The sequence below is a fragment of the Butyricimonas muris genome (assembly GCF_046365375.1).
GTDB lineage: Bacteria > Bacteroidota > Bacteroidia > Bacteroidales > Marinifilaceae > Butyricimonas > Butyricimonas muris.
The window spans coordinates 230686-288356 of the sequence record NZ_JBKEIT010000009.1; the positions used below are offsets into that span (position 1 = coordinate 230686).

40 protein-coding genes (2 of these 40 only partly in view) are annotated in these 57671 nt (G+C 46.7%); 10 read left to right on the forward strand and 30 right to left on the reverse strand.

Annotation, left to right across the window (positions count from 1 at the left end):
* From ACK8P8_RS15600 to ACK8P8_RS15670, 15 genes are all read right to left on the reverse strand, one after another.
* Positions 1–1810, reverse strand: the 5' portion of a protein-coding gene (locus tag ACK8P8_RS15600) for a GH92 family glycosyl hydrolase (RefSeq protein ID WP_410026049.1). 1076 nt of this gene lie to the left of the window's left edge; only the first 1810 of its 2886 coding nucleotides appear in the window; the start codon lies at positions 1808–1810; its stop codon lies off the left edge, out of view.
* Complete coding sequence (locus ACK8P8_RS15605; RefSeq protein WP_410026036.1) at positions 1810–3477, reverse strand: metallophosphoesterase; 1668 nt, start codon at positions 3475–3477, stop codon at positions 1810–1812. The genes ACK8P8_RS15600 and ACK8P8_RS15605 overlap by 1 nt, the downstream gene beginning before the upstream one ends.
* A 4-nt stretch (positions 3478–3481) precedes the next feature.
* The gene (locus tag ACK8P8_RS15610) at positions 3482–4615 is read right to left on the reverse strand and encodes an alkaline phosphatase (RefSeq protein ID WP_410026037.1); all 1134 of its coding nucleotides are present in this window, start codon (positions 4613–4615) and stop codon (positions 3482–3484) included.
* Positions 4615–5589 (reverse strand): metallophosphoesterase family protein, encoded by a 975-nt coding sequence (locus ACK8P8_RS15615; RefSeq protein WP_410026038.1) that lies wholly within the window; start codon positions 5587–5589, stop codon positions 4615–4617. The genes ACK8P8_RS15610 and ACK8P8_RS15615 overlap by 1 nt, the downstream gene beginning before the upstream one ends.
* A gap of 105 nt (positions 5590–5694) precedes the next feature.
* Positions 5695–6987, reverse strand: coding sequence for a hypothetical protein (locus tag ACK8P8_RS15620; protein ID WP_410026039.1), 1293 nt, complete (start codon positions 6985–6987; stop codon positions 5695–5697).
* Between the two features lie 4 nt (positions 6988–6991).
* On the reverse strand, positions 6992–8464 hold the full coding sequence (locus ACK8P8_RS15625; protein ID WP_410026040.1) for a RagB/SusD family nutrient uptake outer membrane protein: 1473 nt from the start codon (positions 8462–8464) through the stop codon (positions 6992–6994).
* A 12-nt stretch (positions 8465–8476) separates the two neighbouring features.
* A complete protein-coding gene (locus ACK8P8_RS15630) occupies positions 8477–12025 on the reverse strand; it encodes a SusC/RagA family TonB-linked outer membrane protein (RefSeq protein WP_410026041.1) in 3549 nt (1182 codons plus the stop codon).
* Positions 12026–12197: 172 nt separating this feature from the next.
* The gene (locus ACK8P8_RS15635; RefSeq protein WP_410026043.1) at positions 12198–13361 is read right to left on the reverse strand and encodes a FecR family protein; all 1164 of its coding nucleotides are present in this window, start codon (positions 13359–13361) and stop codon (positions 12198–12200) included.
* Positions 13362–13451: 90 nt separating this feature from the next.
* On the reverse strand, positions 13452–15533 hold the full coding sequence (locus tag ACK8P8_RS15640; RefSeq protein ID WP_369860839.1) for an NHL repeat-containing protein: 2082 nt from the start codon (positions 15531–15533) through the stop codon (positions 13452–13454).
* Between the two features lie 383 nt (positions 15534–15916).
* Positions 15917–16492, reverse strand: coding sequence for a sigma-70 family RNA polymerase sigma factor (locus ACK8P8_RS15645; protein ID WP_186977956.1), 576 nt, complete (start codon positions 16490–16492; stop codon positions 15917–15919).
* 58 nt (positions 16493–16550) lie between these two features.
* The gene (gene mutY, locus ACK8P8_RS15650) at positions 16551–17621 is read right to left on the reverse strand and encodes an A/G-specific adenine glycosylase (RefSeq protein ID WP_292267223.1); all 1071 of its coding nucleotides are present in this window, start codon (positions 17619–17621) and stop codon (positions 16551–16553) included.
* Between the two features lie 119 nt (positions 17622–17740).
* Complete coding sequence (locus ACK8P8_RS15655) at positions 17741–18226, reverse strand: Dps family protein (protein ID WP_227215446.1); 486 nt, start codon at positions 18224–18226, stop codon at positions 17741–17743.
* A 222-nt stretch (positions 18227–18448) separates the two neighbouring features.
* Entirely contained in the window at positions 18449–20074 is a 1626-nt protein-coding gene (locus ACK8P8_RS15660) for a SusD/RagB family nutrient-binding outer membrane lipoprotein (protein ID WP_369860840.1), read from the reverse strand.
* Between the two features lie 12 nt (positions 20075–20086).
* Positions 20087–23197, reverse strand: a complete 3111-nt coding sequence (locus tag ACK8P8_RS15665) for a SusC/RagA family TonB-linked outer membrane protein (protein WP_369860841.1) — start codon at positions 23195–23197, stop codon at positions 20087–20089.
* 217 nt (positions 23198–23414) lie between these two features.
* Positions 23415–25520: a M3 family metallopeptidase gene (locus tag ACK8P8_RS15670; protein ID WP_227215448.1), complete on the reverse strand. Its 2106-nt coding sequence runs from the start codon at positions 25518–25520 to the stop codon at positions 23415–23417.
* Positions 25521–25649: 129 nt separating this feature from the next.
* Between ACK8P8_RS15670 and crcB the strand changes: the two genes are divergently transcribed.
* Together crcB and ACK8P8_RS15680 are read left to right on the forward strand one after the other, a co-directional pair.
* On the forward strand, positions 25650–26030 hold the full coding sequence (crcB, locus tag ACK8P8_RS15675) for a fluoride efflux transporter CrcB (protein ID WP_292267234.1): 381 nt from the start codon (positions 25650–25652) through the stop codon (positions 26028–26030).
* A 66-nt stretch (positions 26031–26096) separates the two neighbouring features.
* Positions 26097–27296 carry a C1 family peptidase gene (locus ACK8P8_RS15680; protein ID WP_303181120.1) on the forward strand — a complete coding sequence of 400 codons (1200 nt, stop codon included), beginning with the start codon at positions 26097–26099 and terminating at the stop codon, positions 27294–27296.
* Positions 27297–27414: 118 nt separating this feature from the next.
* Here the strand turns inward: ACK8P8_RS15680 and ACK8P8_RS15685 are convergent, their stop codons facing one another.
* The 4 genes from ACK8P8_RS15685 to ACK8P8_RS15700 form a co-directional block, all read right to left on the reverse strand.
* The gene (locus ACK8P8_RS15685) at positions 27415–29202 is read right to left on the reverse strand and encodes a cobaltochelatase CobT-related protein (protein ID WP_369860842.1); all 1788 of its coding nucleotides are present in this window, start codon (positions 29200–29202) and stop codon (positions 27415–27417) included.
* Positions 29203–29211: 9 nt separating this feature from the next.
* On the reverse strand, positions 29212–30060 hold the full coding sequence (locus ACK8P8_RS15690; protein WP_227215452.1) for an AAA family ATPase: 849 nt from the start codon (positions 30058–30060) through the stop codon (positions 29212–29214).
* 80 nt (positions 30061–30140) lie between these two features.
* Positions 30141–30992 (reverse strand): GNAT family N-acetyltransferase, encoded by an 852-nt coding sequence (locus tag ACK8P8_RS15695; RefSeq protein WP_227215469.1) that lies wholly within the window; start codon positions 30990–30992, stop codon positions 30141–30143.
* Between the two features lie 70 nt (positions 30993–31062).
* Positions 31063–31635, reverse strand: coding sequence for a Crp/Fnr family transcriptional regulator (locus ACK8P8_RS15700; RefSeq protein ID WP_292267246.1), 573 nt, complete (start codon positions 31633–31635; stop codon positions 31063–31065).
* A 167-nt stretch (positions 31636–31802) separates the two neighbouring features.
* On the opposite strand from ACK8P8_RS15700, the gene ACK8P8_RS15705 reads away from it, so the two are divergent.
* Positions 31803–32405, forward strand: a complete 603-nt coding sequence (locus tag ACK8P8_RS15705; RefSeq protein WP_369860843.1) for a hypothetical protein — start codon at positions 31803–31805, stop codon at positions 32403–32405.
* Positions 32406–32527: 122 nt separating this feature from the next.
* Here ACK8P8_RS15705 and pepT read toward each other — a convergent pair whose 3' ends face one another.
* On the reverse strand, positions 32528–33745 hold the full coding sequence (gene pepT / locus ACK8P8_RS15710; protein WP_369860844.1) for a peptidase T: 1218 nt from the start codon (positions 33743–33745) through the stop codon (positions 32528–32530).
* Positions 33746–33868: 123 nt separating this feature from the next.
* A complete protein-coding gene (locus tag ACK8P8_RS15715; RefSeq protein WP_186977972.1) occupies positions 33869–35833 on the reverse strand; it encodes an OPT family oligopeptide transporter in 1965 nt (654 codons plus the stop codon).
* Positions 35834–35961: 128 nt separating this feature from the next.
* Between ACK8P8_RS15715 and ACK8P8_RS15720 the strand changes: the two genes are divergently transcribed.
* Positions 35962–36312 carry a DUF1622 domain-containing protein gene (locus ACK8P8_RS15720; RefSeq protein WP_186977974.1) on the forward strand — a complete coding sequence of 117 codons (351 nt, stop codon included), beginning with the start codon at positions 35962–35964 and terminating at the stop codon, positions 36310–36312.
* Between the two features lie 116 nt (positions 36313–36428).
* Here the strand turns inward: ACK8P8_RS15720 and mgtA are convergent, their stop codons facing one another.
* The 3 genes from mgtA to ACK8P8_RS15735 form a co-directional block, all read right to left on the reverse strand.
* Entirely contained in the window at positions 36429–39083 is a 2655-nt protein-coding gene (gene mgtA, locus ACK8P8_RS15725) for a magnesium-translocating P-type ATPase (RefSeq protein ID WP_369860845.1), read from the reverse strand.
* A gap of 114 nt (positions 39084–39197) precedes the next feature.
* Positions 39198–40565, reverse strand: coding sequence for a sensor histidine kinase (locus ACK8P8_RS15730; RefSeq protein ID WP_369860846.1), 1368 nt, complete (start codon positions 40563–40565; stop codon positions 39198–39200).
* On the reverse strand, positions 40562–41251 hold the full coding sequence (locus ACK8P8_RS15735; protein ID WP_369860847.1) for a response regulator transcription factor: 690 nt from the start codon (positions 41249–41251) through the stop codon (positions 40562–40564). Before ACK8P8_RS15735 ends, ACK8P8_RS15730 begins: the two co-directional genes overlap by 4 nt.
* A gap of 128 nt (positions 41252–41379) precedes the next feature.
* On the opposite strand from ACK8P8_RS15735, the gene ACK8P8_RS15740 reads away from it, so the two are divergent.
* On the forward strand, positions 41380–42141 hold the full coding sequence (locus ACK8P8_RS15740; RefSeq protein ID WP_369860848.1) for a SecDF P1 head subdomain-containing protein: 762 nt from the start codon (positions 41380–41382) through the stop codon (positions 42139–42141).
* 57 nt (positions 42142–42198) lie between these two features.
* On the opposite strand, the gene ACK8P8_RS15745 is transcribed toward ACK8P8_RS15740, so the two are convergent.
* Complete coding sequence (locus ACK8P8_RS15745; RefSeq protein WP_227215456.1) at positions 42199–42972, reverse strand: glucose 1-dehydrogenase; 774 nt, start codon at positions 42970–42972, stop codon at positions 42199–42201.
* Between the two features lie 161 nt (positions 42973–43133).
* On the opposite strand from ACK8P8_RS15745, the gene ACK8P8_RS15750 reads away from it, so the two are divergent.
* Positions 43134–44456: a TIGR01777 family oxidoreductase gene (locus tag ACK8P8_RS15750; RefSeq protein ID WP_369860850.1), complete on the forward strand. Its 1323-nt coding sequence runs from the start codon at positions 43134–43136 to the stop codon at positions 44454–44456.
* A 112-nt stretch (positions 44457–44568) separates the two neighbouring features.
* Here the strand turns inward: ACK8P8_RS15750 and nifJ are convergent, their stop codons facing one another.
* The 5 genes from nifJ to ACK8P8_RS15775 all read right to left on the reverse strand — a co-directional run bounded on the left by nifJ (position 44569) and on the right by ACK8P8_RS15775 (position 53226).
* A complete protein-coding gene (gene nifJ / locus ACK8P8_RS15755) occupies positions 44569–48105 on the reverse strand; it encodes a pyruvate:ferredoxin (flavodoxin) oxidoreductase (protein ID WP_099290385.1) in 3537 nt (1178 codons plus the stop codon).
* Positions 48106–48160: 55 nt separating this feature from the next.
* Positions 48161–49336, reverse strand: coding sequence for an AAA family ATPase (locus tag ACK8P8_RS15760; RefSeq protein ID WP_099290061.1), 1176 nt, complete (start codon positions 49334–49336; stop codon positions 48161–48163).
* Between the two features lie 141 nt (positions 49337–49477).
* On the reverse strand, positions 49478–51478 hold the full coding sequence (gene rho, locus ACK8P8_RS15765) for a transcription termination factor Rho (RefSeq protein ID WP_369860852.1): 2001 nt from the start codon (positions 51476–51478) through the stop codon (positions 49478–49480).
* A 130-nt stretch (positions 51479–51608) separates the two neighbouring features.
* A complete protein-coding gene (gene rsmG / locus ACK8P8_RS15770) occupies positions 51609–52235 on the reverse strand; it encodes a 16S rRNA (guanine(527)-N(7))-methyltransferase RsmG (protein WP_227215470.1) in 627 nt (208 codons plus the stop codon).
* On the reverse strand, positions 52222–53226 hold the full coding sequence (locus ACK8P8_RS15775) for a lysylphosphatidylglycerol synthase transmembrane domain-containing protein (protein WP_369860853.1): 1005 nt from the start codon (positions 53224–53226) through the stop codon (positions 52222–52224). The genes rsmG and ACK8P8_RS15775 overlap by 14 nt, the downstream gene beginning before the upstream one ends.
* A 130-nt stretch (positions 53227–53356) precedes the next feature.
* Between ACK8P8_RS15775 and rsmA the strand changes: the two genes are divergently transcribed.
* The 4 genes from rsmA to ACK8P8_RS15795 all read left to right on the forward strand — a co-directional run.
* Positions 53357–54145: a 16S rRNA (adenine(1518)-N(6)/adenine(1519)-N(6))-dimethyltransferase RsmA gene (gene rsmA, locus ACK8P8_RS15780; RefSeq protein ID WP_369860854.1), complete on the forward strand. Its 789-nt coding sequence runs from the start codon at positions 53357–53359 to the stop codon at positions 54143–54145.
* Between the two features lie 28 nt (positions 54146–54173).
* Positions 54174–55541, forward strand: coding sequence for a magnesium transporter (gene mgtE / locus ACK8P8_RS15785; RefSeq protein WP_099290056.1), 1368 nt, complete (start codon positions 54174–54176; stop codon positions 55539–55541).
* A 137-nt stretch (positions 55542–55678) separates the two neighbouring features.
* Positions 55679–56986, forward strand: coding sequence for an acetyl-CoA hydrolase/transferase family protein (locus tag ACK8P8_RS15790; RefSeq protein WP_099290055.1), 1308 nt, complete (start codon positions 55679–55681; stop codon positions 56984–56986).
* 79 nt (positions 56987–57065) lie between these two features.
* Positions 57066–57671 carry the start of a deoxyguanosinetriphosphate triphosphohydrolase gene (locus ACK8P8_RS15795; RefSeq protein WP_099290054.1) on the forward strand. 744 nt of this gene lie beyond the right edge of the window, so 606 of the gene's 1350 nt are visible here — the first part of the coding sequence; the start codon lies at positions 57066–57068; the stop codon falls past the right edge of the window.

The following is a 57671-nucleotide window of genomic DNA, read 5'->3' on the forward strand; positions in this document are numbered from 1 at the left end:
GTCCCGCGTAAGTATAAAGATACGCCATGTGATGGCTCGGTTCATTGCCATGGGCATACTGACCAATCAATCCGGTAATATCGGGCAAATCGCTCTCGACCGTCGAAGTCCCATGGAAAAGAGAATCCAAATCCGCGAGAAACATCGCCTCTCCCCCGTAAAGCTGTATCATCCCCCGTACATCATGAGGAACAAAGAAACGATATTGCCAAGCATTAGCCTCCGTGTAAGCACGCCCAACCCGGCAAGGGTCAAACGCCGGTTCCCAATTACCGTCCAATCGCTTGGGACGAAAAAAACGACCGAAACCGTCAAATACATTCGCGTAATTACCGGCACGGAGAGCGAAACGCCGTGCTGTTTCACTCTCTCCCAATGCCGTAGCCAAACGGGAAATACACCAATCGTCATAAGCAAATTCCAACAGGCAGGATACGGATTCCCGTCGTAAATCGGAAGGAATAAAACCATAACGGGTATAATAAGCCGCCCCTTTGGCGTTTTTCTCGGCAGAAAGAGTCATCGCCTCCAACGCTTGGCGGGCATCAAAACCGCGGATACCTTTCAAATAGGCGTCCGCTATCACGGAAACGGCGTGATAACCAATCATCGTATTCGTTTCACCCGAGGAAAGCGACCAAATGGGAAGTTCTCCCGTGACATCATAAATATTCAGCATGGAATTGACCATATCGCCGACCAAAGTCGTATCCAGAAGCGTCATCAAAGGATGCCATGCTCGAAAAGTATCCCACAAAGAAAAAGTAGAATACTGCTTACGGCGACCGTCAACCTTACCCGTCTTCATATCATGACGCCGATAGTCACCATTGGCATCACTGACTAAATTAGGCGTGAGAAAACTATGATACAAGGCGGTATAAAAATTAGCACATTCATCCGCCGTGCCCCCCTTCACCCGTACGCGGGAAAGCACTTGCCGCCAACGTTGTTCCGCTTCCCGGCGGAAATGGTCAAATCCATCTCCCGTGAAATCATGTTCCAGATTATCGCGAGCATTTTCCTCGCTGACGCACGACAACCCCACGTACATTTCCACGGACTCCTTCGGTAAAAGGCGGAACGTGGCAATAACCTGCAATCTTTCTCCCGTGATGGAATCGACAGAATCAACCGTTTTTCCCTCTTTCACCCATCGTAGAGAATGAAACGGACGGGAGAAACGAGCTATAAAATAAATATGCTGATTATCCACCCACCCGGAAGTATTACGTCCCCCGCGTATCTCGTTATCACCGGTTCGTTCCATCCGTGCCTCTTTGATTTTATCGTCACTCAACGCGTGCGCCAAATCCACAACAATCGACACCTCGCCACCCCGCTCGAATGTATAACGATGCACACCCGTGTAAGGGGTTGCGGTCAGTTCCGCTTCTATTCCCTCCGCAGGCAACTCCACCCGATAATAACCGGGCATAGCCTCTTCCCGTTCATGAGAAAACGGATGAGGGGGCATCCAGTCGGCAGTCCAGTCAGGCGAAAGCTCTCGGGAAGAGGGATATACCAGAATATCACCCCAATCGATGCAACCCGTCCCGTTCAAATGCGTGTGCGAAAACCCGAACAGAGTTGAATCACTATAATGATAACCGGAACAGGCATCCCAATTCCCTCGCCGCGTATCCGGACTCAACTGCACCATCCCTTGCGGCACCGTTGCCCCCGGATACGTATGCCCGTGGAACCCCGTCCCGACAAAAGGATTGACTGCATTAACCGCCGAATCTTTCGGCTCGGAACAAGCCACACACAGCAACAACGCCATGTACGCCGTATTTATTATTTTCATCATTCAAGCAACTTACGTAACATCTTCAAATCATCCGTACCCACCAAATCAACACCTATCTCTAAAAACAATTTCTTCACCGCTTTCCTCTCCGGCTCCCCCCACCAACGGAAAAGCTTATTCTCGCCATGAGCCTTATCCAGTATCTCCTTCATCTTCCTGTACTCCTCTTCCGGCATCTTCCCTCTCCCCCGCCAAGTAAAATAGCGGGAATAATGATCACTGACCACCGGAATCAACGTAGTCGGCTTCCCGACCCCGAGATCCCAAATCATCCCGTCGAGAAACATAAAGCGACTCTGTTCTCGCGACAACACACGCGTGGGACGTTTACCGGAGATAAAAAGCAACACGGCTCCTTCCCGGTATTCCCCCTCGTCCAGCGAGCAAAAATATTTCCGGTAAGATTCCATCTTCTCTTTCAACACTCGATAGAGTTCCTCCGCATCACTTTTAAACTCAACCATCAAGAAAAAAGGGCGATCACTACCGGGATACACCTTTCCCCCGTTTGCCTCTATCCGTGCCACCAAAGGTTTCAAGTACATATTCTCGAACGTGCGGGCAGCTCGACGAAAAAACGGCTTGCTATGCCCCACGTACACGTCCCCGTCTATCAGCCACAAATCCGCCTCCACGCAATTAAAGCGACAGGACAAGGCGTCCTCCAACGGACGGCGGCGCCAATAGTCATTATGCGAAAACGCGTTATAGTGAATCTTCTCCCGAGCCTTTACCGGAAGCGTACGATTCAACACCGGCTCCACCGTTTCCAACTCCCCCTCCCCGTTTTTCCAACGGCAGGAAGCCACCGTCACCCGGTCATCCTTGATGCGCAACACGGCAAAAGAGCCATTGCCATCCTCGTCTTTCCAAGCGTTATTCACCTCGTAAATCGGGTATCCCCGGTACTCCGGCATCATGGCTATATGCGTATGCCCGGCAAAAAAAGCGGCAACATTATATTTGTCAAGCACGTCGAACAACTCCTCCCGTGCCTCCCGAGGCCACCATTCGATTGCCCACGAGTCCGTGCCATAGTGCTGAATATAAACAACCGGTTCCCCGTTGGAAGCGTACGTCTGCAAATCCGCTTTCAACCACTCCAAATTACTCTCGCAATAGGAAGTATCTCCCGCGTACCGTTGCGCGTGCACTAAATGCACATCCCCCGCGTTCCACGAATAACTCCGGCTGGAAGGATGCCAGTTCAGAATCTCCCCGTTTCGCAAACGAACAACCAAAAGAGAATCCAAATAATTCTTTATCAACTGCAAATGTTCCTCGTTATTGGGTGCGCCATCCCTCGCCACGTCCAAATCATGATTCCCCAAACCGGGATAAACCGGAAAATGAATCCGCCTTTCCCCCTCCCCGCGTTCATACCGCTGACGGTAAAGGTCAATGATTTCCGGACGGGAACGGTCAAATATATCACCGGCTATCACCACGCCGTTCACCCGGCTAATCACCTCCCCGTCGGGCATCACGAAATGTCCCGGCACCCGATTCATCGCCACCACGTGATAGTATTGATCCGTCTCGGGCAAAAAATCGAAATGCAAATCAGCCGCGATGATAAAGGTAACATCCCGTTGTCCGCAAGCAACCTTCCCCGCTCCCGCCCACACGACAAGGATAAAAAACAATGCAATATATTTCACCATCTCTTTATAATTTCAACAGCGATTTAATCTTCTCGAAAATATCGGTATTTTCATAAATACCCGTGAACGCTTCCGCCCCGGGACCAAAGGCATAAACCGGAACCATAACACCGCTATGACTACCCGTGGAAAACTTACCCACGATCTCACCTCGTTCCAAATCACCGCCCACCAAAGTCAGTCCTCCGGTTTCATGATCGGCAGTCACCACCACCAGCGTATTCCCGTCGGCAGCCGCCCACTCAAACACCTTACCTATCGTACGGTCGAAATCTAATACCTCCTCCACCAGAGGACGAAGTTGATTGGAATGCCCGTAATCGTCTATCTGCGACGCCTCCACCATCAGGAAAAAACCTTTTTTGTTACGCGACAAAAGTTCCAAGGCTTTCAAGGTACCCTCCGTCAGCATCTCTTCCCGCTCTGCCGGACGAGGCAAATCGTGATCCGCCCAAACGGCAAGCACTTTTCCGCTTTCGATAGCGTCCAATTGCTCCTTATTCTCCGGAGTCCGGTACCCCAACGCCCGCATCTCTTCCATAATATCACGACCATCCTCCCGTTCACAAAAATACCGCTTACCGCCACCAAAAATAAAATCGACACCACACCCCACGTAATCCGCGATAATCGCTTCCGCCTGCTCCCGGTCACTATTGTGCGCGCAGAAAGCCGCCGGAGTGGCATCATTCAAACGACAGGTAACCACAACCCCCGTGGACTTGTTTTTAGCGGCAGCCAAATCCGTCAAAGTAGTCAACGGCTTCCCGTCCGGATCAACCCCCACCGAATGGTAGCGAGTCTTATGTCCTGTCGCCAAAGCCGTACCGGATGCCCCGGAATCGGTAATCAAACGGTCATAACAATAAGTCTTCGCCAACCCCACGCATCGGCAATTCTCAATATTCAACTTTCCCCGGTTGGCAGCCCAAGTGGAATACATCGTCATCAGACTCATACCGTCGCCAATCATAAAGACCACGTTCTTCACCTTCCCTTTCGTCGGGGATACAATCTTTTTCACCGGGCTCTCCTTGTCCCAAGTCACTTTAATTTCACGGTCTTTGCCCTGTCCGGCAACCATTGCCGGACAAATGAGCAAAGCGCACACAAACAACACAAAACACAATCTAATCATTACTTCAATTTTTTCAAGTCTTCAAAATCTACCGGATACTTGCATCTGTTTTTCGCCTCCCCGCCTTTCAGCCGGACATACGTTTCAAATTCCCGTTTCCCTTCCGTCAATTCAATCACCCGCACCCCCGGTTCCAAACACCCGTAGGCATTTTTCCCGGCGGACACACGCCCGTATCCCAACGCTATATCATAATATACACCTATAAAGTCATTTTCATGGTCATGCCCCGCGAACACCCCCATCACCTGCCCCGACTCTTTCAACACAGTAAACAACCCGCTATTCAGCCTCGGGCAACAAATTTCTTCCAACCTCACCCCGAACGTCTTCCCGTTCCAAGCATGGTTATATTCCGGCAACGGGATATGCATAAACAGCAGCGACGGACACTCTCGTCTTGCGCTCTGCTCCCGCAACCAAGCTATCTGTGAAAAATCCACCCACTGGTATCCCCCCACCTCTTTCAACTCGCAATTACTATGCGAATCCAAAAAATAAAGCACAGCAGCCGTCGCCCGGCTCTGCTTCCCCTCTATCTCCAACACGTAATTCCCGACACCCTTCACGTTCCCCTTGCTCATCAAGCAATTGGGAGCCTCCTTCACCATCTCGTAAATCTCCTCCCGACTCATTCCCTGCTCGTGATCATGATTCCCGAAAACCATCGTCCACGCCACCCCGCACGTTCTCATTTGCTCCACCAACCGTCCCCATGTCGCTTGCGGATTCAACTCTGTCACCTGATCCCCCGTAAACACCACCAAGTCCGGTCGCTCCTCCCGTATCACCTCCTCCAACAATTCAAAACACACTTCCGACTGCCCTTTCTTCTGGTTAATGTGCATATCAGTCACCTGCACGATCTTAAACCGTCCCTCCCCGTCAAACTTCAAGCGAGATTGAGCTACCAAACCTCCCGCCCAAAAAAGCAATAACAGCAGGACAGAGAAAATACGACATCCTCTATTCATAAACTCACAATTCAATAAAATCACACATTACAACATAGTAAGAGTAAGGAAGAAACCTTTCTTCGATTTCTTCCTTCTCTTAATTCACAACATATCAGCACATTATTAATCTTCTTTTCCTGTAAAAGCCCATTTGCTCTTCCAAGCCCAACGGAGCGGGCAGTTATCCGTGATAGTACGGATACGTTTCATCTGATCCATAGTAATGTCAGTTCTAAAAGAATAGGTATCCATGATATTCGTGGAATAAAATAACAATCCATTCTCGGTTACCTTCAAACGATTATTAGCATCATTTCCATTATTGTCATACCACGCTTCCTTATAAATATCATAAGGCACAGTGTCCTCGCAATAATCCGATGTTATCCCTTCTTCTCCCGTGTACTCTGTCGGCAACAATCCAAAAAACATTCCCACTTGACCAAGTTGTCCCCACAATAAATCGTCACCTGTTGAAAACTGCTCGAGATCAAACATCATACCGATATCACTAAGACTCCAATCATCTTTCTCCATCGCTTCAAATTCCTCCTCGGTTTTCTCCTGCATAGCAGGTATTCCCTCCAAAGGCTCTGTTCCAGCCAATATAAAACGAGGAGGTTGTGCAGATGTCCCCGCCACAGTTTCTATAATCCAGATATTCAAATACTTTTTATAATCCCATAAAAGTTTTTTAGCTTGATAACCTTTAATCTCGCCTTCAACATTCTGTGAAAAATAGTGCCAATCCGATCCCATCTCAGGCGCAGACCACCGATTTATCCCTTTCTCCTGCATTTTTGTTCCATCAGGAGCATATTCAGCTAATTGGAAACGAATACGAGTATCAACACTATTCGGGCCAAAAACGAGTTTACGCTCAAAGCTATTCACCATCGTATTGAAAAACTCGTAAATCAAACTTGCGTCCAACTTCGCACCCCCGGTTACACTCTCTGTAGTTTGCGCCACGTGAAATACCACGGGATAGGTAATCGTTTCATACTCGTCCGCCGCAAAAGGTTGCCGCAATTTCACGGTAAACAAATCGGATTTCATTCCGTCTGCCGTGATATAAAAACTCACTTTCCCTTTTGAAGCATCAGTCGTCTTGTATTCCGGTCCCTCCAATTCAGTTCCATCTTCCAAGAAATACTTCACCATATCACTGGGAATCCTATCCACCGGTATTCTACCATATACTTTCTCTCCATCTTTCCCCTCTGCTACTTGATAAAGTTTCGGATCCAATGTCAAAGTGGCGACACCATCAGCAATCAACTGCTCAGCATCTGCACCTAACTCTACTTTTTCAATTTCAACTTTGCTAAAATCGAGCAACTCACCCTCTTCCGGTGTACATCCATTAAAAATGCCCAGCGATAAAAGTAAATATAATAAATTCTTTGTCTTCATAATGTTAATCTTTTAATTGCCAAACCGGATTTTGCTTTAATTGCTTGTTATTCTCCAACTCACTTGTAGGAATCGGGAACGTGTAACGATAATCTCCCGCACCATTCAATGTATAGGTCTGTCCCATAATTGTACGCTCCGTTTTTACTCCCAAACGTTTCATATCCATCCAATTGTAATCTTCTTCACCTATAAACTCCTTACGACGTTCGCGATAGATATCTTGCAACAACCCCTCTTTATCCGAAGGAGTCGTATAAGTTCCTGTATATCTTGCCTCTTTAAAACGCTCCAAGATTGCTTTTGCTTCATCCAACTGATCGGTCATTACCAATGCCTCTGCCTGAATTAAGAACGCCTCTGCCAACCGGAATCCGATAAATATATTTCCATAAGTAGCCCCATAAATATTATATTTATTAAAATACTTCCTTGATTGAGTACCTACTCCCGGCATACTAACAGATCTTCTTCCAAAAGAATATTCATTCCGAATATCTCCTTCCGAATCAGGAAAATGAGTACTCAAAAATTCTTCATCAACTAATAAATTTCTATAGAAATAACTATTACTCATAGCAGTACCATCAAATCTTATACGCAAAGCCGCTTCAGTATTCGCTACTGCACTATTTTGTGTTTCTGCATCAAATAACCTGGATAAATTATCCGGATTCTTCTCCAATTCCGCACCATCTGTTTCTTTTGAAGCATACAAGATTGCATTTTTCCAATCATCAGCCTCCGCCGCAGGAGAAAGTGCTTTAAATAGATAAACTTGTGCAAACAAGCGATTTACAACATGAGTATCGTACATCCGGTTAAAACTACTCCGCATAGGTGTACGTTCCAAACGAATTTCCGCCTCATGCAAATCACTCAAAATTTGGGCATACACCTTTGTCTGAGGAGCACGGGACAAATCCACATCCTCGAAATCATCATAAGAATTCAAACACAAAGGAATACCCAATTCATTATTGTCATAAGGAGCAAAATACTGAACCAATTTAAAGAAACAGTATGCACGCACAACGTAAGCCTCTCCCATTACATAATCCCGCATATCTTCCTCTCCGGCAGCCGTTTTTGCTTCATGAATATATAAATTCATCAAACCGATAGGCCCATAATACCGTCTCCAAAAACCCTGAGTCCCTTCCGACCTCCAATCTGCTTGTTCCACATCCTCAACCGTCATTCCAGCATCATCTGCTGCTAAAAGATACAAATCAACCTCACTTGCATAAGAAACCATGGGAATATCTTCTCTGAAACGACTGAAAGGATTACGCACCATCTTAGTATGTCCATCCCCCTCAGCAGGCATACCATACAAAAAACTGGATAACGCCTGCTTGATACTTTGCAAGTCCTCCATCGAAATCACGTTCTTAGGAGTTACATTCAAAAACTCTTTACAAGAGGTAACTCCTAAAACCAATAAAAAGCTAATTAAATATATAAACTTTCTCATAACATCCGTCTTTTAAAAGCCCAAAGAAAGATTAAACATATAAGTACGAGGATTCGGGTAGTTGAATGCCCCTCCGGTAGTCACGTCCAAACCGCTGTACTTCGTAAATACAAACACGTTGCTCACCTGCAATCCCACACGACAACGGCTCAATCCGATATATTTGAACCAATCACCGCGCAAATCATAGGATACCGTCAAATCGCGGAAAGCCAAGAAATCGGCCTTTTCATACTTATCATCCGTCAACATCTGGTGATACGAAGCCCCCCTAAAGCTATAACGAGGCGTATCGGTAATGTCCCCCGGAGTCCGCCAACGATTCATGGCACTCTTTAAACGATTAGTACGAGAGAAATGTACTTCACTTCTTGTACTTCCGTTAGGTGCATATTTCCGCTCGTTAAATGTTTCCAATCGATGTCCCGCGCTGTAAGCAAAAGCGAGACGTACCTCCAACTGTTTCCAAGACAAGGTAGAACTAAATCCTCCGGTCACTTTCGGATTCAAAGTTCCCAAATTCACCAAAGAGGCTTTCAACACATTTTGGTCAAGCTCGCTATCCGTATCCTCCATTACGTACGGGATCTCATCTATCGACACCTCTTTATTCTCCGCCCACACTTCTCTGGCTCTCTCTGTCAAATAGAACATGGCATTACCCGTGGCAGGATTTACCCCAGCGAAACGGTGTCCGAAAATGGTTCCGGTAGCATACCCCTCGATATTGGCAGTACTACCAGCCCAATTCACATCTTGAAACTCCTCAAAATTCTTAATAAAGGTATCGGTAATCTTGTTCTTGTTTTGCGCGATATTGAAGGAGTTTACCCAATACACATCCTTACCCAAATCCAAACGGAGATTGATGTTGAATTCCCATCCCTTATTCTCCAACGAGGATACATTGGTACGGATACTTTCACGCCCGTAAGAAATAGGAGTAGTCATATCTCCCAACAAATCGCGGGTGGTATTCCAGTAATAGTTAAACGTACCACCGACACGGTTATTCCAAAAAGCGAAATCCAAACCGATATTCCGGTCTTCTTTATGCTCCCACTTGATATTCGGGTTCGGGAAAGTCACGCTTTCTGCAATAAACAAACCGTCATATTTCTCTCCACTCAAGTAAACCAACGGCATCGGGTAAGAACTACGGTCAATATTTCCCGTGTACCCGTAAGAAACACGTACCGCCAAATCGGAAATAAAGTTCACGTTCTTCAAGAAATTCTCCCGCATGGCATTCCAACGGAAACTGGCTGACCACAACGGGGTAAAACGGTTATCCGTACCGATAATATCCGCCCCATCAAAACGAGCGTTCACGTTGAATACATATTTATCCCGTAATGTATAAGTGAATGCCGCAAAGAAAGAAGCCGAACGGTCCTGTGCCTCTCCCGTACCCATCATGTTGTTGAATATATTTTGGCTTACAAAATTCTCATACTTGATTTGTCCTGCCGGATCGTCAAAAGAGGGGAAAGTGGTAAAACGATAGATCTGATTAAACTCCGGGAAATTATGGAAGTTATTATAACTCTTACTACCTGAAATCTCAGAACCGACAACAACAGAAAAAGAATGTCCCTCCAACTGATCGTTATTATAACTAAGCAATCCTCTCAACGCAAAAGCAGTGGAACGACCGGAACCTTCTCTCAAATAACCGTTATTATAACCCGCCGGTATTTCTTTTTCCGGATTTATCATCAATGCCGCTCTCACGAAACTTGCATTCGCGTAAGAAGCATACGTTTCAGGACCTGCCCACTTCTCCGTGTTATTCGTACTATACGTCAACGATCCGCTTACATCTGCGGTCAATCCTTCCATGATTTTGTAATTGAATCCCAAACGGGCAGACACATCCGAGGCAATACTCTTATTCTGCGTTTCATCCAACTCACGCAAGATATTGAATGTATCGAACCTATAACCATATTTCAAATCACTCCAGTTGTCACCCAAATAACTCAAATCAGCAGCGTAACTACCATCCTCGTTGTATGGCTTTTCGTACGGGTTAGCAAAAACCGCATACTTGAACGGGTCTACAGCAGAAGCATGATCAACATCCTCGCGATAATTTCCTTCTACTTGGAAATGCAATTCCAAATTCTCTATAGGTTTATGACGAACTTCCAATTTTGCGCCCAAATTATTATAGTGATTACTTTTCAATACACCGTCTTGACCGCTATAATTCAATGAAGCATAGTAGTTTGTTTTAGCTGAACCTCCGCGCATCGACAAGAAATGAGAATGCGAAAATCCTTTCCGGAAAATCTCGTCAAACCAATCTGTGTTCGTGGAACGCAACCGATTTAACTCGGCATCATATTCTGCCGCACTAATACGTCCTTGTTTATAATTATCGTAAATCTTACCCGCTAACCCGGCTTGATCGGCACGATGGAAATCCCGCATCAACTGAAGCTCAAAATCCACCTTCTCGCGACCGTTCATAAAATCCAAATCAATGCTCGGTGCCGATACTATACCGAAACTACCGTTATAACTAAAAGTAGCATCCCCTTCGAAACCGCGTTTCGTCTTGATCACAATCACACCGTTAGCAGCTCGCGCACCGTAAATAGCCGATGCTGCCGCATCCTTCAAAATCGTGATTGACTCGATATCCGCCGGAGAAAGGTTACCGATACCGTGATCAAGTGCAGACTCCTGAATATTTCCCGCGTTAAGCACGTTAATGGATGCCACACCACCTTGCAAGGGCAGACCGTCTACCACCCACATCGGCTCCTTGTTACCCGATATAGAGTTGTCACCCCGGATACGAACACTCGCCCGTGTTCCCGGAGCTCCGCTGGTCTTGAAAGAATACAACCCGGCAACCTTACCTTCCAAAATTTGGTCTATGCTCTTGAATGCACTATTCTCCAACTCCTTGGCAGTAATCACCGTCACCGAACCTGTCATTCGATCCTTGCGGATTTCCTGATAACCGGTCACGACAACCTCATCCATCTCGTTCACCTCTTCCTCCATGTAAACCCGAATCGTGTCTTTCAACATCTGATCGGTCAAAGCCAAAGTCTTCCTTTTATACCCCACGAATGAAAATTCCAAAGTCGCTTTCTCGGTCAATTCCATGGTAAACCACCCGTTCACATCGGTAGAAGTCCCGAGGGGTACCCCTGCCACTTTCACCGTCACTCCCGGCAAAGCCTCCTTGTTCTGGTCGTACACGAAACCTTTTACCCGAAACGCTTTTTTCTCATCCTGCGCGGGCTTCACGGCAGGAGTAATCACGATATAATCGTCCACGAACTTGTACGTCATACCGCTTCCGGCAAGTACACGTTCCAGCACATCTGCCAACTCCATGTCCTTGAAATCCGCGTTCACCTTCTTCCGCAACGCCAACCGGTCGTCATTATAAATCACGATCTTGTTCGTTTGCTTACGAATCTCCTCGAAAACCGTCTTAATCGACGTTTCCCCCAAATTCATACTCAATTTTTGCTGTGCCAAACTGTTCGCGGATAACGTACACACGAAACAGACACACAAAATCCATGTTAGTTTCATAATTCTCCATAATTGCTGCCGCTTATTTTTTGACAAAACAAGCCACACTACATTACTTTTTTCATACATTTGTGAATTAAGTGATTCTTAATGCTCCCCCGGGAGTGACTACCGGATCGTGCTCCCAACACTTTCCGGTATTTTTATGCCCCTTCGGAAGCGGTTTTCTACTTTATTTTCCGTTAACTATAATTGCATTTCCATTGATTTTAAAAGTTACATCCGTCGTTGCCTCTATCAAAGAAAGAATATAATCCATGTCATTATATTTCCTGAAAGCACCCGTGAACTTCAACTGCTTCAAACGCTCGTTACTGAAAAAGAAACTCACCCCGTACCAACGTGCCAACTTATCCCCCAACTCCTCCAACGGCATCGCGTCAAAATTCAAAGTCCCCTTTTTCCACGCGGCATAAGCATCCGCATCCACCGTACGCACCTCGTATTCACCACTCTCGTTATTCATCACGAACTGTCGGTTCGGGGTCAACACCTCGCTAATCTTCCCGCTCGTCACGTCCACCTTCCCGTTCACCAAAGTGACTTCCGTGCGGGCATCCTTCTTGTAAGCCATCACGTTAAACCCGGTGCCCAATACCGTCACGTCCAACCGACTCGTGCGTACCACGAAAGGACGCTCCTCATCCCGCTCCACCTCAAAATAAGCCTCTCCTTCCAACTCCACCAATCGCTCGCTCCCGGTGAACCGTACCGGATATTTCAAGCGGGATTCCGAATTCATGTAAACGACAGTCCCATCGGCAAGCAACAAACGGTACTCCCCACTAACAGGCACAATCAACTCATTATAAACCGTTTCCGTCACTCCACCACCTTTCTCCCGGCTATAATCAATATAATCCTTCTCCCGCAAAATCGATTGCCCCTTCTCCCGTATCGTGTCCGCCTGTTCGCCTCCCAAAGCAACCCGCTCTCCCGACGAAAGCACCAGCAACGCCTTCGACTCCCCGGGCTTACCCACCGGAGCCTGCACCATCGCCACGGGCATCTTCTCTTCCCCCGACGGCAAAAACATCCACGCCAACCCGACCACCAACACCACTGCCGCCGCCACACTCCAACCAACGCGCAACAAACGCCTCCGTCGATGACTTTCCCGCTTATGCTCCACAGCTTTCCACGCGGAACTCATCTCCACGTTTTTCCACCTCACGGCATACTTCCCCGTGTACCAAGCCCGCTCCACCTTGTGAAAAAACACTCGATGCTCCTCGCTCTCCCGCACCCACGCCTCCAACTCACATCGTTCCTCCTCGCTTGCATCTCCTGCTAACACACGGTAAATCAACTCTTCTATGTAATTCGATATAGTCATACTTTGTTTTTTATACAAGTAAGACTAAATAAAAATCAAAACGGGTGAATGAAGGGTGTATTTTTTTTGAAAAAAAACAACCATACGCTCCTATTTCAACTCCCGCGTGGGAATAGCGTAAAGACACGGCCCGTCCTTCGTGCGGTCGACAATAAGCAACGTGCTACGGCGGATACAGAACTTCTCGGGGGCTTGCAACGTGATGCCACCGACCGTCGTGTAATCCTTCACGGTATCCCCCGTTTCCGGGTCAACTTCGCAAAACTTCTCGTTGCCGTTAGAAGTCACGAACAACCTACCCTTGTAAAAATCCAGCGCGTAAGGCATGTTACGATAAGCCAACTGCTTGACACGTTTAAGCGTCACACCCTCGCGTATATCACCAAGAGCGAAAACATCTATACGCTTGGACGGATGGGTGGAATAAAGCAATCCCGCCCGTTCATCGACCGCCATGCCGTAAGCGGCGCTCACCTCGCCCAAATGCTCCGACCGAATGTACAAACGCGGTGCCACGTTTCCGGGCGTCAACACCCCCTCTTCCACGAAATTGACATAACGCTTGTCATGAATCGCCACCATCCCCTTGTAAAGCACAACGTCGAAAGCGTGCACGGTTTGAGAAGGCCCCGTACCCCACGCCCCGGTTCCGATACACGTGACAAACCGGTAATCCCCCGCGTCGAAAATCTCCGTGCGACTCCCCTCGTGAGTGACATATATCTTCCCGTTAGCACGCGTAACACCATTCGGTCTACCACCGAACGTTTCCGTTTCGTCCCCCCGCGACCATTCCCGGATACCATGCAAATGCTGTTTCATACTGTTAGGCTCGAGATTGAACACCTCCACGCTATAATTATTGTCAGCATCATTCACCACGTACAAGGTATTCCCGTACGCGTACACGTCTTTCGGGCGGAAAGTGGCGGCCGTTGCCCCGGGCACATCCGCGTAATCCAATCGGAAAGTCAGCGGCATACCGTCATCCCCACCCGTGTCCGTCACCCCGCGCAACGGGGACAAACCACCATCTAGGGCATCAAGTTCCGGATCCTCGATAATATATTTTGACGCCACGTATATATCGTCAAAATACCTGTTCTTGCACTTACGGGTATGCAGGAAACGGCGGGAGTAAACGGGCAACTCCTTTTCACGCGACAACTCGACGTACACGTTATTACACAAGGTAATCCACCCGGGTCCCGTCTGCTCATAGGTCATATTCCCGGCATGCCCGTATCCCACGCAATGCGCGAACTCATGAAAAAGGGTTTCCGTGATGCTCTTATCATCGGCATAATGCTCAAGGTAACACACCTCGTGCATCCCGTACGTCGTGCCGCCACCCAATCCCATCACACCCGTGGTATAACCGAAAACCAACCCGCGGTGATTAAGCACTCTTGTCAATAAAGCATGCTTGTCAATCTCCACCCTGTCATTGTTACTATGTAGAGGTCCGAACTCGTGCAACGCCTTCTCGAACTTCTCCGACGAAAACATATAACTCATGTTCAACGCAATCGCCACCGCCTCACGCGTGTGTGAAGCCTTCATTTTATACTTCCAGCTTGCCTGCGTGTCGCTATACCTGCCGAAAGCGATATTCCATTTACAACGGATAGATTGCAACCTTGCCCAATAAGGATCGTCACACTCGATTCTAAAAGAGATATCCTCCGCCGTCAAGTCCGGGTTTGCCGTGATAAGAATCTTTTTTCCGCCGCGAGTGTACGCGGTCATATCCGTGGTGACAAAAGGCACAGGCACCCGAAGCTGTTGGAACGGCATGATTTTCTCGAGCGACATAAACTCGACCTCCTCGTCGTACCCCTCGATGGTTGCCCAAATCGTCACGCCTTTCAAGGCTCTCGGGCTATAAAAACGAATCTGGAAATTGAGCTCGTCATCCAGCGAAATTTGCAAGGGCTGCGTCACGAGAAAACTTCGCTGCTTCGAATCGAAATAAACATCCGGGGATTCGTCATCATTCAACAAATAATACGTGTTATTCTCGTTATAATCCGCCACCGTCAACCTGACGGGTAATTCATTATCCACAATATCCTCGTCTTCGACAACTGTCACCTCATCCTTCTTACAACCGACCAATAGTAAGAATATGCCCACCCAAAACAACAGGCAGGTTGAAAAAAATCTTTTCATCGTCTGTCTCTGTTTAAAACTACATTCTACTTGAAAATAATTACTCCTCATGAAAAAGGGTGGCAAATATATATATTTTAAAATATTCACGCAAAGCTATCACTTCATATAACCTTTAAGAGGGCTTTAAGCAGGATATAAAACCGGGTTGGGTGAGTTTTGGGCGACTATTAGGTGACTATTAGGCGGCATCGCCTACACTTAGCCTACTTATAGCCCACTCTTCGCCCACGTTTTAACAAGAAATAATCTAATTTAACTTGACAAATATTCAAGCCATCCCTGCCATGAACATTCCAACGGGAAACAAGCATAAACCAATAAGGCTCAATATGGTGTAGCACGAGTATAGCTTCAGGATAGCTACGTTACCCCGCGTCGGTTCAACTTTCCGAATTACCCGCGCAAACGAATAATAGAATCAACTCCTGTTCGCTTTGCAGTTCTTCACGCAAAAGCCGCATCCCGTTGCGCAACAAAGTTTTCACGGTGTTCAAGGATACATGCAACTCGTCGGCTGTTTCCTGATATTTCATGTCCTGCATCAACACGCAATTCAGCACCCGTCCCGTCTGTTCGGGCATTCGGGCTATCACGGCAGTTACCCTATCCACGATTTCTTGGCTTAAAGCCGCCGCCGAATCTGCCGCCACGTCAATAGACGTGAAGTCCACGCGGGCACGCATCACATCGTTCTTGTGCAAGTATGTATAACAACTGTTGCGCACGGAAGAGAAAAGATAAGAACTGAGCGCCTTGCTCTCGATACGTTCGAGATAATCGTCTTCCCACAAACGCACGAAAAATTCCTGAACGAGATCTTCCGCCATCGTGTCGTCACTGATCAATGTCCCGGCATACAACACCAGAGGACGATAGTAACGATCGAACAGCACGCGAATCCCGTCCTTACGATTCTTCGTGAACCTGTCAAGTATATCTCTATCATCTTTCCGCATCAATACAAAAATAAATCTTTTTCACCAGTGACACACCAAAAAGGAATAATTTTATTTATCAAAACAACAAAGTTTCCCGCTTTTCCAAGTAAGACTGCACCAAACGGGATACCGCGTAATTACCTACCTCCTCATCCGGCACCTGAAGGTACTTCTGCATGGCAGGAGAGAAAGCATCTACCAGAATCTCGTAGAACACGGCGTAAATTACCCGGTGGGACAACACGTGCTTTTTAGCCGTGAACTCCCGTTTCACGTTGATACCCGTCATTCCGCCGAATAATGTATTGAATCCGGTCACTTGTTGCAACTCTCCCCAAGACACGGGAGATGCCGTTTCGACCAACGGGAACTCGTAAAGATTACGCCAAATGTCATTTCCCGTGCGCTTGGAAAGCAAGGTTTTACCCTGACCGCGGATATGCAAATAATTAAAATAACGGGGTTTAACCATGGTCTTCCCGTTCTTCACGGGTAATTGTTCCACTCGCCCGGAAGCCAATGCCAGACACTTCCCGTTCAAAGGGCAAGAATCGCAAGCCGGGGATTTCGGGACACACTGCAAAGCCCCGAATTCCATCATCGCCTGATTGAACAGATCTGGATGCCGTTCGTCCAGTAACGATTGTGCCAATTCCGTGAAATACTTCTTTCCCTCGCCGCTATCAATAGGCATCTCCAAATCGAACAGCCGGGCTAACACCCGGTACACGTTGCCGTCTACCGTGGCGTAAGGTTGTTGATAGGCAAAAGAAGCTATCGCGGCAGCCGTGTAATCCCCGATCCCTTTCAGTGATAAGATATCCTCTCTCGTCCGGGGAAAAACGCCGTCGAAAGAATCCACGATTTGCTTTGCCGCCGCATGCAGGTTGCGGGCACGACTATAATAACCCAAGCCTTGCCAGTATTTCATCACCTCATCCTCGTCAGCTTCCGCGAGGGAACGCACATCGGGAAAACGTTGCACGAAACGGTTGAAATAATCCAACCCCTGCGCCACTCTGGTTTGCTGGAGTATAATCTCCGAGATCCAAATCAAGTAAGGTTCGCCGGTTTCCCGCCACGGCAATTCCCGCTTGTTCTTCTCGTACCAGTGGATTAAAATACCACTTATCTCTCTATCATCCATATCTCCTGATTAACGGGTACGAAGATACAAAAAACATCGGAATACAAGGCGAACATAAAAAAGAAGACTGCCGATAATCGACAGTCCCCCTCATTCACTCATAACATAAAAATCTATCCTTATTCCAAATGGGCACGGATCATCCAAGTTACTTTTTCCTTTTTCTCAATCATGTCTTCCAAGAAATTGGATGTTCCGAAATCTTTCGAGCCTTCTTTATCCATGGTTTCCAAATCAGAACGTATCTGACGGATAACTTCTGCATTGTCATCCAACAAGGCTGCCAACATCCCCTTTGCATCGGGAAGCGGTTTCTCCTCGTCTTGTTCTTTGATGCGGTTGTGCTCCAGACAGCCTTTCAAAGACCCGATAGGACGTTCGTCCAAATCACGAACACGCTCGGCAATACTGTCGATATCTTCAATCAGGCCGTTATAAAGATCTTCCAAGAACGTGTGATAAGATCTGAAGCTCGCGCCTTTCATATTCCAGTGGTAATTCCATGTTTTAGCCAGTAAAACAAAATGATCAGCAAGCAGGTTATTTAAAATGGTTTTGCTGGATTTGATCATTGATGCGTCTAAACCAATATTTCCTTTCATCATAACTATAAATATTTAAAGGTTCTTTGTATTTCATTGTAAACACCTATAGAAACGAAAAGCGGTTGATAAAGTTTCACGCGGAACATTTAATTTTTACTATATTTTTTCGACACTCTAACCAAAGAACGACTAAATACCCATATTTCGGATGCTTTACATTTCCATAATAAAAGTTTACCCGCGATAAGGTAATCCCTATGAATCTTTGAATCCTTCTATTTCTTAAAAATTTCTCCCCGTATCCCACCACAAACGGGTTCCAGCGTTGTCCTTTCCCCCTAGAGCATCCACCAATGCCTTGTATTGTTCCGCGCTTTCATCCAGAAGAGTCGAAGGAAAGTTCAGACGACGTATCATGATTTCCGTGTCGATACAACCATTCCGGCTATTATTGTATTTCACGGGAAAAAGTCTCGGGTATCCCGTTCTTCGCTGTTCCGCCCAAGCCTCACATCCCTCCGGGAAAATAGCCAACCATTTCTGCGTGATAATTCTTTCCAGCTTTATTTCCGGCGATGCGGATTCATCCCAACAAGGGGATACCTTGCAACGGGCTTTGATATCATTCTCGGGCGTGAATACATCCTTGAAATCTGATGCCCGGTTATCACCCTGCAAATAAGCGTCCGCGTCGGGTACCTGCCATTGCGAGAAAGAACATTTCACCCCTCTCTCGTAGCAATCCCCGGCTTCTTCCGATGTCCAACCCCGTAGAGCTGCTTCCGCCCGTAAAAACCATACCTCTGCCGCCGTCATCAAGATCGCGTCGGTATTCACGTTCACGTATATCTTGGACAGAGCCGCGTAATAAGGGTGTGCGAACATTGTACCTTGGCGAATCCCCCGGTATTGTCCCTTTAAAGGAATAATGACGGAATCCTTACCGTTCTTATCCGGCAAACAAACGTCTTCCATGCAGGGCTCAAAAAACACTTTCCGCCGGGGATCATCGAAACCGTTTAAAATGGATTCCATGGAAGCATTCATGTACACTTCCCCCCATACCCGGTTGATCTCGCCCAAAGGATTGGTGTACCCGTCGCGGGTAGATACCTTCACGAGCTCGAAAGGGTCTTCAAAATACCCGTGTTCATCACTGATAGCCGACTGAAATTCCGTTCTGGCTTTTTCCGGTTCAGCCATTGCTATCCGTACCGCCAAACGCATACGCAATGAATTGGCAAATTTAATCCACGAAAGGATCTCCCCGTCCATCAGAATATCAAAACGGGAAAAATCAAAAACTTCATCGGGCTTATCCATATAATCGCTCAGCGTCTTTACCGCCTCTTTCAGATCGTCAAAAAAAGCATGATAAACATCCTGTTGCGTATCCGGCATATACACCGATTTCATCTCCCCGAAATTGGAATATATGATCGGACCGTAGTAATCGGACACCCGATGCATCACTTCGACTTTCAATATTTTCGTGATCGCGTAGAAAAGAGGATTCTCTGTTCTCGTGGAATCCTCCAACCGTTTGATCTGCGGCATGATATAAGCGTACGTGTATCCCCAGAACGTCCCGTTCCACCCGTCTTGAAGATTATAATCAGAATTGTGGGAACCGCCGTTCAACGGCTTGTAATCGTGCATATAACCACTGAACATATCGGCGCTCAGGTTCTGCATGATCTGGTATGTCCAATTCTTCCCCTTGCCGAAATCATAATTAAAATAGATGCCCTGCTGCACCACACCGAGAGGTATCCCGATATGGTTCCAGTCGATACGCGTATCCTCATCCGTGATCCCGGTTTTATCCGTGTTCAAATCCTTAAAATGTCCCGTGCAAGCGATACATCCCAGAAACAAAACCATGTAGACAAATACTCTCTTTTTCATACCGCCATCCGATTAAAAGGTAACACGCAGACTGAATCCCATACCACGGGTGGTAGGCATCCCGTAAACTTCTATCGCTTGATTATCGTTCCCGGTAGAAAGAATCAAATCCGGATCGAAAGGTGCTTTCCTGTATATAAAAAACAGATTCCGGGCGGTAAAAGCCAGATGTATATCCCGTAGTACCCGTACCGATTCCAACCATTGTTTCGGGAAAGAGTATCCCAAGGAAAATTCCCGCAAACGGAAATTCGTGGCATCGTACATGTAGTATTCCGTCACTCCCGCACGTCCCCCGACAATGGATTTGTAAAATCCTTTCACGTTGGTGATCCTCTCGCCCTCCAGCATGACATACCCCCGGTCACGAGCATCCCCGGTGGCTCTCGTTACCCCGTACAAGTCCATATCCGCCCGTGTCTGTGACAACACTTTTCCACCGACACGCCCATCTATCAGGAATGTCATCATAAAATTCCGCCACGAGAAGGTATTCGTCCATCCCAACGTGAAATTTGGATTGGCATTCCCCACTCTCACCGTGTTACCGTCACCCTCCACTCGTGGTAATCCTTTCAAATCGCCTTCCGTCTCGTATAGAATCTTCCCGTTATCATCCCGCTTGAAAGCCTTGCCGTAGATATCCCCGAAGGAACCTCCCTCTTTCAATTTCATCGCGTAACTTGACGAAAAGCCATAAGGCCCGTACTGGAAAACAGGCAGTTCTTCGTGTAAGCGAAGTACTTTATTTTTGTTGGAAGCGTAATTTATCCCGGTTTCCCATTTGACTTTTGTATCCTCAAAAGGGGTTCCTTTCAACTCGATCTCTACCCCCGTGTTCCGTATTTCCCCGGCATTCACGTAACGATAAGCGTACGTGTCGCCATCCTTCGCCGCCAGTTTGAAAAACTGATTCTTCGTGACCGTGTTGTAACACGTGAGGTCCACTCGCAAGCGGTCGTTGAACAGCCGCCACTCGGTTCCCGCTTCAAACGCCACGTTTTTCTCCGGTTTCATTTCCTCGAAAGGGGCGGCATCGGAAGCCTGTATACCGCCTCCCGCCAACACGTGTGACACGGGGTGCGTGATATACAAGGGGATATCATTCCCGACCATACTCCATGCCCCGCGAATCTTTCCGCCCGTGATCCACTCGGGCAGGGAAAACGTCCGGTCTATCAACCAAGAGAATCCCACGGAAGGATAGAAAAAGCCGGTGGATTCACGGGAAGTATAAGCCAACGTGGAACTCCAATCATTACGGGCGGAAATATCGAGGAACAAGTATTCCCGGAAACCCAACTGTGCCGTTGCAAACAAGGATTGCATCTGCCTCGTGGCATCGATTTGCTCGGCAATATAAGCGGACGTCGTCATATTGATGTTCGCGATATTGAATACATTGGCATATTTCAATGAAGCTGTTTTCGAATCGTAGCGCAGTTCATTTGTCTTGTTATTATTTATACTTGCCCCTAAAGATATATCCAAAGAAAAGTTCTCGAACTTTCGTTTATAAGTCCCGAGCACATCTCCATAAGTCAAAGTCTGCTCGTGGCTCGCGTCGATATAACGTCCATTACTTCCCGCCAACGCCGGAGCCGTGGAAGCGTAGTATTTCTGACGGAACTTATCGTTCAAGTAATCCACGCTTCCGCGGGCCTGCAACGAAAAATGAGCAGAAAGAATCAGACGCATGGCAATAGAGGCTATCACCCGTGTTCTCTGATCCTGCCCTTTGATACGTTCCAGTACCCAATAGGGATTTTGCTCGAAGTCCTCCGTCGGGGCGTGCCAATTCTGCACGTTCAACCGGCGCTCTTCATTCCACACTTCAAAATGATTTTTATACTCCGTGATATCCATTCCCCGGGGAAAACGGTATAACCCGACTAACGGATTCATGTAAAAGCCGCCCGGCACCGGACGATTTTTCACCGTTTGCTTCAATAAATTGACACTTCCGTCTATTTTTAAAAGCCCGTCATAAAAAGTTGCACTTTCCCGCAGGTTCATGTTGTGTTTTGATAAACGATGCGTTTCCATAATCCCTTTTCCCTCCGTGTTCGCGTAGGAGAAATAAGTTTGCGTGCGTTCATTTCCGGTTGAAAAGGTAAGGGAATGAATCGCGGTCACTCCCGTCTTAAAAAAAGAAGAAATCGGGTTCCCCGTGTTTATATCTTTTCTCTCTCCCCAACTTTCCACCTCGTCGCTCACGCCATAATGATTTTGCAGTTTCGGGAGCATCATGGCTTTATCAATCAACACGCTCGAAGAGAAAGAAACTTCCTGCTTCCCCGCTTCCCCGTGTTTCGTGGTAATCAAGATAACCCCGTTGGCAGCCTGCGTCCCGTATAAAGCGGCTGCCGGGGCTCCTTTCAATATACTGATACTCTCTATGTCTTCCGGGTTAAGATTGGAAATACCATCCCCGGCATCCCTGTTTCCGGCATCAGCCGTACCCCCGATAGACGTACTCGGCTGTTCGCTGCTCTCGTTCAGCATCGGGATTCCGTCTATCACGTATAAAGGCTGATTATTACCCGCCACCGAACGATTACCGCGCATCACGACTTTCACGGAACCGCCCATACCGGAAGAACTCCGGTTCACCTGCATTCCCGCGATCTTTCCCATAAGCGTCACGATCATATTCGGATCTTTCACCCGAATCAATTCATTCCGGTTCACCCGGGAAGCGGCATAAGACAAGGAATTTTCTTTTTTACGGATTCCCAATGCCGTCACGATGACATCGTCCAACAGAACACTCTCCTGTTCCAGCGTGATCCGGATATCTTTTTTGCCCTCGACAGCCACAAATTGAGTATGGTAACCGACAAAAGAAACGATCAACGTTCCGGATCGCCTTACTTTCATGGAGAAATTTCCTTCCCAATCTGTAACGACCCCGTTCGTCGTTCCTTTTTCCAGTACGTGGACTCCTACCATAGGAAGACGCGTTGTATCGAGAACTTTACCATGCACCACAATTCGCTCATCCCCGGCAATGATTGTATCGGTTACGCGAAACGAATGAACACGATACTTCTCCGCGGAAAAAGTTACTTTTCCACACGCTAACACACAAATCACGATTATACACAGACGCGTATATGCCATAAACGCCATTCAAGAAGTATGGGGTTGTGTCAAAAGTTTTTTTTAACTCCCTCCCCCCTTCGGGGTACTCCCTCTATAAACAGAGGGAGAGCTGAATTACTCACCGTCTTCGGGAAGAGTCACCAGCACCTCCTCTGTTTATAGAGGAGGTGGCGGCGAAGCCGACGGAGGAGTTCAAAAAATAAACATTAACTCTTGACACAACTCCTTATTATTACTATTTTAAACCTCTCTTCATCAAAAGCGGCTCCTCGGACGGTTGTTGTCCCCGGAACTTGACGTACTGCCCCATGGGATCGTCATACCCGCCTTCAGACAAAATATACTTTCTGAATTTAGCAGCCAATTCTTTATTGTAAATATCCCCGGAAGCCTTGAAAGCTTGGAACGCATCGGCATCCAATACTTCAGCCCAAAGATACACGTAATAACCGGCAGAATATCCCCCGTCAAAAATATGGGAGAAATAAGTGGAACGATAGCGAGGTAAAATCTCCTTGATCAGCCCGTATTTATCCATGGATGCTTTCTCGAAAGCGTTCACGTCAAATTGTTGCGGTTCGGTTTGTGAATACCAGTCCATATCCAACAATGAAGCGGCAACATATTCCACCGTGGCAAATCCTTGATTGAAATGCCCGCTCTCCTGTATTTTCTTGATTAACGCGTCCGGCATCGGTTCACCCGTCTGATAGTGTTTAGCATACATTTTCAATACTTCCGGTTCGCTTGCCCAGTTTTCCATAACCTGTGAAGGCAATTCCACCATATCGTGAGGTATTGTCCCGGCTATACGTTGATAATCGCCGCGGGTAAAGAACCCGTGCAGGGCGTGACCGAACTCGTGGAACATGGTTTCCGTGTCGTCCCAAGTCAGCAACACGGGAGCATCGCCAACGGCAGGCGAGAAATTGTAGACCACGGATACCAACGGCATCTCTTCCTTGCCGTTCTCTTTCGTGTAATGGCGAAATTCCGTCATCCACGCACCCGCCGATTTGCTGGCACGGGTGAAATAATCCAGATAAAGGATACCCAACGAACTACCGTCAACGTCCTTTACCTCGTAAGTTTCCACTTCCGGGTGATATAAAGGTATATCCGTCCGTTTCTCCAAAGTGATGCCGTAGAGTTTGTTTGCCACCTCGAACATTCCGTCGCGTACATTCTCCAGTTTCAAGTAAGGCATCATTTCAGACTCGTCCAAGTCATATTTCTGTTTCCGCAGCTTCTCGGCATAATACCACCAGTCCCAGCTCTCCAACTTCTCCCGCATGCCTTCCTTGTTCGCGATCTTCTGCATTTCAGCCAATTCCTGTTTGGCAACTTTCAACGCGGGAGTCCATACCCTCTCCAAGAAAGCATGTACCGCTTCCGGTGTCTTTGCCATATTCACGTCAATCACGTAAGCGGCATAAGTATCAAAACCCAACAATTTAGCTTTTTCCGTTCTGAGGTTCACCATTTGGGCAAGTACCGCTTTATTGTCATTAGCGTTATCGTTATTTGCCCGCATATAGTAACCTTTATATAATTTTTCCCTCAAATCCCGGTTTTTGGCGTACGTCAGGAAAGGCAACATGCTCGGTTTCTGTACCGTGAATACCCATTTCCCTTCCATTCCCCGATTCTTTGCCTCGGCAGCGGCTGAAGCAATCGCGTTATCGGGAAGCCCTTCCAGATCCTTGGCATTATCAATCACCAGCGTGAAAGCATTCGTTTCTTTCAACAGGTTGTTGCCGTACTGCAAACTCAGCTTAGCCAGTTCTCCGTTAATTTTCATCATCTTAGCCTTGTCCTCATCATTCAGATTAGCACCCCCGCGCACGAAATCATCGTAGTATTTTTCCAGCGTGCGTAATGCCAAAGGGTCCAAGCCCAGCGATTCTTTTTTGTCATACAACGTCTTGATGCGGGCAAACAGCTTCGGGTTCATGTTAATCTCATCCCCGTGAGCGGTCACGGCAGGACTGATTTCCATCGCCAACGCCAACATGTCATCGCTCGTGACAGCTTCGCAAAGATTAAAGAAAATAGCCGACGTCCGGTTCAACAACTTTCCGGATTGATCGAAAGCCACGATCGTGTTCTCGAAAGTCGGGGCTTCCGGGTTGTTCACGATTGCCTCAATTTCAGCCTTATGCTGTTTCATTCCTTCTTCGAAAGCAGGTTTGTAATCTGCCAGTTTGATTTTATCGAAAGGCGGCGCTTGAAACGGGGTTTCAAATTTCTGCATCAACGGATTCTCCGTCTGCTTCGCTCCTTCTTTGCAAGATGCGACCAAAGCGGTAACACTCAAAAGTAATATAACTCTTTTTTTCATAAATAATAATTTGATATTTAAATCGTTCTTCTGCACCAATCCAAAAAACAAGGTAAAGATATAGATTATCTACTACAAAGCATTAATTTTGTCATGAAAAGATTTTTTACCAATCTATATAAATATAACATGAGTAATCTATTGTTTGTCGCGCTCGGTTCCATGTTCGGTGGGGTTTCCCGTTACTGGCTAAGTGGTTTTATTCAAAAGAATTTCGATACGGCGTTCCCGGTAGGAGTTTTTATCGTGAACATCGCAGGTTGTTTTCTCATGGGCATCATCGCCGGACTATTAGCCCACGCCAACGTCCTCACGAACAATCATAGACTATTACTAGCGGTGGGGTTCTGCGGGAGTTTCACTACCTTTTCGACCTTTTCGCTGGATAACCTGCAATTATTAAGCGCGAAAGCCTATTTTTTGCTTTCCCTTAATATCGGGTTAAGCGTGATACTCGGGCTTGCCGCAACGTGGGGCGGATATTATCTGATGCAAAGTTTATCCAAATAAGTTTAGTCAATAAATAAATTTCGTTAGCTTTGTGACCAAACCAGAAATGCTAAAAATAACTCAGACATGATTAAACATCTTTCATTATGCATGGTCGTTTTGTTTTCCGTAATCAGCACGACCTTATTTGCCCAAAAGGGTGGTCCCCGTTCCGGGTACAAGTTTACAACCGTGGCGGACTTAAAAGCAACCCCGGTAAAAAATCAACAAAGCGTCGGCACCTGTTGGGATTACGCTGCACTCTCTTTCCTCGAATCCGAATTGCTCCGGAAAGGCAAGCCGGTCTATGATCTGGCAGAACTATACGTTGCCAAAAACGTTTACTTCGAGAAAGGACTACGCTACATCCAATTCCACGGGAAAACCAATTTCAGTGAAGGCGGACAAGCACATGACGTGCTGTACGCTATCGGGAAATACGGTATCGTTCCGGAAGACGTGTACCCCGGATTGCAATACGGACGGGATTTCCACATTCACGCGGAAATGGTTGCTGCCCTGCAAGGCATCCTCGACGGGGTAAATAAAAACCCGAACAGACAAATTACTCCCGTGTGGACCAAGGGTTTCACGCGCTATATCGAGGCATACCTCGGGGATACTCCCGAAACTTTCACTTACGAGGGAAAAGAATATACCCCGCAAAGTTTCGCAAAATCATTGGACTTAAACTTGGACGATTACGTGGAACTCACCTCTTTTGAGGCTTTCCCGTTCTATAAATCTATCGTGCTTCCTATCCCCGACAACTGGTTGCACGGTCAATATTACAACTTGCCGATTGACGAGTTAATGGAAGTCATGAACAACGCGCTTAAAAACGGTTACTCCGTTTGTTGGGACGGTGACGTGAGCCACAATGGCTTTAGCCATCCTAGCGGACTGGCAATTCTCCCGACGGATAACCCGGAAGAAATGATTAACGCCGAGATTGACAAATGGACTACCCTCAGCGAAAAAGAAAGAAAAAGTAAGTTGCAATCATTCGAATCTCCCGTGCCGGAAATGAAAGTGGACGATGCCAAACGGCAATTCACGTTCAACAATCGCCAGACCACGGACGACCACTTGATGCACATCACCGGATTGCTTAAAGACCAAAACGGAACCCTATACTATAAAACAAAAAATTCATGGGGTGATGAAAGAAGCGAATTCGGCGGCTATCTCTATATGTCCGAACCTTTCTGCCGCTTGCAAACCGTGGCAATCATGGTTCACAAGGATGCTATCCCGAAAGCGATCCGCAAAAAATTAGGATTGTAAAGGTGTGTTTTGACACACCTCCAGTCTGTAAGGTCTGTAAAGTCCATAAGGTCAAAAGTCCATGAACTTGCGCGAAGGACATCATGACCTTACGGACTTTACAGACTTTATGGACTATTTAAAACGAATTATCCTCCGCCATCGACATAAACTTCTCGCGAATCCATCGCGAAATACGGGTAGTAATCTCCGGTCCCTCGTAAGGAATAAACTCTTCATACATATCCGACTGGTCGAAATTATCAATCCCGATAGATAATACTTCAATCCCCCGTTTCTTCGCCTCCTGCACCACCACCCACACGTGTTCACGTGCATCTTCACCATCATATCCCGTGGCAGAAGGTGCACCGTCAGAGATCATAAAGAACAATTTATTCTTCGCATCCGATTTGAATTTATCGAAACAGTACAACATGGCATACCCGTCAGCATTCGCATTCAGAGCCTGTTGTGAAAATAGCTTCCCCAATTGCAACCTCTCCCCCCGGTCATGGAAACGGGTGATTTCTATCCCGTCATCACCACAACGATGCCCGTATATGGAATAATACACGACATTGGGATACTTGTTGAAAGCCAGAGCCAACGCAGAAGATATCACAATCTGCAAAGGAATCTTGTCACCCGTGCACATGGAACCGGAAAGATCCAGCAATATCACCACCTCCAATATGGCAGAGGGAGCCAGCACTTCCTCAAAGAAAATATTCCGGTTGTAACGGGATTGATATAATTCATCCTCATCCAATTCCCCCGAATCCTGCTCGTATATCACCCTCGTCCGATCCATCTTTCCCGAAAACATGGCAAGACTCACCTGTATCTTGGCAGCCAACTCTTTCGCCCGGTTCAGCAAATCATCGGAGATTTCCGCCACTTCCGCATCGATCTCTACCAAACGATCACACGCCCCCAGCGATCCCTTCCACTCCAACTTCTGGCGCTCCGAACTCACGAACAACTGCGGGGAAAACACGGTATCCTTGTTCAGCGTTTTACGGAGATCCCGAATCACCGTTTCCGCCATTTTAATCTGTTTGTCCGTCTTGAAATCCTCAATCCCCTTCATCGCTTTTTTCATCTCCTGCAAGAAGAAATTATCCGGGCAAACATCTTTTACATGAAACAAATCAGCCAACGCCCCGGCATACCATACCACTTCCTTGTAAGTCAGATCGGCGTAATTCTTGATCCCTTTCAATATCGCATTCACCTGCCTCACCTTCACGTCATTACCCGGAAAGGACAACACCTCCCGCATATAATTACTCTCGTCCAGCAAATTCGGATATAATATCTTGGTACAGATGTAGTCATACAGAGCTTCCGACCCGTCGCCTCCCCGGTGCAAACCGTCTTCGCTCTGTCCCCCGTAGTACCCCATGCGGGATTCCACGACATTCAATCCCATGGCAAGTCCCAACTTCCGGGCAGCATACAAATAATAGTGATACCCCGGGAAATCCTTTACCAGCTTGGACTCCACCCGCCGATTCTCTATAAAATGAATCATATCATAATGCATCGGGGTATAAAGCAACTCTTCCTCGCTCAACCCGGCAATATCCTTTCCCGTGTAAATCCAATGTGCCAACTCGTGCACGAAATACCCGAAAAAAACAAATACCCGTGTTTCATCCGAAATCTCGAAACGGAGTAATTTCAGATTCAAGGCAATGTGCTTCGGGTTCATCGACAAAGCGGGTACCCTGTTCGAGAGTACCATTTTAGGAATCTCCCCCGTAATATGATAAGCAATCTTGGCACATACCGGGATCAATTTCAATATATCCGTCGTCCCCAGATCCCGATCCAACAAATTACGGGCTGCCGGGAAATCACCCCACCAATCCCGATCAATAAATTGCTCGTCATATATCTCTTCTATCCGCCGGAAATCCATATCGTCCGATTAAAGGGTCTGTATCAACGAACGGGCTATCGTTTCCTCTCCCGTAATCACGTAATTCGTGAGAATCACCCGTTCGATCACCTCGCTCAACCGATAGCCCAAAGGCATATATGCCGCCGCGTCCAACACCTGCCGGGTGGAAAGCGACACGGATAGAGTTTCCTTCTGCTCTGCCAGACGCAACACCTCGGCTACCCTAGCCAATTGTACCGCCGCGTCACGGGATACCTTCGGGAAACGCACACGGATCAAATCAGCCTCTTCCGCGGAAGTTAGATAATTCAACCGGACTTTGATAAAACGATCTTCAAAAGCCGTATCCAACCGTTGCGTGGACACGTAAGCAAACCCCACGTTTCCCGCCGCCACGAATAGCACGTTATCTCCTTTGTTATATCGTTTTCCTGAATCCTCATCATAAATATACGATTGCTGCCTGTCGAGAATCGTCATCAGGAAATTCGCCGCCACCATGGGCGTACGCGTCAACTCGTCAAGGAAAATCAACGTGGGTTTCGTTGACACGAAAGCCTTGAAGAACTCCGAGCGCACCGCTTTTGTCTTCCCGTCATCCCCGATAATCAACCCGCCCACGAACATCTTTTTCGGCTTGAAGGCCTGCCCCATGTCGAAAGCAAAATACTCCATGCCCATGGCTGTTGCCAGTTCCTTGGCAATAGAGGACTTACCGCAGCCCTTGGGACCCAACAGAAAAGGATAACGTTTCAAGTATAACGTGTGGCACAAAAACTCCCACGTCTGCACGGGAATACACAAATCATCCGAATGCTTCGGGGGCGTGAAAGGGAAAAGAGTAGCCTGTCCGGCTACATACGTACTATTTGTCATGCTTTATTTATCTTGCTAAATTCACCGCTAAAGTTAACACTTTTCCGGCAAAACAAGAGAAACAAAAGTCTTTTAATTCTTTACAATTTCTTTATCATCTCGAACTGTTTTCCTGTCGGTTCAATATTCCTTGACTTCAAAAAAGCGGTCATCGAATCGCAGGCTACGTCAGTATTCACGATCTTGACAGAGCTATATTTATTAGACTCCAACATCTTTTGGAATAGCAACGAGCCGATACCTTTACGTCGATATTGCTTATCTACCGCTATCTGGGTAACATCCCCGGACATCGGTTCAAAAACCCCGTACCCGACAAGCCTGTCCCCCGTGAAAACACCTTGACATATAAAATCTTCCGGCACCCGATTTATAGCGTCGGAACTATTTTGCCACGAAGGCTTGAAGTCCCAAAAACCGGGTATCGATTCATACTCGTTCATATCTATAGCCCGTAACGAATACGAAAGGTCAATAGCCTTCACGTCTCTATTAATCCGCTCGTTCTCCGGTCTGAAGTAATAGAACTCGCGCGTCACCTCGAAACCTAATTTCCTGTACACGGAAACAGCCCCCGTGTTATGCTGCAATACTTCCAGCAAATATTCTTTTATACCCGCTTCTCTCAGATAAGGAATGGAATATTCAAATATTCGTGTCGCCAACCCTCTTCCCCGGTAATCTTTCAGTGTTCCGGTACCCGTGTCATAAGCCGTCGGCGTTCCGTTAAAATCCCCGATCCCATTACAAGTAAAAGAAACGATTTTATCCCCGTCAAATGCTGCAAAAGAAAGTTCCGGATTAAAACCGCGCCTTTTCAACATGGTCATGAGTTCTGCCTTATTCAATTGGATTTCATAATCGGCAAAAGCCTGTTCGAATGCCCCGAATAACTCGTCAAAATTGATATTACTCAAAGATTTGATTTCCATATCTATCATCTTTATATATTTTATATTCTCCATTTCGGTTTTACAAAAATACCTCAACCGGAGAAGAAATTCATTGATCTATGTTAAGAGATTTAAGTCGGCTCAACGATTCGGGTTTAATCCCGAGATAGGCAGCGATATGATGCTGTGACACGTGTTGCTCGACACGGGGATAAGTCTTCAACAACAGTTTATACCTCTCGTAAGCACTATCCATCAAAAACGAAGTCTCTTTCCGGCATTTGCGGATTAACAGACAATCGGAAATATACTTCCCGAATTTAAACCACTCGTTCGATTCTTTCAACAGTTGAGCATAGGCAGACCGGGAAAGCGTGACAAGACGGGTATCTTCCAACGCCTGTATACTGCCAATACACTGTTCCCCGGTAAGAAAACTCCCGTATGAAACAACAATTGAACCGGGAAAATAAAAGTCTTTTATAAATTCCCCGGAATCTTTTTCTATGTAAGAACGCAACACACCACTCTCGACAATACCGAGGTGATAGCAGACTTTCCCTTGCTGAACAAAGAATTCTTTTTTCTTCAGATATTCCTCTTCCGTCAACTCGATAAACCTGTCGTACATCTCGTCCGACAAATCCAGTTCTCCCTTTAATATCTGCTCTACTGCATTCATTCATTGATTTTATCTCAAATATAGTGAATAAAAATCCGATATTAAAAATTCGGACATCTTTTTTGTCCGAATACACGTTTGTCGGACAAATCGAACCGTCAAATACTTTTTTCTTTCTTCACTTATTCATCTCTTTGTATTAGATTAAAAATTAAAAACGAATGATTATGAAAAAAACTATTTTTTACAGCTTGCTTTGTTTATTCTTCACCACGTTCAGCCTTGTTAGCTGTAGTGATGATGATGACCCGAAGGAGGAAGAAATTGAAGCCCTTCTTTCCATGGATTTCGGGGTAGACCATGGAACAGTGACTTACAACGACAACACGATTCTATACTTTACCGAGAAAGGAAAAAAACAACGTATCGAAGACAAGGATGAAAATGGTAACATAACCGCGGTAATGCTCCTCGACCGGGCAGCAAAAAAGTGCTATATACTTGCCCCTGAAACCAAAACGTATATAACGTTAACTGACGAGGCCAGTACCAGCGCTAATCCTTTCATCTTTTTAGGTGATGACATAGGTTATACTGCGGCGGCAGCGGGTGCAACCAAAAGCGAAAAAACAATTGCCGGAAAAAAATGTACCGTATGGAAATGGACGGAAAATAACAATTCCTATGAATACGGTGGATACAAGCGTATTGTCATGCTTTCTAAGGACAAAGACGACTCATTTGAAGCCATCTCATTCTCAGAGAGTGCTCCTTCAGTAAGTTTTACCGTTCCATCGGATTATATATCTACGGCTATCCCTAACATGTAACACCTCTACTAAACGCCAAGACCTACCCCTCTTACTATATCCCAGTAGGTCGATTACTAAATTGCCCCGTAAAGTAGAGATACTTACGGGGCAATTCTTTACCTTACGGTATCGGCTTTATTCTATTTCGCCCAAAGCTGAATCAAGATCAAAATTGTCTGCATCGCTTTGTTCATCGTGTCCAAAGAACAGTATTCAAACTTCCCGTGGAAATTCATACCTCCCGTGAACAAGTTCGGACAAGGCAATCCCATGTATGAAAGACGGGCCCCATCGGTACCACCGCGGATAGGGCGAACGATCGGGGGTACCCCGGCTTGAGTCATCGCCTCGAAAGCTTTCTCAATCACTTCGGGATGCGGTTCTACCATCTCGCGCATATTGTAATATTGGTCTTTCAATACCAACGTCAACACACCCTCGCCGTATTTAGCCGTCAACAATTCCACCGCTTTCGTGATAAATTGCTTTTTAGCTTCAAACTTCTCCCGGTTATGATCTCGGATAATATAATTGATCTCTGCATTTTCCACCGTACCGTTCAGTCCGACAAGGTGATAGAATCCCTCATACCCGTCCGTGTGTTCAGGGCGTTCCCAAGCGGGCAACAGGCTATTAACCTCGGCAGCCACTTGCAGCGCGTTAATCATCTTATCTTTAGCGTATCCCGGATGCACGTTACGTCCTTGAATACTTACTTTAGCACTGGCAGCGTTGAAATTCTCGTATTCCAACTCTCCCTCGAAACCGCCGTCTATCGTGTAAGCGAACTTGGCACCGAATTTCTCCACGTTAAAATAATCCACACCGCGTCCCACTTCCTCATCAGGAGTGAAACCGATACGAATCTTGCCATGCTTGATCTCCGGGTGAGCCATCAGATACTCGGCAGCCGTCATGATTTCAGCAATACCGGCCTTATCATCCGCACCCAACAATGTCGTACCGTCCGTGGTAATCAACGTGTGTCCTTTAAACGCTGACAATTCCGGAAAATCCTTCACGGTCATCATCAAGTTCTCGTTCAGACGAATATCTTCCCCATCATAATTCTCGACAATCTGCGGCTTGATATTCGCCCCGCTCATATCCGGACTCGTGTCCACGTGAGAAATAAAACCTATCACCGGACGATCCTCGTATCCCGGGGTCGCGGGAATAGTTCCCATCGCGTAACCGTGTTCGTCCATCTCTACCTCGGTCAACCCGAGTCCCTTCATCTCCTCTACCAAATATTTCAACAACACCTTCTGTTTCTCGGTAGACGGAAAAGTCTCGCTAGCCTCGTCGCTCTGCGTATCGAAACTCACGTATTTCAAAAAACGATCTTTCAAATCCATCGTATTATATTTTAGATTTTAAATTTTAGATTTTAAATTGAAACTACCTTATCAACATTTTAGATTGTAAATCTCAAATTGCATTATTCAATTTAAAATTTACAATCTAAAATTTAAAATCAATTAATCTGTTAGCTTGGCTTTCATCGAATCATAGATGAAGTAAAGGATGATCAGAATATACATCACTACCGCCAACATCTCGGCACCGCTCCATGACATGAACCAATCCAGTCCGGCAAATTTCAATATAGCACTGATCACACCCATTAACGCACCTCCGGCAATAAACCCGGAAGCTATCAATGTACCGCGTTCACGACGAGCCTTATTCACGTTCTCGTCCTTACTGCGACTTCCCACGTACCAACTAACGATACCACCGATCAACAACGGGGTATTCAAATCCAACGGGATAAACATACCCAAGGCAAAAGCCAAGGCAGGCACCCCGATCATCGTCAGAATCAATGCCAGAGCAGCACCCGCAAAATACAACAACCACGGGGTTGCGCCACCTTCCATCAATGGTTTGATCACTGCCGCCATCGCATTTGCCTGCGGGGCAACCAAGGCACCCTCGCCCACGAAACCGTAAGTTTTATTCAATACCATCATCACCCCGGCAATGGTTGCGGCAGAAACAGCCGTTCCCAAGAATTTCCAACCTTCCTGCTTGGCGGGAGTCGTTCCCAGCCAATAACCGATCTTCAAGTCCGTGATAAAACCACCTGCCATAGACAAAGCCGTACAAACCACACCACCGATAATCATGGCAGCCATCATACCGCTCGTTCCGCTCAACCCGGCACTTACCAACACCAGAGAACTCAGTATCAATGTCATCAACGTCATTCCCGACACCGGATTGGAACCCACAATAGCAATAGCGTTAGCCGCCACCGTCGTGAACAGGAAAGATATAATAAATACGATCAACGTGGCGATAATCGTGTGCATCAGATTACCTAACACTCCGAATTGGAAAAACACGAAGGTCGCAATCAACACGGAGATAACCCCGGAAAGAATCAATCTCATACTCAAATCCCGTTGCGTGCGCTCCACGCTGCCCTCTATATTCTTCTTACCGCCAAGTTCACTAACCGCCAGACCTAACGCCTGTTTGATAATACCGGAAGAACGGATAATACCAATTACCCCTGCCATAGCGATACCACCGATACCGATATGACGGGCATAATTCGTGAAGATTTGCTCCGGACTCATGTCCCTCAAAAGCATCGAAACTCCCTCTCCTACTGCCAAAGTCTGCCCATCGGCAAAATGGCTGATAAAAGGAATCAACACGAACCACACGGTGAAAGAACCGGCACAGATAATAGCCGCGTACTTCAAACCGATAATATATCCTAAACCGAGTACCGCCGCACCCGTGTTAATTTTGAATACCACTTTCACTTTATCGGCAAGCACTTCGCCCCAACCCATCAAACGGGTAGAGATTCCTTCCGCCCACCAGCCGAAGGTGCTCACGCAAAAATCATACAAACCGCCTATGAGCCCGCTCACCGCCAACAATTTCGCCTGATTACCCTTTTTCTCCCCGGATACCAGTACCTCGGTCGTTGCCGTGGCTTCAGGGAAAGGATATTTCCCGTGCATGTCTTTCACGAAATACTTCCGGAAAGGGATCAACAACAAGATTCCCAAGAATCCCCCGAACAAAGAGGAAAGGAACACTTGATAAAACTGCGCTTCCAACCCGAGAATATACAAGGCCGGCAACGTGAAGATAGCACCCGCCACCACCACACCGGAACTTGCCCCGATAGACTGGATGATCACGTTTTGTCCCAGCATATTCTTCTTACCCATCATATTGCCCACACCAACGGCAATAATAGCGATCGGAATAGCCGCCTCGAACACCTGTCCCACTTTCAGTCCCAAATAAGCGGCTGCCGCGGAAAAAATAATCGCCATGATAATACCGAACGTCACCGAGTAAGGCGTCACCTCCTTGGGATTCGTGTTAGCCGGCATCATTGGCTTGTACTCCTCGCCCGGGGCGAGTTCCCGGTAAGCATTATCCGGGAGTGAATTCATTTGTTTGTTTTCTTCCATTTTTATATGAGTAAATGATTTATTTTTATACTGCCCCCAAAGATAACGATTTTAACTAAAAAACGGGAATTGCAACAACCTTTCTCAAACGATTCCGTATTTTTAACCATAGATATAAACTCAACATCATGAAAATCATGCACTATCTGGAAATACTATCCACAGCAATCAGTGTCATCAGCCTGATCATCGTTGTCTACGGGGCAATCATCGCTTTCTGTGCCTTTTTACGCAATGAAGCCCGAAGAATCACGGGGCAATATTCATTTACCGCAACACGTGAACTCCGGGCTGATTTGGGAACCTATCTTCTTCTGGGACTTGAATTTCTGATCGCTTCCGACATCCTCAAAACCGTGTTGGAACCCGGTCTGAACGAGTTAGCCATTTTGGGCGGGATTGTCGTCCTGCGCACCGTTCTCTCCATCTTCCTCAACAAAGAAATCCGGGAATTGCAAGCACAGAAAGAAACAGACTAATACATTCTTTTTTTCTTTTTCCGCTGCTTCCTGTTCCTATTCGTGAGCCACATGGCACACAGGCAACCGAGAACGTACAGCAAGATAAAAAATATCAGTTCCATAACTCATTCATTTTATAACCAGCGAGTAAACCGTTTAATATACCATTGTTTGATCACCTGCGTCAGCACGCAATAGCTCAATAATATCACCACCAGCCACGGGAAATAACTCCAAGGCAGAGGCACCAACCCGATTGCCGCCCCCACGTTCGAAAACGGGAGTATGATACCGACCACCATAATCAAAAGTGTAAGCCCCACCACCGGCCATGACGCCGTACTCTGGATAAAGGGAATCTTACGGGTACGAATCATGTGCACGATCAACGTTTGCGACAACAGCCCCTCGATGAACCACCCGGATTGGAACAAAGCCTGATGTTCCGGTGAATTACATTTGAACACGTACCACATCACCAGATAGGTCGCTATATCAAAGATTGAACTGATAGGACCGATGTAAATCATAAACCGGCTCAAATCGGAAGCATCCCACCGCCGGGGCTTTTGCAGGTACTCCGCATCCAGACGGTCAAAAGGGATCGTGATTTGCGATACGTCATACAATAAATTTTGTACCAACAAATGGATCGGCAACATCGGCAGGAAAGGCAAAAAAGCACTCGCCCCCAGCACGCTGAACATATTCCCGAAATTAGAACTCGCCGTCATCTTGATATACTTCATGATATTGCCGAAAGTCTTGCGTCCCTCGATAACACCATCCTCCAACACCATCAAATCCTTTTCCAGCAAAATAATATCTGCGCTCTCCTTGGCTATATCCACCGCCGTATCCACGGATATACCCACGTCCGATTGTCGCAGGGCAGAAGCATCATTAATCCCGTCACCCAAGAAACCGACCGTGTTATCCTGTTCCTGCAACAAGGTGATAATCCGGGTTTTCTGCATAGGTGTCAATTTGGCAAAGACGGTCACCTCGCCCACCATTCCTTTCAACTCCCCGTCCGTCATCCGCTCGATCTCTTGCCCCGTCAGCGTATGAGTCGTATCCACACCCACCTGCCGACAAATCGTCTTCACCACCGCCTCGTTATCTCCCGACAACACCTTCACTTCCACGCCATGCTCATGCAATTGCTTGATAGCACTCGCCGCAGAAGGTTTCGGCGGATCAAGAAACGCCAGATAACCAATCAACACCATTTCCGCCTCGTCATCCACCCCGAACTCCCGTCCTTTCTCGATCCAACTCTTTTGGGCAACGGCAAGTACCCGCATCCCCTCCCGGTTCATCCGTTCGCTGATAGCGTAAGCCTTGGCACGCAACTCGTCGGTCATCCGGTGTACCTCCCCGTCAAACTCGGCAAAAGCACATATATCCAACATCTCCTCCACGGCTCCTTTCGTGATAATCTGACACTTCCCGAGCCTGTCTTCCACCACGACGGACATCCGGCGACGGGTAAAATCAAACGGGATCTCGTCAATCTTCATGTAATTATCTTTCAAGTACTCCATCTGCAACTCCTTCACGTGCGACAAAATAGCCCTATCCATCAGGTTCTTCAATCCCGTCTGGAAATAACTGTTGAAAAAAGCGTGCCTCAACACCCGTTTCCGGTCATCACTACTCCCGTCCGAGTTTATATACTTTTCCAGCACGATCTGATCCCGTGTCAACGTGCCCGTCTTATCCGTGCATAGAATATTCATGGCGCCGAAATTCTGAATGGCGTTCAAGTTCTTCACGATCGTTTTTTTCCTCGCCATCACCACCGCCCCTTTCGACAAATTAGCGGTAACAATCATCGGCAACATCTCCGGCGTCAGCCCCACCGCCACGGATATGGCGAAAATAAAAGCCTCGAACCAATCCCCTTTCGTCACCCCGTTCACCAGAAACACGAAAGGCACCATCACCAGCATAAACCGAATCAACAAAAAACTCACGTTACTGATTCCCTTGTCAAAAGCAGTCTGCGCCCGTACTCCCACGATACTCTTGGCTATCGTCCCGAGATACGTGTTTTTACCCGTGGCAAACACGACCGCAATAGCCGAACCGCTTACCACGTTCGAACCCATGAAACAAATATTATCCAGCTCCACGACACTCCCGCTCCGGTACTTGTTGCCCGAAATCACGGTACTCTTCTCCACGGCATCCGACTCTCCCGTCAAGGCTGACTGGCTGACAAACAAATCTTTCGACTCCACGACACGCACGTCAGCAGGAACCATATCTCCCGCCGCCAAGTAGACCACATCCCCCGGCACCAGTTCCGTGATATTCACTTCCTCGCTTTCTTCCCGTCCGTTCCGGTACACGCTGGCAGTATTTTTCACCATCTTTTTCAATGCGTCCGACGCCCTGCTCGATTTCCACTCTTGGCTAAAGCGCAACACGACACTCAACAACACCATCGTCGAAATCACGATCACGCTCGTCCATTCCCGTTCTTCGGGTGCTGCCATCCACACGTCGATCACAAGCGACACGATAGCCAGAGCCATCAACACCCCGATGAAAGGATTTATAAATGCCTTGCAGAACATCACCACCGCCTTTTGCGCCTGTTCATGCACGATCTCGTTTTGCCCGTACTCCTTTTGCCGTTCCTTAATCTCCTCGTCCGTCAACCCTCGGCAGGAAGTCTGAAAATAGGCGTACACCGTTTTCAATGGTTGCGTGGCAGCAAGAAACACCTTCTCCGTATTAAACGCCGCACCTTCTCTTCTATTGTGCTTTCTCCAAATCATAATTGTCTTCTTTTAGAGGGTTATACTTTACACGGACAAAAGTACTCACCCCCTTCACGACAAGCCGTTAGAGAAACATTATAACACCATTAGAAAACCGTTAGAATTCAAACTCTACACGTGCGGCAACTCCACCGTGAAAACAGTTCCCTCCCCTTGCTGGGAATTTACCTGTATCGTCCCCTTGTGCATCGTCACGATCTTACGTGTCAATACCATGCCAATCCCGTTTCCCGGGGCGTAATCCTTGTTACTCCCGCGGTAAAATAAAGAAAATAACTTTTCCCTATCATCCGGCGTCATGCCAATCCCCGTATCCGAGAAACGAATAATAGACATATCCTCCCAAAACGTAATCTGCACGAGTGAAGTCTTATCCCCCGAAAATTTGCAATTATTCTCGATCAGATTCACGAAAGCCGTCCTCAACAAATAGCTATTCCCCAGTACTGTGAGCACCCTGTCATCATCGGCTTCCCCCTCGAAAATCAACTCCACTTTATAATCAGGATTTGCTTTCAACACCATTTCCCGCGCATCCAGCAGCAATTCATCCAACCGCACGTCCTCCATTTTCACCCGCTCCGGCAAATAATCGGCTCTCGCTAAATTCAACAATCCCTCCGAAAGCCTCACCACCCCTTGGGCATCATTCAGCACGTTGCGTATCGCTTCCCTGTACTCCTCCGGCGCACGGTCTTTCAACAAAGCCAACTCCAACTCGGCAACAAGAGCCGCCATCGGGGTACGCAACTCGTGGGACACATTACTCACGAACATCTTTTGTGCCTCGAAAGACTTTTCCAGTCCATCGAGCATCCGATTGAATGTCACCGCCAACTCCCCCAACTCGTCATTCTCGTACCGTACCGGTACCCGCGTATCCAAATTCGAAGCGGTAATAGCCCGCACCTCTTCCACCATATCCGACACGGGAGTCAGCGCTCCCCGCGCGAGCAAATATCCCACTCCCAACAATATCGCGAGTCCCAGCAATAACATACAAGCCAACATCACGCGCAACGCCTCCCGTTGCGCATAACCGTACCCGTCATAAGCCGCCGCCGTGATTATATACTCCTTTCCCTCGAACTCGTACAACATCCCCACGACTTGATAACGCCCTTGATAAAATTCGATAACTTTATTCCGCGTTATCCTTTCCATCATCTCCGGGGTTTCCTTTACCAAATCAATCTGCTTCGCATCATGATATAGCAATTGAAAAGAAGTATCATAAACCGCCACTTCCACCTCGTTGATAAACTCCCGGTTATTCAAGTAAATCGACTGCATGGTAACGGCATCCACTTGGTTTTTCAGAAAAAGATTTGCTTTCGTGATTCCCTCACTCTTCAAATCCCGGAAAAACTCCCGGTTTCGGCTTCGTTCCGAGAAAAAATAGATTGCCGACAACAACCCCAGAAAAACAACCGCGGTCACCCCCGTGTACCTCAATGTCAACTTACTCCTGATCTTCATTTCTCTGCCATAAAAATAAAACCCATACCCGGTTTCGTGTGAATCAACTTCACCTCGTAATCCCGGTCTATCTTCTTGCGCAAATAATTAATATACACGTCGATAAAATTCGTTCCCGTGTCAAAACGCGTGTTCCACACCTTATCCGCGATCTCCACCCGGCTCAACACCCGTTCCGGGTTCTCCGCCATATACAACAACAGATTGTACTCCTTGGGTGAAAGCCTTATTTCATCCGTTCCCCTGTACACCGTTTTCGTGCGGAGAGCAATTTTCAAATCGGCGTACACTAACTCTTCCGGGGCAACAGCCTGCACGTCATTACTTCCCCGTTTCAGCAACACCTTTATCCGGGCATCCAACTCCCGGAAATCAAACGGCTTCACCATGTAATCATCCGCCCCCGCATCAAATCCCTCCAACTTATCGTCCGTCTGCCCGAGAGCCGTGAGCATGATAATCGGGACTCCGGCATTCTCCCGGCGCACCTCTTTACAAAACTCGAACCCGTCCATTTTGGGTAAAACCACGTCAGAAATGATTAATTGAAAATCACCCGATTTAAACAACCGGAGAGCCATCTGTCCGTCATAAGCCAGCACCACCTGATAGCCGGATTCTTCCAATCCCCTTCTCAACAAATCGGCTACCCGCTGTTCATCTTCTACAACTAATATTCTAACCATAAACAATAACTATTACAATTCTGCCCTTCCCGCGAAGGTATAAAATTAAACGGGTGATTCTTACCTATTTCTAAACACACTTAAAGAAAAGAATCTTATATTTGTGAATAAACCAATCTTTTACAGCTATGAAAATGAAAAATCTGTTTCTCTGTTTCATCATGCTAATTCTCTGTTGTCCCTTGTTACAAGCACAAAAGAATAACACGAAAAAACACAAATACCTCCCCACGGGCTGGTATTATGTCACCGATTCCATCCATGGCGTCGAAGGAAAAATGTACAGAACATTCGAAACCTATTATCTCGACCAGACACCGATTGTCACTCTTGATGACTTCGAGCAAATACGACTCGACACTGTCGGTACGCCACAACTTCTTTTCTCCTTGAAAGCCGATAAAATCCCGGCATGGGCAAAAGCGACCCGTGAATCCATCGGGAAGAAACTCGCTTTTGTTATCACGAATGTCGTGATCAGCGCACCTACCGTCCAAAACGAAATCCAAAGCGGGGCATCCATGGTCGGATATCCCTATTCACTGGAAGAACTTGAATTATTCAAACAGAAACTTAGAAATTATCATGTTTCTATTCCTCACATCATCAGTCACGACGAAAAAGAAGCCCGTGTAGGAGTTTCATATTTTGCTGCCATGTTTTTCATCGACCTCACCCACGAAGAAGGCAAAAAAGTTTTCGACAAAATACAAAAAGCAGAACAAGAAGACACTCCGCTCAGAGTCTTTTTTGAAAATATCGACAAAAAAATAAACACGCCCAAAGGAGAATACACCTCCTCCCGAGGCTATATAGCGAAGGTGGAACCGGCATCTCCTGACGAAACAGCAGAATACAAAAAGAATCGAGCTCAAAGAAGACCTCATTAAGATTCATCTACCGGCATATCGGGCGGAATCGCGAAACACGGATTCCGCCTTTCCTCTCTAATCCAGCGTCTGCACCCCGCCCCCGTTCACGAACAAAACCTGTCCCGTGATCCAACTCGAGATGGGTGCGGCAAAGAAAAGTACGGCACCGGCAATATCGTCTATCTCCCCCAATCGTTTGATCGGCGTGTGTTCCAGCATCTTTTTCTCTATCTCGGGTGTCAGTACCGATTCCAAAGCCCGCGTTTCCACCGCACCCGGACCTACCGCATTAATCCGCACGTCCGGTCCGAAATCCATCGCCAGATTCGCCGTCATGTGATTCAACGCCGCCTTCGACGAGGCGTAGGCACTCATGCCCGGACTCCTGTTGATACTCGCCATGGAAGTAATATTCACGATCGAACCGTAGTCCGCCTGCTTCATGTAAGGCACTGCCAACTGGCACAACCGCCAAGCACTAAAGACATTCACCTTAAATATACGCTCGAAATACTCCTCAGTCACGCGGAAAGGATTCTCTTGCCCGCCCCCGCCGACACCCACGTTGTTCACCAGAATATTCAACTTCCCGAACTCCACGATCGTACGTTGCACCAGATTCATCAAATCCCCGTCCTTCGTCACGTCGCACTTCAATGCCAGCGCTTTACGTCCCATACCTCGTATATCCTCTGCCACGACCTCGGCATCCGCCAAATTCACATCACCGATCACCACGTCGGCTCCCGCTTGGGCTAATATATGTGCGCTCCCGCACCCGATACCGTTGCCGCCACCCGTCACGACAGCCACCATGCCCGTCAAATTCAACATTTTATTCAAATCCATAGTTTTATTTGTTTTATTTTTACACGTTACGCTTTTCACCCCGTCCCGGTTACCTTTAAGCTCAAAAATGTTCATTCAACCCGTTCATTTTATCCTTTCAAAGCAACTTTCCATTATCAAAATACGTTTTCATATCATACATTAACAACAATTCACGGGATATGAATATAGCGATCAGCGGAGCCAGCGGTTTTATTGGCAAACACCTCACGAACTCACTATCAGAAGCGGGGTACGAGATTGTCCCCTTGGACAGGTCATTCTTTCAAGAAAAAAAGTTCAAACAACTGGTACAAACACTTTCACGCTGTGATGTAATTATCAACTTGGCGGGAGCTCCCGTCAATAAACGCTGGAGCGCCTCGTACAAGCAAGAATTACAGGATAGCCGTATCCGGGTGACACGGAGTATCACGAGAGCCTTAGATGCCGCTCCCCGTAAACCCGAATTGATGATCTCGGCATCCGCCGTAGGATATTACCCGACAGAGGGAACACACGACGAATACACGGGCAAACGGGGAAACGGTTTCCTGCCGGAACTTTGCGAGGCGTGGGAACAGGAAGCCCGGCATTGTCCCCCGGCAACAAGGTTGGTCATTACCCGTTTCGGCATCGTCCTTTCACCGGACGGGGGAGCCATGCGGCAGATGTTACTCCCCTTGAAAATGAAACTCGCCGCGGTCATCGCACCGGGGACACAACCTTTCCCGTGGATCAGTATCCATGATTTGTGCCGGGCGATGCAATTCATTATCGGGAATAAATCGATAGAAGGCGTTGTCAATCTCGTGTCACCGGGAAGACTCACGCAACATGCCTTCACCCGTGCCGTGGCAAAAGCCTGCCACGCTTGGGGTACTGTGACCATTCCCCGCTTCTGCTTCCGCACGCTGTATGGCGAGGGAGCCGCATTTCTCACCACGGGGCAAGACGTGAAACCCACCCGCTTAACTGAATTCGGGTTCCGCTTCACCGATGCCACGATAGAGCAATTCCTGCGACAAACAGACCACGCCACGATCGGCCAACTCGACTTGTCCCGTTACATGGGACGCTGGTACGAGATCGCCCGCTTTGATCACCTGTTTGAACGAGGGCTTTCCAACGTGACGGCAACCTACACGCTACTCCCCGACGGAAAAGTGCGGGTAGAAAATGCCGGGTACCAAACGGGTAAAAACGGCAACGACCATTTCAAACGTGCCGTCGGACGAGCCAAAATGCCCGATACCACACAACCGGGCAAACTAAAAGTCGCATTCTTCCTCTGGTTCTACGCCGATTATTACATCCTCGAACTGGATAAAGCAGGATACAAATACGCACTCATCGGCAGCAGTTCCGACAAATATTTGTGGATACTCAGCCGAACACCCAGTTTACCCGACGAGATAAAAGAAACATTACTCGCCAATGCCACACACCGCGGGTACGACACAAGCAATCTGTTATGGACAGACCAAAGCAAACACATATCCTAGCACTCCCCCGCAAAGCCAATCAAGCAGGAAAAGATATTTATACTTTTTTCGCATATAATAAAAACGAGGTCACTCGAAAGTAACCTCGTTTTCGCTATAATAATTGTGAATATTATTCGCCGTATTTCATCTCGGCACGACGCTTGTAGCCATCCAGTTTCCACTTGGCATCCTGTTGTGTTTTAGCGAACAGTGCCTCTGCTTCTTCCGGTGCAGCTTTAGCCAACGAGTTGAAACGAACTTCACCCATCAGGAAGTCGCGGAATTTAGAGTAATCCGGTTCCTTGGAATCCAATTGGAACGGGTTCTTACCCTCTTCCTCCAACATCGGGTTGTAACGGTACAACTGCCAGTACCCGCATTCTACAGCCTTCTTCTCCTCAGCTTGGGATTTACCCATGCTTGCTTTCAGACCGTGATTGATACACGGCGCATAAGCGATAATCAAAGACGGTCCGTCATACGCTTCAGCTTCTTTCAACGCTTTCAGGTATTGAGCCTGATTTGCACCCATGGCAACTTGTGCCACGTAAACATAGCCATAAGACATAGCCATAGCACCCAAGTCTTTCTTGCGTACGCGTTTACCACTGGCAGCAAATTTAGCCACAGCACCCACGGGGGTTGACTTGGATGATTGACCTCCGGTGTTAGAATAAACTTCCGTATCGACAACCAACACATTAACGTTGTGACCGCTTGCCAACACGTGGTCCAAGCCACCGTAACCGATATCATAAGCCCAACCGTCACCACCGAATATCCATTGAGATTTCTTCGGGAAGTAAGGTTTCAACGTCATGATCTCTTTAGCGGCAGCGGAAGTTTCTTTTGCCAGAGCGGCAGACATCTTGTCGCTGGTAGCCAAAGTCTTGTCACCATCCTCGTAAGCAGCAATCCACTCGTTGATAGCGGCTTGCGTGTCAGCGGAGAAGGTTGACAAATTCTCTTCCAACAATCTCTTGGCACGGTCGCGCAGGCGATTAGCACCTTCAGCCATACCAAATCCGTATTCCGCGTTATCCTCGAACAGGGAGTTAGCCCAAGCCACACCGCGTCCGGAAACGTAGTTTTTGCAATACGGGGTTGACGGGGCAGAACCACCATAGATAGAAGTACATCCCGTAGCGTTAGCCACCATCATCCGTTCTCCGAATAATTGAGTGATTAACTTGATATAAGGAGTTTCACCACAACCTGCACAAGCCCCGGAGAACTCGAATAACGGTTGTTGGAATTGAGAATTCTTCACGTTGTTAGGCTCAACAACTTGTTTGTAACCAACCTTCTCGTCCATGTACTTGAAACGAGCAATCTCGGCTTCTTGAGATTCAAGCGGCTTCATGATAAGCGCTTTCTCCTTCGCGGGACAAACATCGGCACAGTTACCGCAACCCGTACAGTCTAACGGGGATACTTGAATCTTGAATTTGTAACCGGCAAGTTCTTTACCGATAGCGGGCTTCGTTTCCGTTCCGGCAGGAGCGGCAGCCAACTCTGCATCAGTCAACAAGAACGGACGGATAGCAGCGTGAGGACAAACGTAAGCACATTGATTACACTGAATACAATTGTTTACTTGCCATTCCGGCACGTTGATAGCGATACCGCGTTTCTCGAATTTGGAAGTTCCGGCAGGGAATGAACCGTCTTCACGTCCCACGAAAGCACTCACGGGAAGGTCATCACCCTTTTGAGCGTTCATCACGTCAACCACGTTGCGAATAAATTCCGGACGGTTGGCATCGGGAGCGCAATTTTCATCTTTCAAGTTTTTCCATTCAGCGGGCACGTTCACTTTCACCACGTTGGTATCAATACCTCCGGCATCAACAGCAGCATAGTTCATCTTCACGATAGCCTCTCCTTTTTTGCCGTATGACTTGTCGATAGCTTTCTTCATCTCGTTGACAGCCAAATCATAAGGAATCACGTTCGTGATCTTGAAGAAGGCAGACTGCATGATCGTGTTGGTACGGTTACCCAAACCTAACGCCTGACCAATTTTTGTTCCGTTGATGATATAGAAATTGATTTCATTTTCTGCCAAATAACGTTTCATGTGATTCGGCAAGTGATTGGCAACCTCGTTCTCATCCCAAAGAGAGTTCAACAAGAAAGAACCGCCTTTCTTCAATCCTTTCAACACATCATACATATGAATATACGCAGGCACATGGCAAGCCACGAAGTCCGGCGTGGTAATCAAATACGTGGAACGGATAGGCTCGTCACCGAAACGCAAGTGAGAAGCGGTGAAACCACCTGACTTCTTGGAGTCGTAAGCGAAATAAGCCTGACAATATTTATTGGTAGCACCACCAATAATCTTGATAGAGTTCTTGTTGGCACCTACCGTACCATCAGAACCCAAACCATAGAATTTAGCCTCGTACATGGCATCGGAGTTCACTTTCACTTCCGGCTCAACAGGCAAAGAGTGGAAAGTAACATCGTCCACGATACCCATGGTGAAATTATTCTTCGGCTCGTTCATCGCCAAGTTCTTGTAAACACCGATAATTTGTCCCGGGGTTACATCCTTGGAACCTAAACCGTAACGACCGCCAACGATCACCGGGGCATTCTCCTTACCGTAGAACACCTCTTTCACGTCAAGATACAACGGGTCGCCGTTAGCTCCCGGCTCTTTCGTGCGGTCGAGCACAGCGATACGTTTTACAGAAGCGGGTATCGCTTCCATGAAATATTTAGCAGAGAACGGACGATACAAGTGAACGGCAACCATACCCACTTTCTCTCCTTGCGCCACCTTGTAGTCGATCACCTCACGAATCGTTTCAGTTACCGAACCCATGGCAATGATGATGTTCTCGGCATCCTTTGCACCATAGTACACGAACGGGCGATAAGTGCGTCCTGTAATCTTGGACATTTCATCCATATAATGAGCCACTACATCCGGTACTGCATCATAGAATTTATTAGCAGCTTCACGTCCTTGGAAATATACATCCGGGTTTTGAGCCGTACCCTTTGTTTCAGGATGTTCCGAGTTTTGAGCACGGTCACGGAATGCTTGTAAAGCTTCCATATCCACAAGACCGCGGATTTCTTCCATATCAATCTCCTCGATCTTTTGAATCTCGTGAGAAGTACGGAATCCGTCAAAGAAGTTCACGAAAGGAACTCTCGATTTGATAGCGGTCAAATGAGACACGGCAGAAAGATCCATTACCTCTTGTACAGAGCCGGATGCCAACATAGCGAATCCGGTTTGACGAGCAGCGTAAACGTCTGCGTGGTCGCCGAAAATAGAAAGCGCATGAGCGGCCAAAGCACGAGCACTAACGTGGAAAACGCAAGGAAGTAACTCACCCGCGATCTTGTACATGTTCGGGATCATCAACAACAAACCTTGTGATGCCGTGTAAGTCGTGGTCAAAGCACCAGCTTGCAATGAACCGTGAACAGCTCCTGCCGCACCGGCTTCCGATTGCATTTCAACTACACGAACAGTTTCACCGAACAGGTTCTTCCGACCTTTCGCTGCCCACTCGTCAACATACTCTGCCATCGGGGACGACGGAGTAATAGGATAGATACACGATACTTCGCTGAACATGTAAGCTACATGAGCAGCGGCCGCGTTACCATCGCATGTGATAAATTTCTTTTCTTTTGCCATTTTTTTAAACATTAACTAACAATAGTTGATCACTCTATTTATTCTTCATTTTCTCTCAATACACGAAACCGGCAAGCCACAAGGGTATAATATTTTTCTCACCCTTTTCGATCATATCGGTCATCAGAATCACTGAATCCCGGACCCGCCCTTTATCGTCCGACTGCCGCACGGAAACCTCATATTTCCGGTTCACGAGCAAATCCTCGTTTCCGGAATAATGTAATCTCGCCACGGCACACAACTGACTCGCTAAAAAAGTCTTCCGAATCATCAGCGCATCCGTATTATCCAGACAAACCGCATTCAGCAGATTCGGATTATGCAGAAACACCTGATTCGGTTTCAACCCGTTCTCATCATCACTTTCCTTGTCAAACAACAACGTCAACAACCGTGCGTTCTTCATGTAATGCAGGTAGTTCAACACCGTTGCACGGGAAACTCCGATCCGGGCACTCAACTTGCTGATATTTATATTACTGTTACCGTTCGCCACGATATAAAGCAATTGTTTCAGCTTTGTCAAATACTTCAACTCGATCTGATTATTGTACGGGATATCAAACTCCAATGTTAAGTTGATATTCTTCAGTAAATAATCGATATGTGATTTCTCCTCCAAATATATGGGATAATAACCATATTTCAAATAGTTATTAAAAAAAGCTAACGGACGAACCTTTTCCAAGATATCGTCCACGATCTCCTCGTGGCGTTCCACGATTTCCTCGAAAGAATAGACCGGGAACTTGTGTCCCGTTTCCAATTCCAAAAACTCCCGGAAAGACAACCCGCTCAAGTTGTACATCTCCACAATGCCTTGAAGGTATTTATTTGACTTTACTCTTAATATGGAAGAAACGGTGAATACAATCTGCAATTCCGGGAAACGGTCGTAAGCCTCGCGTAACTCTTTATCCCAGTTCGGGTACTTGTGTATCTGATCCAACAACAATACCTTCCCCCCGAGTTTGTAAAAACGTTCCGCGAAATTGTACAATCCCTCCATCGCGAAGAATAAATTATTGATATTCACGTACAGGCAAGAGGGATCATCCTTGTAATGCTCTTTGCAAAAATCCAACAGGAAATTAGTCTTACCCACGCCCCGGCTTCCCTTTATCGCGATCAATCGGGCACGATTATCTATCGTATCCAACAATCCGCGCCGAATTGCCGACGTTCTTTCTTTCATCAGAATCTTATGCGTGTTACGTAAGCTCTCCATTTTTCTATTCTTTTGCAACGCAAAGGTAATAAAAAAAGCCGGATTTTGTAATCCACATGTTGCAAAACATACAAAAAGCGGGTTAAGTAATCCTTAACCCGCTTTTCTATGTTATATACTATAGAATTTCCCTGAATCCTATTATTTGTCATTCATGGAAATCAGGAACTCTTCGTTCGACCGAGTTTTCTCCAAACGATCTTTCACGAACTGCATAGCTTCCACTGAATTCATATCAGTCAGATAGTTACGCAATATCCAGATCCGGTTCAACGTGTAGTCTTCCAACAACAGATCATCACGACGCGTACTGGAAGCGGTGAGGTCTACAGCCGGGTATATACGACGGTTGGATAACTTGCGATCCAACTGCAACTCCATGTTTCCCGTTCCCTTGAATTCCTCGAAAATCACGTCATCCATCTTCGAACCGGTATCCGTCAAAGCCGTTGCCAGAATCGTCAAAGAACCACCGTTTTCGATATTACGCGCAGCACCGAAGAAACGTTTCGGCTTGTGCAGGGCGTTGGCATCCACACCACCGGAAAGAACCTTACCGGATGCGGGAGATACTGTATTATAAGCACGCGCCAGACGAGTGATAGAATCCAAAAGGATTACCACATCATGTCCGCACTCTACCATTCTCTTCGCTTTCTCCAACACGATATTAGCCACTTTCACGTGACGTTCCGCCGGCTCGTCGAAAGTAGAAGCAATCACCTCTGCCTTCACGCTGCGAGCCATATCGGTAACCTCCTCCGGGCGTTCGTCAATCAAAAGGATAATCAGATACACTTCCGGGTGATTAGCTGAAATAGCGTTGGCAATTTCTTTCAACAACATCGTCTTACCCGTCTTGGGCTGAGCCACGATCAATCCGCGCTGACCTTTACCGATCGGGGCAAACATATCCACCACGCGGGTAGAGATAGTTGCACGTCCGCTTCCGGTCAAGTTGAACTTCTCGTTCGGGAAAAGCGGTGTCAAGTGATCGAAAGGAATCCGGTCACGAACAGCATCCGGAGTCCTGCCGTTAATCTTGGAAACTTTAATCAAAGGGAAATACTTCTCTCCTTCTTTCGGGGGACGTACCGTACCCTCGACCGTGTCACCCGTTGCCAAACCGAACAACTTGATTTGGCTCTGAGACACGTAAATATCATCCGGTGAATTCAAGTAATTATAATCAGACGATCTCAAAAACCCGTACCCGTCGGGCATGATTTCCAACACCCCGGAATTTAAGATAATCCCCTCGAACTCGTAATATTTATCGCGCTTGTCAAAACGCATTTTGTTACTTGTACTTTCTCTTCTGTCTTCATTTTCCGGGGAAGCATTGTCATAGCCTTCATTGCCGTATTCATCTCTGGCAGACATAAATTCTTTCCCCTCCGACTCCTCAAAGTTCGCCTCGTCTTCATCTTGACGAATGGCATCCTCGTCACGTTCAACGCGTTTGCGTTTAATAAATTTAGGACGTACTCTTTCCCCTTGCTCTTCTTTCGGTTTCTCCCCTGTACTTTCTTCTTTTTTCTCTTCCCCCTGTACAGCGGCGTCCTTATTATCTTGTTTCTTATTTACCCGTTTCTCGAAGAACTTCCGCTCTTGTTTTTGAACAACCGGCTCACGTTTCGCTTCGACAACTTCCTCACTTTTCACCTCGGCTGCTTTTTCCGGCTGTACCTCGGCTTTCTTCTCAACCACAATCCCACTCTCCGTGCGACTCAAAACCAAATCCTGATCCAGAATATCACTATGTACGACATTAATCGGCTGAGCCTCTTCCTTCACCTTCACGCGTTCCTTCTTTTCGGGTTGCTTCTTTTCCTCTTCTTTTGGAGGTTGCTCCTGCTTGTCTTCTACCTTCTTGTTATCCTTATTCTTGTTGAATTTAGGTAACCCGCCTTTAGAATCTCCCACTTTTTCGGCACCACCTCTTATGACACGCACACGAGGTTTTTTCTCTTTCGCTTCCACCGGAGCCGTTTCCTCTGTAGCCACCATAGCCTGCTGGTCCAGAATTTTGTATATTAATTCTTTCTTTTTATAGGATTCAATCCTTTTAACATTCAGTTCCTTTGCTATTTGACGCAATTCTGAAAGTAACTTTTCATTCAGTTCTAAAATATCATACATAGAGTATCGTTATATTTGGATTATTTCTTTTTCAGTAAGTAAAAATCACTCGGCATGAACCAAGTGGAAATGTAAACTGCGACAAATTTATAAAGAATTCTTCTTACTCACAAATTGTTAGTAAAAAAAATTATTTAATATATTTCATATAAATAACCTTCTTGGTCTCAAAAAATTCTTCTTCAAAAAAATCCGGGATATTATACACGGTAATCCGCTCCCTAAAATCCTGTATTTCTTCCTCGAAATCTCCCCCTTTCAAATAAATAATCCCGTTAGGGAGATCATTGAAACTCTCCTTCAAAAGACGTTTTCTCGTCAACGCCACGAACGCCGGGAAAGCTGTCACCGCACGACTGACAATAAAATCAAACTTCTCGCTCATACTCTCCACCCGCACCTGCTCTGCCGTCACATTCTTTAATCCTAATGCAACGGCAACCTCGTTGACCACTTTTATCTTTTTCCCGATAGAATCCACCAAATGGAAATGAACCTCCGGAAATAAAATAGCCAAAGGAATGCCCGGGAAGCCTCCTCCGGTACCGACATCCAGCACCCGCGTTCCGGGCTTGAATGAAATCACTTTCGCGATAGCCAAAGAGTGCAACACGTGATGAATCTCCAGCGCATCAATATCCTTCCTCGAAACCACGTTGATTTTCTCGTTCCACTCCCGGTAGAGTCCTTCCAACCGGTTAAACTGTTTTATCTGTATCTCGTTCAGTCCGGTAAAATACTTCTCAATCATTCCTATTATTTCTATTATATATCGGTAATACCAGCAAACAAATCACCCCGACTACGATGTACAAAAGCGTCATCGTGCCATGCGTCAGCAAAGCGAAAGTCTTCGTCATACTCTCGATTCCCTCCGTGTGCGGCAAATAAATCATCAAGGCGGCAATCACCATGAAATGCCATGCTCCCACGCCTCCCTGCACCGGGGCAACCATCCCGTAACTCGAAAGCACGAAAACAGTCAATCCCACCAAGGGACCTAACCCGGATGTAAATTTGAAACAGAAGAAACAAACATACAACATCAAGTAATACATCAACCAAATAAAAATCGTATATCCTATAAACAACCATTTATGATCGACATCTTTCACGGTCAGCAAACCTTCTTTCAATCCCGTCATGAAATGATGCAACCGAGTAAAGAAAGAGCCTTTTCTCAAAAACCAGATAAACCCGATCAACCCCAGCACCAACAGCATCAATATTCCCCATGTCACGGGAGAAGAAAACATCCCGTATAACTTTTCTTTAATATCCTCATTATTATCGAGGAATATCCCGACCTGTTTAAACTGAGTCACCACGACAATCAACGTGAGCAACAACAACATGATCATATCGAAAACCCGCTCGGTCACCACCGTTCCCAGCAATTTTGAAAAAGGCACATTCTCGTATTTACTCACCACCCCGCACCGGGTAAGCTCTCCCATACGCGGTATCGCCAGATTGGCAAAGTAACCGATCATCACACCCATGAAACTATTCATGAACGATATTTTATACCCCATTGATTTTGTAAGCATCTGCCAACGCAAAGAACGACTTATATGACTAAGCATTCCCAACCCGATAGCAACCCAAATCCACGTGTAATTCACATCTTCCCGCAACGCCTTCATCAACTCGGCAGGATCCTGATCCCGGTACACGAGCCAAAATAAAACGACCGTCACGCACAAGAATGCAAAAAATTTTATAATCTGTTTATAAAACGGCTTCATTCAAAAAATTTAGTCAAGATTGACATTCCAATAATTTTCACAACTCAAAATAAAACCTTTATTTTGTAAGCTGGATGCAAAAGTAAATAAATAATTGGAAGTTTAACCCATAACACCCTGATTTCATTCTATGAGTATTGTTCGTGCAAAAAAACATCTGGGACAACATTTTCTGAAAGACCAGAATATAGCCCGTAAAATCACGGAAAGTTTATTACCCGTAACCAAAGGGGTACTGGAAATAGGTCCGGGTATGGGGGTACTCACTCGCCACCTGTTCGCCGATGCCGACTTCACCGTGTTGGCAATCGACATCGACCGGGAATCCATCGACTATCTACACGAGGAATTGCCCGAACACAAACAGCAAATCATATACGGCGACTTTCTGAAATCGGATATTCGGACTTTCTACCAAGAACCGTTTTCCGTGATCGGGAATTTGCCTTATAACATATCTTCTCAAATCTTTTTCAAAATTCTCGAGAACCGGGAACTTATCCCCCAAGTGGTATGCATGCTCCAAAAAGAAGTGGCGGAACGTATCAGTGCCCCCCACGGCAATAAAACATACGGCATACTCAGCGTATTCCTGCAAACATTCTACGACATTGAATACCTGTTCACCGTGGGGGAACAAGTGTTCGACCCGCCTCCAAAAGTAAAATCGGCCGTTATTCGACTGATTCGCAATAAAAGGGAAAAACTGGATTGTGACGAGAGGCTATTTTTCAATGTCGTGAAAACCGGGTTTAACCAACGCCGCAAAACCTTACGCAACTCGTTAAAACCGATAATTTCACCCGATTTCACGCCAGAAAGATTATCTTTGCGTCCGGAACAGCTTAGCGTGGATGACTTTATTGTTCTATGCAAAGAAATTGAAACGTTTAATAATTTAAAAGCCTCTGAAAAATAGGCTTTTAAACTTCTAAATACAGTAGAATATGCAACAGTTTGAACTCTCTGAAGAATTTGTTTCCCATTTGGAGAAACTCATTCAAGCCAATAACAAGGAAGACGTCGCCAAACTGGTAGAACCGTTACACCCGGCAGATATTGCAGAAATTATAGAGGAACTGGACACCGAAGAAGCCCAATACCTGTTTCTACTGTTAGATGAAGAGAAAGCCGGAGACGTACTCGCCGAGATCGAGGAAGACGAACGGCAACGCTTCATTGATTCGTTCCCTCCCGAGGTAATCGCGAAACGTTTCGTTGACAACATGGACTCGGATGATGCAGCCGACCTTGTCGGTAGTATGCCCAACGAGCAGCAACAAGAAGTACTTTCCCACATGGAAGACCTTGAACAAGCCGGCGACATCGTGGACTTGTTGCATTATGACGAGGACTCTGCCGGCGGACTTATGGGAAAAGAGCTTGTCAAAGTCAACGAAAACTGGACCGTCCTTACCTGCCTGCGCGAACTCAGTCGGCAAGCCGAAAATCTGGACGAAATATTCTACATATACGTGGTGGATGATGACAACATCCTCAAGGGAAGATTATCTTTAAAGAAAATGATCCTGACCCCCACCTCCACGAAAATAAAAAATATCTATAACCCGGACGTCACTTACGTGACGACAGACGAATCCGCCGAATCAGTGGGACGCATCATGCAGAAATACGACTTGGTCGCCATTCCCGTTGTCGACTCCATCGGACGATTAGTGGGACGTATCACGATTGACGACGTGGTAGACGTCATCCGCGAGGAAGCCGAAAAAGATTACCAGATGATGTCCGGTATCAGTCAGGACGTGGAATCTTCCGACACGGTTTGGGATCAAACCAAAGCCCGTCTTCCGTGGTTAATTATCGGGCTATTCGGGGGAATGTTAGCGGCATACATGATCTCTTTCTACGAGGCGGATATCGCCCTATTTCCTGCCACGGCAATGTTTATTCCCGTCATTACCGCCATGGGCGGAAACGTGGGTATACAATCCTCGGCTATCGTGGTAAAGGGACTTGCCTCCAATTCATTCAACACGAAAAATATCTTTCAAAGTATCACGAAAGAAATATCGTGTGCCACTATCAACGCCTGTATCTGCTCCTCGATCATCTTCATATTATCCCTCTTTTTCAACTTGAACTCCTACGCGATGCCAATCACGGTAACCATATCCTTATTCATCGTGATCATGTTCGCATCCATATTCGGAACCGCGTTTCCTCTATTGCTCAACAAAATGAAAATCGACCCCGCGCTGGCAACCGGACCGTTTATCACACTGACAAATGATATTATCGGACTGAACATCTACCTTTTCACCGGAAAAGCCATTCTGGGGTGGCTAATGTGACGATTCCACAACGCTCGAATTTGGCAGCTAATAATTACGGAAAAAATTGTTTAATTAAAAGAGTGTTGCTAACTTGCGGCGTTTTTTAGACAAGAAAGCTATTATTAAATCATAAGAATAGAATAAAATAAATTACTATGTATCAGGGAATAAAAACAGTGTCATTTGACGAGGCTGTAAAAGTAGTAAAATCCAACGATCGGATTCACATTCACAGCGTGGCTTGTGCCCCCCAAGGTCTAATTCAAGCACTTTGCAAAAGAGGTCGTGCCGGCGAATTAAAAAACGTGAGAATACAACACCTGCACACCGAGGGTAGCGCCCCTTACGCGGAGGGAGAATTCGAGGGTGTATTCTGTTTGGAGTCTTATTTCGTGGGCGGTAACGTGCGTAAACCCACCCAAGAAGGATACGCTGATTATGTACCTGTTCACTTGAGCGAAACTCAAAAATTAATCAGAAGCGGCATTCACCCGGTGGATGTTGTTATGATTCAAGTTTGTCCTCCCGACAAACACGGCTTTGTATCCATGGGTACCTCCGTGGACGCCACGTTAGCCGCTGTACAGAATGCGAAAACGGTTATTGGCGTCATCAACCCGAATGTTCCCAGAGCATGGGGAGATGCCATCATCAGATTATCTGACATTGACATCTTCTGCGAAGACAACACTCCGCTAATCGAGGCTCACCCGTCAGTTTTAACCGAGCAAGATATCGCTATCGGTAAAAACGTGGCTACCCTAATCGAGGACGGGGCTACCCTGCAAATGGGTATCGGTGCCATCCCGAACGCAGTACTTTCACAATTGGGAAACCACAAAAACTTGGGTATCCACACGGAGATGTTCGCGGACGGAGTATTACCGTTATACGAAAAAGGCGTTGTAAACAACATGAACAAGAAATTCGATAAAGGTAAAATCGTTTCTACCTTCCTCATGGGATCAAAACGAGTGTACGACTTTATTGATGACAACCCGGGAGTTGCCATGATGGACGTGGGCTACACGAATGATCCGTTCATCATTGCTCAACAACCGAAAATGACGGCTATTAACTCTGCACTTTCCGTTGACATCACCGGACAAGTAAATGCCGATTCACTCGGAACCAAATTCTACAGCGGTAGCGGCGGCCAGTTGGATTTCATCCGCGGTGCGGCAGCCAGCGAAGGTGGTAAACCTATCATTGCCCTTCCCGCCGTAACCAACAAAGGTGTTAGCAAAATCTGCCCGACACTGTTGAATGGAGCCGGAGTCGTTACCACTCGTTTCGACGTACACTACATCGTAACGGAATTCGGTATTGCGGACCTTTACGGCAAAACACTCCAAGACAGAGCGAAAGCACTTATAAACATCGCTCACCCGGATCACAGAGAGTCGCTTGACAAAGCAGCATTCGAAAGATTTGGTAGTCACTACCACTTCATTTCAAAATAAGAACAATAAAGAGGAAGCCGGTTGCTTCCTCTTTTTTTTATTACTACATTTGTGTGACACAAATAAACTGGCAACCACTATGATGGATTGGAATAAATTATTATCGTCAAGACGCTATCAACCGGGAAACACGATCACGATGTTTCATTCACACGATCGTTCACAATTTCAAAGAGATTACGATCGTTTGATATTCTCATCCCCCTTTCGTCGTTTACAAAACAAGACACAAGTATTTCCCCTCCCGGGAAATATATTCGTGCACAACCGTTTGACTCATAGTCTTGAAGTTGCCAGCGTGGGACGTTCACTAGGTAATAAGATAGCTCAATTTGTCAAAACCAAAGAAATTCTGGAACACCCGGAAATATTGGAAGAAATCGGAACAATCGTGAGTACGGCATGTCTCGCCCACGATTTAGGAAATCCGCCTTTCGGACATTCGGGCGAAGAAGCCATATCTTATTTTTTCATCGAAGGCGAAGGACAATACCTCAAAAAACTATTGACTGACGAAGAATGGGCTGACATCAGTCACTTCGAAGGAAACGCGAACGCATTCCGTCTATTGACTCACAGTTTCAACGGAAGACGCCCGGGGGGATATACCATGACTTTCACCACCCTCGCTTCCATCGTTAAATATCCTTTTGAATCCAAAGCCTCCCTCAAGGGACATAAATAC

Excerpts from the sequence above, each read along its gene's own strand:
- ACK8P8_RS15625 (WP_410026040.1), bottom strand. The coding sequence starts at position 8,464 with ATGAGAAAGTTTATATATTTAATTAGCTTTTTATTGGTTTTAGGAGTT.
- ACK8P8_RS15670 (WP_227215448.1), bottom strand. The coding sequence starts at position 25,520 with ATGAAAAAAAGAGTTATATTACTTTTGAGTGTTACCGCTTTGGTCGCA.
- ACK8P8_RS15645 (WP_186977956.1), bottom strand. The coding sequence starts at position 16,492 with ATGCGGAAAGATGATAGAGATATACTTGACAGGTTCACGAAGAATCGT.
- ACK8P8_RS15740 (WP_369860848.1), top strand. The coding sequence starts at position 41,380 with ATGAAAATGAAAAATCTGTTTCTCTGTTTCATCATGCTAATTCTCTGT.
- crcB (WP_292267234.1), top strand. The coding sequence starts at position 25,650 with ATGAGTAATCTATTGTTTGTCGCGCTCGGTTCCATGTTCGGTGGGGTT.
- ACK8P8_RS15775 (WP_369860853.1), bottom strand. The coding sequence starts at position 53,226 with ATGAAGCCGTTTTATAAACAGATTATAAAATTTTTTGCATTCTTGTGC.
- ACK8P8_RS15680 (WP_303181120.1), top strand. The coding sequence starts at position 26,097 with ATGATTAAACATCTTTCATTATGCATGGTCGTTTTGTTTTCCGTAATC.
- rho (WP_369860852.1), bottom strand. The coding sequence starts at position 51,478 with ATGTATGATATTTTAGAACTGAATGAAAAGTTACTTTCAGAATTGCGT.
- ACK8P8_RS15760 (WP_099290061.1), bottom strand. The coding sequence starts at position 49,336 with ATGGAGAGCTTACGTAACACGCATAAGATTCTGATGAAAGAAAGAACG.
- pepT (WP_369860844.1), bottom strand. The coding sequence starts at position 33,745 with ATGGATTTGAAAGATCGTTTTTTGAAATACGTGAGTTTCGATACGCAG.
- ACK8P8_RS15615 (WP_410026038.1), bottom strand. The coding sequence starts at position 5,589 with ATGAATAGAGGATGTCGTATTTTCTCTGTCCTGCTGTTATTGCTTTTT.
- ACK8P8_RS15605 (WP_410026036.1), bottom strand. The coding sequence starts at position 3,477 with ATGGTGAAATATATTGCATTGTTTTTTATCCTTGTCGTGTGGGCGGGA.
- ACK8P8_RS15665 (WP_369860841.1), bottom strand. The coding sequence starts at position 23,197 with ATGGCATATACGCGTCTGTGTATAATCGTGATTTGTGTGTTAGCGTGT.
- ACK8P8_RS15735 (WP_369860847.1), bottom strand. The coding sequence starts at position 41,251 with ATGGTTAGAATATTAGTTGTAGAAGATGAACAGCGGGTAGCCGATTTG.
- mgtE (WP_099290056.1), top strand. The coding sequence starts at position 54,174 with ATGCAACAGTTTGAACTCTCTGAAGAATTTGTTTCCCATTTGGAGAAA.
- ACK8P8_RS15690 (WP_227215452.1), bottom strand. The coding sequence starts at position 30,060 with ATGACAAATAGTACGTATGTAGCCGGACAGGCTACTCTTTTCCCTTTC.
- ACK8P8_RS15630 (WP_410026041.1), bottom strand. The coding sequence starts at position 12,025 with ATGAAACTAACATGGATTTTGTGTGTCTGTTTCGTGTGTACGTTATCC.
- ACK8P8_RS15635 (WP_410026043.1), bottom strand. The coding sequence starts at position 13,361 with ATGACTATATCGAATTACATAGAAGAGTTGATTTACCGTGTGTTAGCA.
- ACK8P8_RS15620 (WP_410026039.1), bottom strand. The coding sequence starts at position 6,987 with ATGAAGACAAAGAATTTATTATATTTACTTTTATCGCTGGGCATTTTT.
- ACK8P8_RS15715 (WP_186977972.1), bottom strand. The coding sequence starts at position 35,833 with ATGGAAGAAAACAAACAAATGAATTCACTCCCGGATAATGCTTACCGG.
- ACK8P8_RS15655 (WP_227215446.1), bottom strand. The coding sequence starts at position 18,226 with ATGATGAAAGGAAATATTGGTTTAGACGCATCAATGATCAAATCCAGC.
- ACK8P8_RS15745 (WP_227215456.1), bottom strand. The coding sequence starts at position 42,972 with ATGGATTTGAATAAAATGTTGAATTTGACGGGCATGGTGGCTGTCGTG.
- ACK8P8_RS15720 (WP_186977974.1), top strand. The coding sequence starts at position 35,962 with ATGAAAATCATGCACTATCTGGAAATACTATCCACAGCAATCAGTGTC.
- ACK8P8_RS15750 (WP_369860850.1), top strand. The coding sequence starts at position 43,134 with ATGAATATAGCGATCAGCGGAGCCAGCGGTTTTATTGGCAAACACCTC.
- ACK8P8_RS15660 (WP_369860840.1), bottom strand. The coding sequence starts at position 20,074 with ATGAAAAAGAGAGTATTTGTCTACATGGTTTTGTTTCTGGGATGTATC.
- ACK8P8_RS15790 (WP_099290055.1), top strand. The coding sequence starts at position 55,679 with ATGTATCAGGGAATAAAAACAGTGTCATTTGACGAGGCTGTAAAAGTA.
- ACK8P8_RS15685 (WP_369860842.1), bottom strand. The coding sequence starts at position 29,202 with ATGGATTTCCGGCGGATAGAAGAGATATATGACGAGCAATTTATTGAT.
- ACK8P8_RS15695 (WP_227215469.1), bottom strand. The coding sequence starts at position 30,992 with ATGGAAATCAAATCTTTGAGTAATATCAATTTTGACGAGTTATTCGGG.
- nifJ (WP_099290385.1), bottom strand. The coding sequence starts at position 48,105 with ATGGCAAAAGAAAAGAAATTTATCACATGCGATGGTAACGCGGCCGCT.
- mutY (WP_292267223.1), bottom strand. The coding sequence starts at position 17,621 with ATGGATGATAGAGAGATAAGTGGTATTTTAATCCACTGGTACGAGAAG.
- ACK8P8_RS15705 (WP_369860843.1), top strand. The coding sequence starts at position 31,803 with ATGAAAAAAACTATTTTTTACAGCTTGCTTTGTTTATTCTTCACCACG.
- rsmA (WP_369860854.1), top strand. The coding sequence starts at position 53,357 with ATGAGTATTGTTCGTGCAAAAAAACATCTGGGACAACATTTTCTGAAA.
- ACK8P8_RS15700 (WP_292267246.1), bottom strand. The coding sequence starts at position 31,635 with ATGAATGCAGTAGAGCAGATATTAAAGGGAGAACTGGATTTGTCGGAC.
- ACK8P8_RS15730 (WP_369860846.1), bottom strand. The coding sequence starts at position 40,565 with ATGAAGATCAGGAGTAAGTTGACATTGAGGTACACGGGGGTGACCGCG.
- ACK8P8_RS15610 (WP_410026037.1), bottom strand. The coding sequence starts at position 4,615 with ATGATTAGATTGTGTTTTGTGTTGTTTGTGTGCGCTTTGCTCATTTGT.
- mgtA (WP_369860845.1), bottom strand. The coding sequence starts at position 39,083 with ATGATTTGGAGAAAGCACAATAGAAGAGAAGGTGCGGCGTTTAATACG.
- ACK8P8_RS15640 (WP_369860839.1), bottom strand. The coding sequence starts at position 15,533 with ATGAAAAGATTTTTTTCAACCTGCCTGTTGTTTTGGGTGGGCATATTC.